Here is a 50,898-nt window from a genome sequence, read left to right as displayed (position 1 = left end):
GAAATGGCTTACGCCGTTTGTGCCTTATATCTCCGCCCTGAAGGACGGAGTTTTACGGCACGAGTCTGATAAAGCACATAAGGTTTATCTTTGCTAAACGCATCATCAGCACCATAAGCGGTAGAAAGAATATGCACATTACTACCAAAATAGGCATACCCCATTGCGCCTGGTGGAGTTTGTTGTCTGCCGCCCTCGGTTAAATCATCTAAATAAAAGATAATATCGGAGTTTGCATTGCTGGTCGCCGTGCCATTCATTAAGGTGAAATGAACATTGCTATATTTTCCGTAAACCTTTAATGCCTCGGTAATATCCGCCTGCTGCCGCGCACTGAACTGCTGGAAACCTGTTAGCGTAACTTCACCAGATGACTTCATCTCTTTTGCCACCGTCGCAAAGGAATAGGTGATATTCAGCGGCTGCCCCACACCTTTCCATTTTGCTGGATTGCTAAGATACCCCTCGCGATAATCATTTAACACACTAATAAAATAAGGCAACGGTTCCGTGCTATTCGCCGCACTCGCAATCGCCGTGGTGCTACCTGTATGCTGCGCAGGATCATCGGCTTGCTCGCTAACAATCGATTCTGGGTCAGCGGCTGGTGGCGTTTCCTCAGGCGTCGTCTCTGTGGTTGGCGCTTCACTTTCTGGTGTCTCACTCACCGGCTGTTCAGGCGATGTCGGCGTCTCTTCTACTGCCGGCGAGGTATTTTCTGTAGGCGTAGGATTAACTGGTGTATCCGTGCCAGTTGCTGGCGATGCAGGATCGGCTGGCGTTGTGCTATCAGTTTCCGCAGGTGTTGTCGTTGTTGGCTCGGTTACCGCAGGTTCTGTGGTTGGCTCGGTTGTCGCTGGATCAGTGCTTACCGCCGGCTCTGCTGGTGGCTCACTCGCAGCTGCCTGAGTGCTGTCCTTGCTCGATGATTTACCTGCGCTAACACCAATCGCAACTCCACCGCCCACTACCACCGCCGTCGATCCTAACACCACCGCACTATTCATTGTACCTGAGGCAACAGAAGCCACTTCAGTTTCAATCACATTTTGGTGCAACGCATCTTCAAATACAGGAATCTCAGGCGCATTCAGCGCTGAGTAAGTATTATTACTGGTAAGTTGTGGGACAGAATCAAACACCGATTGATACTCTTCAATCACGGCTTTCAGTTGATTATTTTGGTAAATCTGTAAATTCCCATCTTGCAAAGAAAACTGCAAATTTTCCCCAGAAATTTCAAACCCATTATTGCCTGCGACGGCTTTAAAATGTTGTAAGGTGGTTTGGGAATCAACCTTAATCACCTGAATTTTACGAAGTAAATTTACATTGGCTGGCATAATCTTCTCTTATCATAAAAATAATTGTGTTATATCAACAATTTAATACGCTTGTATCCAAAAAATTATCTGCTTAATCAGGAAAAAAGCTAATCTTTTCACGATTAAACACAAAATTGTTATATTGTCTTGCTGATAACTTATTGATGTCAATCTTTTTTCCGTGCTAAGCGCACTAAGCAACAATCTTTTCCTTTTTCTCTTCAATTACGCGCAAAATCATTGCGATAACGCGCATAAAAAACATACTATTGTAAATAAAAAATATTTTCTATTACATTTGTTGACAAAAGCCTAGGGGGGGGGAAAATAACTAATGGATTATAGTCGAAGTTTGACTATAGTTTGGTGTGGTATTGCAATAATGTTTTACATTTCAATGTGAGAATATAAAGATGAATAAAATACAAAAAATAATAACCCTACCAAAGTTGTTATTCGTGTGTTTTCTATTTGTGGGAAACCTTGCTTCACAACTCTTCTCGATAGCAACAGTAAGTACGGCACTGTTCCTTGCCTCTAGTCAAGTGTATGCACAAAATGTAGATGGGGATGATGAGGAAGACGATGATACTATAACTACAACTACAACTCCGGCTCCAGTTCCACCACCACCCGTAGTTGCCAATAATCCAAACAGTGTAATTGTCGGTAAAAATACGCAACCTCAATGGGCAACCGTATTCGCCACAGACCCAGACAACCCATCGACAACCAATGATACGCAACAATACGTGTACGATACGCCTGTAACGGCATATGTCTTAATGCCAAAAGTAGCTATGGAATTAGGCTTCAGTACCTTAGATACCTTACACGAAAGACGCGGTGAAAACCAAATCCTCTCATGGGAACGTTGCGATACTTGTCGCGATGAAGAACAAGTGGACGGACAAACATGGGTGAAAGCCTGGGGCAAAACACTTAGCTTAGATGGCAAAAAACGCCTCGACTTTGCTACCAAAATGTACGGCATCAAAGTCGGACACGACTTTAGTATCAAAAAAGATGACAAAGGTGGGCACTCATTAACTGGGTTATATTTAGCCTATGGCCGTGCAAACAGCAAATTCTACGACCAATACTACGCTGAACAAAATGGTGCGGGGCAATATATTTTGCAATCTAGCAAATATACAGGGAAAGGACGCTCAGAGTTATATGCGTTAGGGTTAACCCACACACGTTACCATGTGAATGGTGGTTACTTAGATTTAGTGGGACAACTCCACTGGTTACGTGGTTACTCTGTAGATAACCAAGGAGAAAAAACCAACAAACAACGCGGTAAAGGGTTTGCCCTTTCTGCGGAAGTGGGTAAACCGTTTGAGCTAAAAGAACTCAACGAAAGACAAAGTGCCTGGTTTATTGAGCCTCAAGCACAGTTAATCTATCAATATATAGATTTCGACCACTTTGCCGATGCAAACCGAATCATTGCGCCGGATTCAGTCTCTGCTGTTAGAGGACGTTTAGGGGTACGTTTAGCGCATAATCGTTTAACAAAAGATGATAAAACTCGTACCTTATATGCGATTGCCAATATTTGGCATAACTTTAACACAAATCACTCAGTAAGAATTGGCACTGAGAAATTAAGCGAGAAATACGCCAATACTTGGGGTGAGGTTGGTGTTGGCTTACAACGTGCATTAGGCAAACAAACCTACTTATATGGTGATGTGCGTTATGAGTTTAGCTTCAAAAACCATGCGTATGAAGCCTATCGTGGCACGATTGGGGTGAAATATACTTGGCAGTAATGTGGTAATCTAATGATGTAAGTAAAGGCGATGTGGGACATCGCCTTTTTTATTTTTGGTTTTGTTTAATTGGATATTTAGGTTTCGCCCTAAAGGGCGACTTCATTTTTTTACTCGTGTAAAAAAACGAAGCAAAAAAAACACGCCCTAGTGCCTTGCTATTTCCTCATTTCGTCAAGATTTTTCGAGCGGCAAAAAACTGATATTTTTCTGCGAAAAATTAGACGTTTTTTGCCTAAAAATCTTTCCTATATTCGGGCAAGGCACAAGGGGATCGTTAACATTTATTGAGATTTGAGTTTAAAAGTAAATTTATTAATAAGATTACTATAATTAATTTTTGCTTTATTTTTACTCAAATAGAGATTTAGGCAAGCCATTATTATATGATAGGAATTTTTACAAGAGGAGAGTTATTTTTATTTAGATTGATTACCTTGTTGAATGAAATTATCAATTCTCTTCCGAATATCTTTCATTCGTTGCTGGATAAATTTTTCTTCTTTTGTCCCAAATAAGGTATCGTGATTAATCATAAATCGAACAGATACGGTTGTTTGTTCTGGATTGTCTTCATAATCAAAAGTGAGTACAACAAGAGGATCATTTTCAGTGTAAGTTAATCTTGCATGATAGAGTCCAATATAATAAGGCGATGCGCCATAAGATAGGCTACTATCTTTTACTCGACCAAATAAACGATCTTTATTTTCAACATAAACTTCAACAAATTCTTGTTGTTGCCACAAAGTAATTAACTCAACTAAATTTGTTGAATGTAATTCAATATCTTGTTGAGTGAAACCTAAAGCAAGACTAATTTCAGTAAATAAGTGATGGATTTCTACAAATTTAATATGTTTGCGTTCTAACATTTTTTAATTGTTGCTTTAAAATAGACTGAACATTGGATTTGATTTCTTGCTTATTATTGCCTTTTACTCTAGTGCCTTTTATCGCTTGAGTGCGCTCAATAATTTCTCGTATAAAAATAGCATTTTTGTTCATGGCTATCTTCCTCTTGTGCTTTTGCGCTATCCTATCATTCTTTTTATTTTGCAACAATCAAAAAGAGTTTATGCCATTAATATCACTCCCCCCCCCTTGTGCCTTGCCCGAATGTAGGAAAGATTTTTAGGCAAAAAACCTTGACGGGGTGAGGAACTAGCTAGGCACTAGGGCGTAATTTTTTTGCCTACTTTTTTTGTACGAGCAATAACAAAAAGCATTGCTTTTTGAGCGCTGCTTGCAGCGACCCGTAGGGTGAGCAAGTGAGCTGAGCGAACTTGCGAATAATAGTAGGTCGCCCTTTAGGGCGAAACCTAAATTGTTATAAAACCTAAATACCAATTTAAACAAAAAAGAAACTCGCCTTTAAGCGAAACCTAATCAAACCTGAATTGAACCTAATACCCCTACCGCCTAATCGAACGCAAAAAAGCATTAGTACGAGGATTGGTACTTTTCTCAAATAGCTGCTCTGGTGTGCCTTGCTCAATAATCTGCCCATCACCCATTAAAATCACATGATCGGCAACTTCTCGTGCAAACTGAATTTCGTGGGTTACGATCACCATTGTCCAGCCCTCACTCGCCAATGATTTCATTAATGCTAACATTCCTTGCACTAATTCTGGATCTAGCGCGGAGGTTGGTTCATCAAACAACATCAATTCTGGCTCTATTGCTAATGCACGTGCAATCCCGATGCGTTGTTGTTGCCCACCTGAAAGTTGAAATGGGTAGAAATTGGCTTTATCCGCTAATTCCACGCGTGCTAATAGGTGATGTGCTTTCGCTTCTGCTTCCGCTTTTGGCATTTTTTGCACCACAATTAGCCCCTCAGTGATATTCTCTAATGCGGTTTTGTGGGGAAATAAATTATAGTTTTGGAACACCATACCGCTTTTTTTGCGCAGGGCTTGTACCTTCTCTTTACTTAATGGTTTGCTAAAATCAATCGCTAATGAGCCATCATCAAAGGTAATTTCCCCTGCATCGGACGTTTCTAGTAGATTTAAACAGCGTAATAATGTGGTTTTACCCGATCCTGATGCACCGAGTAGAACGATCACTTCGCCTTTGTTAATGCGTAAATCTATCCCTTTTAGCACTTGATGATCAGCAAATGCTTTATGTAAATTTTTAATTGATAACATACTTACCTCGCGACATACCGTTCAAAATGTTTTTCTAAGCGTTTTTGCACATAACTTAATATGGCACACACAACCCAATACATCAGGGCAGCTTCGCAATAAATAAGTAAAAATTCATAAGTACGAGAAGATATTACGTTAGCTTGACGCATCATTTCTGGCACTAATACCACACTCGCTAATGAGGTCTCTTTGACTAAACCAATAAAGCTATTGGAAAGCGGCGGTACGGCAACGCGTAACGCTTGTGGACCAATAATGCGGAAAAAGTTTTGCCAATAGCTCATACCAATGGTATAGCCTGCTTCCCATTGTCCTTTTGGCACCGAAAGAATCGCGGCACGCACGGTTTCTGAGGCATACGCCCCTGTATTCAAGGAAAAGGCAATAATTGCAGTTGGCAAGGGATCTAACGTAATACCAATATTTGGTAAGGCATAGAAAATAATAAACAGTTGAACTAATAGCGGGGTTCCGCGAATGGCTGAAATATAAAAATTTGCGATCCCATTGGCAATTTTGTGTAACAGATGTTTTTGTGGGGTAACACGAATTAAGGCGATCACTAATGCAATAAGCATTCCCACGATAAATGAAATAATAGTTAATGGGATTGTATAAATCATCATACCTTGCAACATCGGAAAAAAAGCATCAATCGCGATTGATGCTTTGTTCTCGTCCAACCAAGGAAGCGCACTCAATACTGAGTGGAAAAATGCGGTGATACTTTCCGCTAGATAACTACTCACTAATATCTACTCCGAAAAATTGTTTAGAAATGATGGCTAATTTACCTTCCTTTTTCAATTCTGTTAAGGCTTGATTTAATTTTTTTAACTTTTCTTCATCACCTTTACGGACAATAAATCCTGCACACACTTTACTCTCTTCAGGTAAATCAATCACTTGGATCTTATCATTGCTGTTTAATTTTTTCTGGTAATACAGCACGGCTAAGCGATCATTGAGGGTAAAATCGATACCTCCCTGCGCAACTAGCGCCATTTCTTGTCCTAATCCGCCCTCAACAGAAACCACTTCGCCTTGATTTTGGCGGACTAAGTCAGCAAAGTTGACTGGTAAAGGCTAATCCGCCTTTCAAGCCTTTGAGATCTTTTTCAGCTTGAATATTTTTCAACTCGCTGCGAATCGCTAAGGCAACCCCAGAATAGCTATAAGGTAATGAACTTTGATACTTTTTGCTGCGTTCTGGGTTCATAGATACTTGATTAACAACGGTATCAAAGCGTCCGTTATTTAATCCCGCTAACAATGCGTTCCATGCAGTTTCTTTAAACTCAATTTTTAAGCCTAATTTTTCTGACACCGCACGCGCTACTTCAACATCATAGCCAGTTAATTTGCCTGACTCATCATGATAAGTAAAAGGCGGATACATTCCCTCTGTGCCAACCGTTAAGGTATCTTTTGTTAGCCAATCTGCTTGTTCAGCTAACGAAATAGTTGCACTAAATGTCGTTAATAAGATCAATCCTTTAATTAGGTTACGAATAAACATATCCATACCCACCTTCACTTATCCATTTTATTGATTATTCAAGTACCGAAACATCTTCACCAAAGAATTGAATTGAGAGTTCTTTCAATTTTCCCTCTTTTTTCAATTTTTTGAGCGCTACATTAAATTTCTCAATTACTGCTTGGTTACCTTTGTTAAATACAAAACCTGATCCTACGGGTTGTGATTTATCTCGTAACACAATTTCTAAATTTGCATTTGGATGTTTATGTAAGAAATCTAATACTGCAAGACGATCATTTAAAGTAACGTCTGCACGCTTTTGTAACACTAATTGAATCGCTTGCGCTAATCCATCGATCCCAACAATTTCTGCTCCATTTTTTACTGCAAGTTCACCATAATTACTGGTGAATGATTGTGCTGATTTTAATCCTTTCAGGTCTGCCCAATCTTTCACACGTTGTTCCCCTTTGCGCGCAACAATCACTGCACCTGAGTAGCTATATTCAGCTGTTTTATCATATTTTGCTCGGCGCTCTGGGGTCGTTAAGCCAACTTGGTTAGCAACTAAATCGAAACGGTGGTTATTTAAACCTGATAACATGGCGTCCCATTGGGTTTCTTTAAATTCTACTTTTACACCTAATTCTTGTGCCACTAAACGCGTCAATTCAACATCATAGCCAGTTAATTTGCCTGACTCATCGTGGTATGTAAATGGTGGATAAGTTCCCTCTGTACCAACCACAATCGTTCCCTTTTCGTTCACACGTTTAGCCAGATCTGCCGCCGCTTCATCGTTGGTTAATGCGAAGGTAGATTGGGCAAAAATTAAGCCTAGAGATAAAAAGAAAGTTCCTTTGATATAGTGTTTAATTGCTGTTTTCATACTATTTTCCTTGTCTATTTAATTTATGATTAGCGCAGTCTAATAAGAGAAGATGATGAAAGAAAATAGCTATTTCATTCTATATATAACTAAAAGTTATATTGAGCGATTTAGGCTCTTATGATCACCAAGTGGTTTAATTTGCACGTATAATGAAAGCAAATTTTTATATTGTTTAAACTTTCAACGAATTAAGTTGAAAAAAAGTACATTTTTTCTGCGCTAAATCAAATTTAATGCTTCACTATTACTATAAAAGTGCGTATGATAAGCGACCGTTTCAGTCCCAAAGACTGGCGATTTTGTCATCATCAATAAACCCATAGAAGAATAAAAAACGATAGATAGCAATAGGTAATAAGTGTGCAGATTGGTCAATTTATTTTGAAAAATCCCGTGATCTTAGCACCTATGGCGGGGATTACTGATCTTCCTTTTCGGCGGATTTGTTCTCACTATGGTGCGGCATTAACATTTTCTGAAATGATGTCCACAAATCCTGATGTATGGCATACCGAAAAATCTAAATTACGTTTGGCTCATCACCCTCAAATTGGTATCAACGCAGTACAAATTGCTGGCAGTGATCCTGATGAGATGGCACAAGCAGCACAAATTAATGTCGGTTACGGTGCAGAAATTATTGATATTAATATGGGGTGTCCAGCCAAGAAAGTGAATAAAAAATTGGCAGGCTCTGCATTATTACAATATCCAGATCTGGTCGCTAAGATTTTAAAAGCCGTCGTCAATGCGGTTGATGTTCCCGTAACGTTAAAAATAAGAACTGGCTGGGATCAACAACATCGTAATTGCTGTTTAATTGCTAAAATTGCAGAAGATGCAGGTATTCAAGCGCTTACCATTCACGGGCGAACTCGTGCTTGTTTATTTAATGGCGAGGCAGAATATGAAAGTATTAAAGCAGTTAAACAAGCTGTATCAATTCCCATTATTGCCAATGGTGATATTGATTCAGCAAACAAAGCCAAAGAGGTCTTAGCTTACACTGGTGCTGATGCCGTAATGCTTGGACGTGGGGCATTAGGCAACCCATGGATTTTTCGAGAAATTACCGAATTATTAGAGAAGAATAAATCTGTATCTGACTTGCCATTTTCTGAAAAGAAAGCAGTTATTTTGCAACATATTGCTGATCTTCATCAGTTTTATGGGGTGGAAAAAGGCTATCGCATAGCTCGTAAACACGTTGCTTGGTATGTCGATCGATTCTGTTCAAGCTCTGATTTTAAACGTGCTTTTAATACATTAACTAATCCAGATGACCAGTTAAATGTATTAGAGGAATTTTTGTGTTCAATCCGACTTATGTCGTAATCATAATAAAGTAAATAAAGGGAAAAAATGTTCGAACAACGTAGCACTGCTGAAGCATTAACTGTATCAACGTTAAATGCACAAGCTCAAGTAACAAATAAACCATTACGTGATTCTGTAAAACAAGCATTAAAGAACTATTTAGCACAACTAAATGGACAAGATGTGAATGATCTTTATGAATTAGTCTTAGCAGAAGTTGAGCATCCAATGTTAGATATGGTTATGCAATATACTCGTGGTAATCAAACTCGTGCAGCAACAATGTTGGGCATTAACCGTGGTACGTTACGCAAAAAATTAAAAAAATACGGTATGGGCTGATTAAATCGTTATTTTAATTTATGATTATTGCTCCTAAGCTTTTCTACTTAGGAGCAATTTTTTATTCCAATATACTTTATTTTTATCTAGTTACTTTATCGCCATTCTCTCCTTATTTTTTTCCAAAATCGCAGTACCAATACCTTTTACTTCCATTAGTTGTTCTACTGATAAAAATGGACCATGTTGTTCACGGTATTCTACAATCGCTTGTGCCTTTTTCGTGCCAATACCGATTAATCCTTGTTGTAACTGCTCTACTGTTGCTGTATTAAGATTAATTTTATCACTTTGGACTACTGATACTTGAGGCTGGCTAACTTCAGTTTGCTTAGCAGCTTCTGTTGCTGCCGTTGACAGTGGACTAAATAAAATCGATAAACAACCTGTCAATAAAAGGAGAAAGGATTTCAATTTCATAATTTACCTCTTTTAATGAATAACCATAGAATTGTCATTGGGTAATGACATCATCATTGTTACAAATGAGGTAAGATTTATTACTTCTTGTCAGCAAATTTGCGAGAAGGATCGTAAAAATAAAATTTAAGATAAAGTAGAGTTATTCACCTAATAGAAAATATTAGGTGAATAAACAATTTATCGATTATTTTTTACACTGGTTTTTCAAGAATTGAACGGCAAGATCTGGGAAATCGGTGAATAATCCCGTTGCACCCGCTTTGTTATATAAAGCATCGTACATTTCATTGATGTCTTTCATATATTTAGGCAATGCATCTTTCCGTGCAGTATATGGGTGTAACTCCAAGTTTTGTGCAGCAATTTCTTTTACCATTGGTGTATATTGAATGTTGCCTACGGTTGAGTTCTTATCATCAACTAACATATACCAACCTGGTCCAATACCATCAGCATATTTGGCAATCTCAGCAATCGCTCCCGGTTTAAACATCCAATCATAATCATAGTTTACCCATTTACCTTGTGCATTTTTCTCTTCGGTTTCATGCCAGTCGGTGTAAGCAACCAGTTGCACCAATTTCAAGTCAACACCTAATTTAGGTTGCAACTCGGTTTTGATGCGTTTTAACTCGTTAAAATCAAAGGTTTGCAGATAAACTGGTGATTGCTTGTTGGTATAACCATATTTTTTCAATACTTTTAATGTCGCTAAAGCAATATCTTTGCCTTCTTGGTGATGTAACCAAGGTGCTTTAATTTCTGGATAGATACCAATTTTTTTGCCAGTGGATTTTTCTAAACCTTGAATAAACTCAATTTCTTCCTCAAAAGTATGAATTTTAAAATTAGATTTCCACATTGGGAAACGGTTTGGATAGACTTGGACTTGTTTACCATTTTCTACCTTAAAATTCTCCGTCATATTGAGCGTTCTAATTTCCGCTAAGGTGAAATCCATCACATAATATTTCCCATCTTTGCGATGACGATGAGGGAATTTTTTTGCCACATCAGTTAAGCCATCTAAGAAGTGATCGTGAATCACCACCAGATGATTATCTTTTGTCATCACTAAATCTTGTTCTAAATAGTCCGCTTGTTGTCCAAATGCCAACGCTTTAGATTCTAGGGTGTGTTCTGGGATATAACCGCTTGCACCTCGATGGGCAATAACTAACTTATCACTGCAAGATAAGGGTTGTGCGGATTGTGTGGCACATCCTGCTAATGCACCAACGCCCATTAATGTCGCAACCAAATGTTTCAATTTCATCATTATTCTCCTTATGGATATAAAAAAGGCGATAATCTTATTATCGCCTATTAAAAATTAGTTACCGTAACGATCTTCTCTTGCGATTTTCGCTTTGTGTTTGCCTTCTTCAACCATTGTAATAAGCATTAATACACAAGCTAACACCGCACCACCAATCATCACGTAGAAACCGCCGTCCCAGCCATAGGTATCCGCAGCCCAACCGATAACTGCACTGGCAGCCACGGTACCACCTAGGTAGCCGAATAAACCAGTGAAACCTGCTGATGTACCAGCTGCTTTTTTCGGTGCAAGCTCAAGAGCATGTAATCCGATGAGCATTACAGGACCGTAGATTAAGAAACCGATAGTGGTCATCATAATGAAGTCCATTAATTGGTATGGATTTTGATACCAAGGTAAGCTCGCATATTGCGCTAATTCTTCTTCTGGTGTCGCTGGGTTAAGCCATAACATTACAACCGCAATGGTTACTAACACCATGAAAACGAAGCCAGTTAAACCACGTTTACCTTTAAAGAGTTTATCTGATACCCAACCACATAATAATGTCCCTGGGATAGCCGCAAACTCATAAATCGCATAGGCAGATGCAGTTGCTTTAATGTTGAAGTGTTTCACTTCACCAAGATACACTGGCGACCATTTCAACACGCCATAACGGATTAAGTACACAAATACGTTTGCAATCGCAATATACCACAAGAGGCGGTTTTTCAAGACATAAGTTACAAAAATATCTTTGGTGCTAAGATTATGTTCATAGGTTTTTTCATCATAATCTTCTGGATAGTCATTTTTGTATTTTTCAATCGGCGGTAGACCGCAAGATTGTGGGGTATCTTTCATGACGAAGAAAATCACCACAGAGGCAATCATTGCCGCAATACCAGGATAGTAAAGTGCTTCTTGCCAAACGTGTCCAAAGGTAACTTTAGTTACTTCAGGGTGATTTGCCGCATAAACGGTACTCGCTAATCCAACTAATAACGCTGGCACCATACCCCCTAAATTATGTGCGGTGTTCCAAATTGATACGATTGTGCCACGTTCTTTTTTCGACCACCAATGCACCATAGTGCGCCCACACGGTGGCCACCCCATACCTTGGAACCAACCATTAAGGAACAACATCACAAACATAATTAAAATGCCTGAGGTTGCCCAAGGAACCAATCCCATTAAGGTCATACATAAACCTGATAATGCTAAACCGAATGGTAAAAACATTTTCGGATTAGAGCGGTCAGAAATTGCCGCCATAAAGAATTTTGATAAACCATACGCCAAACCTGGGGCAATACCGATAACCCCTAATTCTGTTTTGGTGTACATACCAGCTTCGATTAAGCCTTTTTGTGCTAAATCGAAATTACTGCGTACAAAATAGTAAGCTGCATAGCCAAAGAAAATTCCCATAAACACTTGCCAACGTAAACGACGATACGTTGGATCAATCTGTGCGTCTGGAAGCATTGGCTTCTCAGCCGCAGGTTTGAAAATACCAAACATGATTATCCTCCAATTTTTTTATAATAAGTACTCAAAAGAATCCATACATAAAATAACATAAAACCATAAAGTTGTTATCGGAATGATTTATTATTTGTGAGCGTTATCACAAAGAAATTTTCTTTTTGTTTATTTTTCACATAAAAAGCATAATAAACGCTCAATTTTTAGAGCAAAATAAGCGTTTTTAATAAAATTTTTAGCGAAATTAATTAATAGAACTATAAAAAAACAGGCTAACTTTTTGTCGTTAGCCTATATGGATCATTATTTTAATGTATTTGCGAGTTGTAAGAGGTATTGTTTGAATGCTTCACCTAATTTTGGGTGGTGTAAACTATATTCAACAAATGCCTGCATATAGCCAATTTTATCGCCACAATCGAATGTTGTTCCTTTCATCGTAAAGGCTTCGACCGTTTCTTGTTTAATTAAGAGATCAATCGCATCTGTTAATTGAATTTCATCACCCACACCAATAGGGGTTCTCGCTAATAAATCCCAAATTGCTGCCGAAAAAACATAACGTCCCACTACCGCATAATTTGACGGTGCAATTTCTACACTTGGTTTTTCTATAATATTATGGATTACGGCATTCTCATTTACACTTAAATCTACCTCTGCACAATCTACAATCCCATAACTAGAAACATCTTCTTTAGCAACAGGCGCTACCATAATTTGGCTTGCTTTTGTTTCATTAAAACGTTTGATCATCGCTGCCAAATTATCTTTTTTCTGATCAGCGCTAAATTCAGCTAAGATGACATCAGGTAATACGACTGCAAATGGCTCATTACCAACTAATGCTCGCCCACATAACACCGCATGCCCTAACCCTTTCGCATACCCTTGGCGTACGTGCATAATAGTTACATCTTTCGGGCAAATTGAACGCACTTCATCTAATAATTGGCGTTTTACCCGTTTTTCTAACATAGTTTCCAGTTCAAACGAAGTGTCAAAATGGTTTTCAATCGCATTTTTTGACGAGTGTGTAACTAAGATAATTTCTTTAATTCCCGCCGCCACGCATTCATTCACAATGTATTGAATCAACGGTTTATCTGCAATAGTTAACATCTCTTTAGGAATGGCTTTCGTTGCTGGTAACATTCTTGTACCTAAACCTGCAACAGGGATAATTGCTTTCATGCTTTTTCCTTTTCTCTTTCTAAAAATCAGATAGAAATAACCGCACAAATGTGCGGTTACCTACTTTTTCCCATTTAAGGAAAATAATTATTGACGTAATAAAGCTAAAACTTCAGCCGTTTTTTCTTCCATTAATGCTTTATCGCCTCGCGTTTCTAAATTTAAACGAACCACTGGCTCAGTATTTGATGAGCGTAAATTGAAACGCCAATTTGGATATTCAATACTAATACCATCTAGATCACTTACACTAACTGCATCTGGAGCATACGTATTTTTTACCCGTTCTATTGCAACTTTTGCATCAGCCAATTTACTATTTATTTCGCCTGGTGATGGGAACGTCTCCACACTATTACCAACTAATTCACCTAATGTTTTTCCTGTTGTACAAAGTAATTCTGTTACTAACAACCACGGAATCATACCGCTATCACAGTAGAAGAAATCGCGGAAATAATGATGTGCACTCATTTCACCGCCATAAACAGCATCTACACTACGCATTTTTTCTTTAATGAAAGAGTGTCCTGACTTTGACATGACTGCTTCCCCGCCATTCTCAGCGACAATTTTTTCAGTATTCCAAATTAAACGTGGATCATAAATGACTTTCGCACCAGGCATCTTTTGTAAGAAAGCTTGTGATAACAATCCTACAATATAATAGCCTTCAATAAATTCGCCTTTTTCATCAAATAAGAAACAACGGTCAAAATCGCCGTCAAAAGCGATGCCCATATCTGCTTTATGTTGCAATACGGCATCAATCGTATCTTGACGATTTTCATGTAGTAATGGGTTAGGAATACCATGTGGGAACGTGCCATCTGGTTCATTGTGTACTTTGATGAATTCAACTGGTACTTGTTTTTGCTTAAAGACAGCCTCTATTTTATCAATGATTGGACCTGCAGCACCATTCCCAGAATTAATCACTAATTTAAGTGGTTTTAACTTACTTAAATCAATATAAGAAAGTAAATGCGCAACATAGTCATCTACGACTGAAAGTTGCTTATATTCGCCTCGTTTAGTTACTTCAGGAAAATTGTTCTCTTCCGCTAAACGTTGAATATCTTTTAAACCAGTATCACCACTGATTGGGCGAGAACCCTCACGCACTAATTTCAAGCCATTATAGTCCATTGGGTTATGACTTGCGGTAACTTCAATACCACCATCGGTTTTTAAAAATGAGGTTGCAAAATAGACTTCTTCTGTTCCAGTTTGCCCAAGGTCAATAACATCTACTCCTGAGTCTAGTAAACCATTTGCGACGGCACTTTTTAACTCTTTACTTGTCAGGCGAACATCTCCCCCAACCACAATACTTTTTGGTTTTAAATATTGCCCAAAAGCACGCCCAATTCGATAAGCTATATCGACATTTAGTTCATCACCTAATCTTCCACGGATATCATAGGCTTTAAAGCAGGTTATTTTTTCCATGTTTTACCTCATTTTTTGTTGTCAAAATTATTCTTTGTCTTGCGTTTTTACTTTCGCTTCTTTTACCTTGTGGTAAATTTCTTCACGGTAAATTGCAATATCCTTTGGCGCATCTACGCCAATTTTGACTTGATTCCCTCGTACTTCTAACACACTGATTGTAATCTCATCACCGATTAATAATTTCTCATCTATTTTCCGAGTCAGAATTAACATAATTCACTCCTTATCCTGTATCTATACTATCGAAATTTATCAATCTCTACTTTCAGATAGGTTCCGTTATTAACGAGGAATTTCATCACCTGTAAATAGGTGATGAAGTTTTTTATAGCTTATCCGCTAACCAGCTTTGCGCAAAGACTAACGCTTCGTTTAATTTCTCTGGCTCATTACCACCAGCCATTGCCATATCTGGACGACCACCACCTTTACCCCCAACAAATTGTGCTAATAAATTGACTAATTCACCAGCTTTGACTTTATTAGTTACATTTTGGGTAACGCCAACGATAAGATTGACCTTGTCATTTTGTGTTGTTCCAAAAACAATCACGGCAGAACCAAGTTTATTTTTTAAATCATCAACCATTAAACGTAATGATTTTGGATCAACATCATTTACTGCTTCTACTACTACTTTAACACCATTTAACTCTTGAGCTTGTTGCGCTAGATCAGAAACTGCTTGAACAGCTGATTTTTCTTTCAACTGTTGTAGTTCTTTTTCTAATTTCTTCGCTCTATCTTGTAACTGTTGGATTTTTTCTACAACAGATAAAACATCTGACTTCAAGAGTTCAGCACTTTGTGTTAAGAGAGCTTGTTGTGCTAATACGACATTAAAAGCTGCTTCCCCTGTTACGGCTTCAATACGACGAGTTCCTGCTGCAATCGCACTTTCTGAAACAATCTTGAAGAAACCAATATCTCCCGTGCGTTTTACATGAATTCCACCGCAAAGCTCTATTGAGAAATCGCCCATTGTAATAACACGAACTTCATCACCATATTTCTCACCAAAAAGCGCCATTGCCCCTTTTGCTTTCGCTGATTCAATATCCATTACTGCAACAGTAACAGAGTGGTTTGCGCGAATTTGTTCATTGACGACACGCTCAATTTCAGCAATTTGTTCTTTCGTAATTGCTTCTGGTTGTGAAAAGTCAAAGCGTAATAATTTATCCGATACCAAAGAACCTTTTTGTGCTACGTGTGTACCCAATACTTGACGTAAAGCCGCATGCAATAAGTGAGTCGCAGAATGGTTCAATGATGTTGCTTGACGACGATTAGCGTCCACAGCTGCATTTAATGTTTGTCCAACTCGAATTTGTCCTTTGATTAACTCACCAATATGCCCAAATACTTGACCATATTTTTGTGTATCCTTAACTTGGAATAATACGCCTGCATACTCTAACACACCGCTATCCCCAATTTGCCCACCTGATTCCGCATAGAAAGGGGTATTTTCAAGGATAATTACAGCGCTTTGTCCTGCATTCACTTCATCAACTTGTTTACCATCGATAAAAATTGCCGCTACTTTTGCTAAGCTTTCAACTTCACTATATCCCTCAAAGGTGGTTACACCATCAACACGGATAAGATTGTTATAATCCACCCCAAATTGGCTTGCTGCTTGCGCGCGTTCACGTTGTGCGTCCATTTCACGATTAAAGCCCTCTTCATCAATCGTAATATTACGTTCACGACACACATCTGCGGTTAAATCAAGTGGAAAACCATAGGTATCATAAAGTTTAAATGCCACTTCACCAGAAAGCACATTCCCCTGTAAAGCAGCTAATTCTGAATCTAACAACGCTAAACCACGTTCTAAAGTTCTTGCAAATTGTTCTTCTTCTAAACGTAATAATTTTTCAATATGCGCTTGTTTCGCTTTGATAATTTCACCAGCCTGCGCCATTACTTCAATTAAGGTTGGCACTAACTTATAGAAGAATGTTTCTTTTGCCCCCAATAAATGCCCATGGCGTACTGCACGGCGAATAATACGGCGCAATACATAACCTCGCCCCTCGTTAGAAGGATAAACACCATCTGCAATTAAATAGGCACACGAACGAATATGGTCAGAAATCACACGTAATGATTTGTTGGTTATATCTTTTTCCCCAGTAATTTCTGCCGCTTTCGCAATTAATACTTTGAAAATATCAATGTCATAGTTTGAATTGACGTGTTGTAAAACTGCACTAATTCTTTCTAAGCCCATTCCTGTATCCACAGATGGTTTTGGTAATTTTTCCATTGTGCCATCTGCCAAGCGGTTATACTGCATAAAGACCACATTCCAGATCTCGATATAACGGTCGCCATCTTCTTCTGGCGAACCTGGAGGACCACCCCAAATATGATCACCATGATCATAGAAAATCTCAGTACATGGACCACACGGACCTGTATCCCCCATTTGCCAGAAATTATCTGAGGCATAAGGTGCGCCTTTATTATCCCCAATACGAATAATGCGCTCTGCTGGCACACCGACTTCTTTATGCCAAATGTCATATGCTTCATCATCTGTTTCATAGACCGTTACCCATAATTTTTCTTTTGGTAACCCTAACCATTGTGATGAAGTTAAAAACTCCCACGCATAATGAATCGCATCTTTCTTAAAGTAATCTCCAAAACTAAAATTTCCTAACATTTCAAAGAAAGTATGATGACGCGCGGTATAACCTACATTTTCAAGGTCATTATGTTTACCCCCAGCACGCACACAACGTTGTGCGGTTGTTGCACGATGATAAGCGCGTTTATCCACACCTAAGAAAACATCTTTAAATTGGTTCATTCCCGCATTGGTAAACAACAATGTTGGATCATTTTCTGGTACTAAGGAGCTACTTTCTACAATCTGATGTCCTTTACTATGAAAAAAGTCTAAATAAGCTTGTCTAATTTCTGCCGTTGTTTTCATAAAAATCCTATTAGTTTCAAATAGTTTTAAAATAAGAATTTTCTTTATATGTACTACAAAATTTCACAACTTCTTGAAGAGAAAGGAGAGGAAAAACTTGTATTCTACTGATAAAATAAATGTCGCTTATTTTTGCATACTTTTCTATTTTATTGAATGTAGAATAGGCATTTTCAGATAAAATTCTTACTTAACACTAAATAAAAGCAAAACCTCACCAATAATAATCTTGTGAAAAAACACTCCATACAGCTTATATTAGCGCAATCTATGCCTGAATTTAGTGCGTTATCTCTCAAAAATGAGATCTTTTTCGCAAAAGTTATCACTTCCTATTTTGCCTCTTTGTTGAAACGAGGCGAACCCTGCCAGCGCTCTGCTTCTGGATATACTATTCCTAAAGAATCTAATATTTTGGTTGTTTGCTGACGGATCAATTCTTCTATCGATTGTGGTGGGTGATAAAATGCAGGAATTGGTGGAATAATATGCCCCCCTAATTTAGCCAGTTTGGTTAAATTTTCTAAATGAATCACACTTAATGGTGTTTCCCTTGGCACAATAATTAATTTCCGTTGTTCTTTTAATGTTACATCTGCAGCTCGCCCGATTAAACTATCATGAAAACCACAGGCAATTCCTGCTACTGTTTTCATACTGGCTGGCACAATAACCATCGCATCAATCAAATAAGAACCCGACGCAATCTTGGCTGCCATATCATGGTTGTTGTAATGATAGTCCATCAAATCATATAGCTCAGATAACTTCATTGTTGTTTCAATACGCAAATTCTCTCTTGCCCATTGACTAACTACACCATGAATTTCAATATCACTATTTAGTTTGCGCAATGTCTTTAATAAATCAACTGCATATACCACACCAGACGCACCTGAAATACCAACAATAATGCGTTTTACCATCTTTTTTCTCCACGTGAACTTTCACATAAATTAAAAACCCTATCATAACAAATAAATCTAAAACTCACCGTTGTTATCGCAATTTCTGACGTCTTCGTTTCTTATTTCAACAAATTTTAGATTTTTTCATCTTTTTTTAGTATCAACTATTGATTTAATTTAGTTTATAGAGTAATTAATTAATCCTTATCCAATAAACACAGCATTTATTTTAAAATTAACTAATGAGGGTATAAAAATGAAAAAAGTCGGTTTTATCGGTTGGCGTGGTATGGTCGGTTCAGTCTTAATGGATCGTATGCAACAAGAACAAGATTTCGTTAATATCACACCAACATTCTTTACTACATCTCAAGCTGGGCAACCAGCACCAACATTTGCGGGCAAAGATGCTGGCGTTTTACTCAATGCTTATGATATTGATGCGTTAAAACAACAAGAAATTATCGTAACTTGCCAAGGTGGTGATTATACCAATGAAGTGTATCCAAAATTACGGGCTAGTGGTTGGGACGGTTACTGGGTTGATGCAGCGTCTGCACTTCGTATGGAAAAAGATGCGATTATTGTGCTTGATCCTGTAAACCAACACGTTATTGATAAAGGATTAAAAGAGGGCATCAAAACCTATGTTGGTGGTAACTGTACGGTAAGCTTAATGTTAATGGCATTAGGTGGTTTATTTGAACGTGATTTAGTTGAGTGGGTATCGGTTGCAACCTATCAAGCAGCGAGTGGTGCTGGTGCAAAAAATATGCGTGAACTTCTCGTACAAATGGGACAACTGCACGGTGTTGTTGAAGCAGAATTAAAAGACCCTGCCTCATCTATTTTAGATATTGAACGTGCCGTAACTGCAAAAATGCGCGCTGACGATTTCCCAACGGATAACTTTGGGGCTGCATTAGGCGGTAGCTTAATTCCTTGGATTGATAAACTCCTCGAAAGCGGTCAAACCAAAGAAGAGTGGAAAGGATATGCAGAAACTAACAAAATTCTTGGTTTATCCGATAATCCTGTGCCGATTGATGGTTTATGTGTACGCATTGGCGCATTACGCTGCCACAGCCAAGCTTTCACTATTAAAATGAAGAAAGACTTACCATTAGCGGAAATCGAACAAATTCTTGCTTCACATAACGAATGGGTGAAAGTGATTCCAAATGACAAAGAAACGACTTTACGCGAATTAACACCAGCGAAAGTAACAGGTACATTAAGTGTTCCAGTCGGTCGTTTACGTAAACTGAATATGGGACCTGAGTATTTAGCCGCATTCACTGTTGGCGACCAACTACTTTGGGGTGCAGCAGAACCAATCCGCCGTATCTTAAAACAATTAGCGGCATAATTATTTTAAACACTCTAGCTCGCTCTTTTGGGCGAGCTTTTTTATTTATTACTTATGACTGAAAATAATATTGAAACTCACCCACTACAACCATTTTTACCAACCAACGCAATATTGCTCATGTTAGGTAGCTTTCCACCACCGAGACATCGTTGGAAAATGGATTTTTATTATCCAAATTTTCAAAATGATATGTGGCGGATTTATGGTTTAGTCTTTTTTGACGATAAAGATTATTTTTTAAACGCTGATAAAACAGCATTTAATCAAGCAAAAATCGAGCAATTCCTGCAACAAAAAGGCATTGCTGTCTTTGATAGTGGCTATAAAATTTTCCGCCAACAAGGCAATGCGTCTGATAAATTCTTACAAATTATTGAACCTGTTGATATTGTGAGTTTGTTAGGCAAAATCCCACAATGCCATACCATTATGACAGCTGGTGAGAAAGCAACGGAAACCTTACTTTCATTATTACCTACGCCAATAAAAACGCCTGCCACAGGAGAACATTGTGAATTTGAGCTAAATGGTCAACCCTATCGTTTATATCGTCTCCCCTCGTCCTCTCGTGCTTATCCATTAGCACTGAGTAAAAAAGCTGAGATTTATCGGCAATTTTTTATACAAATAGGGTTACTTTGAAAAAAGAATAGCAATTTATTGGCAAAGCCATATTTATTAGTTTTTTAGTGTGTTTTTCGCTCAAATTCAAATTTAGGTTTTCACCCTAAAGGGCGACTTCATTTTTTTACTCGTGTAAAAAAACGAAGCAAAAAAAGCACGCCCTAGTACCTTGCTATTTCCTCATTTCGTCAAGATTTTTCGAGCGGCAAAAAACTGATATTTTTCTTCGCACAGCTCAGAAAAATTAGACGTTTTTTGCCTAAAAATCTTTCCTGCATTCGGGCAAGGCACAAGGGAACCCATTGAGTATTTTATAAAGATCTTACTTAATTCTAGATTTATCAATGATGTCCTTTGAAAAAAGACTTTTTACATTACCCTTTCCGCCAAGTAGTGCCATTTGCCCCATCTTCAATCACAACGCCCATCTCATTTAGCTTGTTGCGTGCAGCATCTGCAGTAGCCCAATCTTTATTTGCCCGTGCTTGATTACGTTGTTGAATTAACGCTTCAATAACTGCCGTTTCGTCATCATCTAAACCAGCTTGTAAGAAAGTTTCTGGATCTTGGTATAGTAAGCCTAATACACCAGCTAATTCACGCATTCTCGCAGCAAAGGCGTTAGTTTGCGGATCATTTTCCGCTTTTAATTTATTTAATTCACGTGCCATATCAAATAAAACGGACAATGCACCTGGAGTATTAAAATCATCGTCCATTGCAGTTTTAAAAGCATCAATAAACGCTTCTCCACCCGCAGCCGTAGCATGTTCATCTGTACCACGCAAGGCAGTATATAAACGCTCTAATGCCGAATGTGCTAATTTGAGGTTTTCTTCACTATAATTCAGTTGGCTACGATAATGTGCCGTTAATAGAAAATAACGCACACTCTCTGCATCATAGTGTTGCAACACATCACGAATGGTAAAGAAATTGCCTAACGATTTCGACATTTTCTCTTTATCAACCATAATCATTCCTGAGTGTAGCCAGTAATTGACGTATTCTCCACCATGCGCACAGCAAGATTGGGCGATTTCATTTTCGTGATGTGGGAACATTAAATCAGAGCCGCCACCGTGAATATCAAAATGCTCACCTAATTGCTTACAATTCATTGCCGAACATTCAATATGCCAACCTGGACGTCCTGCTCCCCATGGTGATTCCCAACTTGGTTCATTCACTTTCGACATTTTCCACAAGACAAAATCCATTGGGCTTTTCTTAATTTCATTAATCTCAACCCTTGCTCCCGCCTGTAACTGGCTCAGATCTTGACGAGATAATTTGCCATAATCCACAAACGAATTGACATCAAACATCACATCACCATTCTCAGCAATATAGGCATGCCCGTTATTAATCAGTTTTTGTACTAATGCAATGATTTCAGTAATATGATGTGTCGCACGTGGTTCAAAATCAGGGCGTAGAATATTCAACGCATCAAAATCTTGATACATCTCTTGCACCATACGATCAACTAATTGTTCGCAGGTTTCGTGATTTTCCAACGCACGTTTAATAATTTTATCATCAACATCGGTAATATTACGCACATAGGTTAATTGATAACCTAAATAACGCAGATAACGTGCAATCACATCAAAACTCACAAAGGTTCTACCATGACCGATATGGCAAAGATCATAAACCGTTACACCACAAACATACATTCCGACTTGGTTTGGGTGAATTGGGGTAAAAATTTCTTTCTCTCGTTTTAATGTATTGAAAACCTTTAACATATTACTGACCTTTTACAAATAATGAACGTTTGCCGTTCGGTTTCTCAAAAATAGACCACTTTTGCTTTTTGTGGAATAATAACGCCGTTTTTACAACGCTATTTAAGGAAAGCACTAATGATAATACTACACACTAATTTTGGCGATATTAAAATCGCATTAAATTTTGAAAAAGCGCCAATTACAGCAGAAAATTTCCTAAATTACTGCAAAGAGGGATTTTATAACAATACTATTTTCCATCGTGTTATTGACGGCTTTATGATCCAAGGTGGCGGTATGGAAGTTGGTATGAAAGAAAAAGCAACAAAAGCACCGATTCGTAATGAAGCCAACAATCGCTTAAGCAATAAACGCGGTACAATTTCTATGGCACGCACTTCTGATCCACATTCTGCTTCGGCACAATTTTTTATTAATGTCGCAGACAATACTTTTTTAGATTATCGTGCAAAAGAAATGTTTGGTCGTGAAGTCGTACAAGAGTGGGGCTATGCAGTATTTGGTGAAGTGGTTGAAGGTATGGACGTCGTGGATAAAATCCGTGGTGTAAAAACGACTCGTAAAGGGTATCACGATGATGTTCCTGTCGATGATGTGATTATCCAATCCGTTACCGTCGAAGCGTAAGCCATCACTAACGATAATAAAAAAGAAACCCACTTTTATCATTCAAATCAACAGGATAAAAGTGGGTTTTTCATCACCATACGGAAAATTAAACGTTCTCAATCTGTCCAATTAATGAACGTAAACGTTCTTGCCAACGTTGTTGCTCTTCTTTTAATTGCGCATTTTCTGCATTAAGTTGAGATTTTTCTGCTTGAAGAGCTTGGTTTGCTTGTTCTGCATTTGCTTTTTGCTCTTTTAACTCTTCAATTTCAAGTTGCAGAAGTTGGATAGTTTCTACCGCTTGTTTAATTTTTGCTTCAAGTTGATCTAAGATTTCTAAAGACATTGTTATTCTTCCTCATTAGTTGTCCAATACATCAGGATATCTCCATTCTATCCTAGATAAGATTCCATTTCATCTAAATTACAAAATTCTTTAAGAAATTAGTTAAGCAATCGATTGCCAAATGCTAGAATTAACTGATTTTAGTCATTCCATTGGGGGAAGAAAATATTATGAAACGAGCATTAGCAATAGAGTTTTCTCGGGTTACCGAAGCAGCCGCCTTGGCAGGATTTTCTTGGTTAGGTCGAGGTGATAAAAATGCGGCAGATGCTGCGGCAGTCAAGGCAATGCGTACTATGCTAAATCAAATTGAAATGAATGGAGAAATTGTCATTGGCGAAGGTGAAATTGATGAGGCTCCTATGCTATATATTGGGGAAAAATTAGGTAAAGGCACTACCGAAGAACCTATTGCGATTGCCGTCGATCCTATCGAAGGTACTCGTATGGTTGCAATGGGACAAGCTAATGCGATTGCTGTTCTTGCCGCTGGTGGACCAGATACTTTTTTACGCGCACCTGATATGTATATGGAAAAACTTGTGGTGGGTCCTGAAGTCAAAGGCATGGTTGATCTCAATTTACCTCTTGAACAAAATCTTCGTCGTGTTGCCTCAAAAATGGGAAAATTATTATCACAACTCACTGTAATAACTTTAGATAAACCACGCCATAAAAACGTTATCTATAAAATGCAACAACTAGGGGTAAAAGTATTAGCAATTCCAGATGGTGATGTTGCAGCCGCACTACTTTGTTGTTTACCTGATACTGGGGTTGATATGATGTATTGTATTGGTGGTGCCCCAGAAGGTGTTGTTGCCGCAGCGGGGATTCGTGCCTTAGGTGGAGAACTGCAAGCCCGTTTACTTACGAGAGAAGTGGTAAAAGGTGATAATGAAGAAAATCGCAAATTTGCTGAAAGCGAACGCCAACGCTGCCAAGAGATGGGGGTAGAAATCAATCAAGTGTTAACGCTCGATCAACTAGTACGCGATGATAATCTTGTGTTCTCGGCAACAGGTATTACACATGGAGATTTATTGAAAGGCGTTCATCGTAAAGGTGATATTGCGACCACTGAAACCTTATTAATCCGTGGACGTTCTCGCACCATTCGTCGCATTCAATCCTTCCATTATTTAGATCGTAAAGATCCTGAGATCTATCGTTTAATTAACCAATAAAATAAACAGATAAAAAAATACCGAATCATCTGACTCGGTATTTTTCTTTTCAGCAAGAATAAATTTTCATTACTCTGCATCACTCATATTTAACATTTCAGCTAAATTCGCTACAGCTTCTTCAGCGCTTACTACAGGCTCATCTACGGCAGCCGCATGATTCATCGCAGCATGACGTTTTTTCGCTCTGCTTTGGTGATAAGCAAAACCTGTACCCGCTGGGATCAAGCGACCAACAATGACGTTTTCTTTCAAGCCACGTAATTCATCGCGTTTTCCAGCTACAGCTGCTTCAGTAAGCACACGAGTCGTTTCTTGGAATGACGCTGCTGAAATAAATGACTCTGTCGCCAATGATGCTTTGGTAATACCAAGTAATTCACGTTCAAACTCAACTAATGGTTTACCTTCTGCGGCACGTTTGCGATTTACTACTTTCACACGCGCCACTTCCACTTGTTCACCCTCAAGGAACTCTGAATCGTATGCATGAGTAATAATACATTTACGCAACATCTGACGTACAATCACTTCAATATGTTTATCGTTGATTTTTACCCCTTGTAAGCGGTAAACATCTTGTACTTCATTTACGATATACTCTGTTACTGCACGCACACCACGTAAGCGAAGAATATCATGCGGTGATTCTGGACCGTCAGAAATAATATCGCCACGTTGTACCATTTCACCCTCAAATACGTTAAGTTGACGCCATTTCGGGATCATCTCTTCGTATGCTTCACCTTCGCTTGGCGTAATCACCAGACGACGTTTACCTTTCGTTTCTTTACCGAATGATACAATACCAGAAATTTCAGCAAGAATTGCTGGCTCTTTTGGTTTACGTGCTTCAAATAGGTCTGCAACGCGTGGAAGACCACCAGTAATATCTTTAGTCCCCGCTGATTCTTGAGGAATACGTGCTAATGAATCCCCGATATTTACTTCTGCGTTATCATCTAATGTTACAATCGCTTTACCTGGTAAGAAATATTGCGCTGGCACTTCTGTACCTGGAATTAAAATATCGTTACCTTTTGCATCAACAAGTTTTAATGCTGGACGCAGATCTTTACCAGCAATAGCACGTTCACCAACATCTTGCACTACGATAGATGAAAGCCCTGTTAGCTCATCGGTTTGGCGAGTAACTGTTAATCCATCGATAATATCAACAAATTTGATAAAACCTGATACTTCAGAAACAACTGGCATAGTATGCGGATCCCAGTTCGCTACAGTTTCACCCGCATTGACTTCGCTACCGTCCGCTTTATTTAAGATCGCACCATAAGGTAATTTATAATGCTCTTTGGTACGACTGAAGCTATCGATTACGGTTAATTCTGTATTACGAGAAGTAATAACTGGTTTACCCTCTTGGTTTGTTACAAATTTTGCATTTGTTAAACGAATAGTACCTGAATTCTTAACTTGTACACTTGATTCTTTTGCTGCTGCTGATGCTGCACCCCCGATGTGGAATGTACGCATGGTTAACTGTGTACCTGGCTCACCGATAGATTGTGCGGCAATAACCCCGATTGCTTCACCTTGGTTAATTAAATGTCCGCGTGCAAGATCGCGTCCATAACATTTCGCACACACGCCAAAGTCAGTATCACAAGTTACCACTGAACGTACTTTCACACTATCTACAGAATGGTTATCAATCACTTCACACCATTTTTCATCTAATAGTGTATTACGTGGAATTAAGACCTCTTCTGTGCCTGGTGCAAATACATCTTCTGCCGTTACACGCCCTAAAACCAACTCTCTCAAGCTAACTTTTTCATCACCACCTTCGATAAGTGGGGTCATCACAATACCTTCGTGAGTACCACAATCATCTTCTACAACGACTAAGTCTTGTGCGACATCAACTAAACGACGAGTTAAGTAACCTGAGTTTGCAGTTTTTAATGCTGTATCCGCCAAACCTTTACGCGCCCCATGGGTTGAAATAAAGTATTGTAAAACGTTCAATCCCTCACGGAAGTTAGCGGTAATTGGGGTTTCAATAATTGAGCCATCTGGACGCGCCATCAAACCACGCATACCAGCAAGCTGACGAATCTGCGCCGCCGAACCACGCGCGCCTGAATCCGCCATCATAAAGATACTGTTAAATGAGCTTTGTTTTTCTAACTCACCATCTCTATTCACAACTTCTTCGACAGAAAGATTTTCCATCATCGCTTTCGCAACACGCTCATTCGCAGCAGCCCAAATATCGATAACTTTGTTATAGCGCTCACCAGCTGTTACTAAACCTGAGTTAAATTGTTCTTGGATTTCTGCAACCTCTTCTTCCGCAGAAGCAATAATTTCATATTTCTTCTCTGGAATAACCATATCATCAATACCCACTGATGAACCAGAACGTGCTGCGTAAGCAAATCCAGTGTACATAATTTGGTCAGCGAAAATAACGCTGTCTTTCATGCCTAAACGACGATAACTTTCGTTAATCAGTTTAGAAATTGCTTTTTTGCCTAATGTTTGGTTAAACAAAGCAAATGGCATACCTTTCGGCGCAATCATCCATAAAATTGCACGACCGATAGTGGTATCGGTTAAGGTTGTTTTTGCTTCAAATTCACCATTAACATTTTTCTCATATTCAGTAATACGTACTTTCACACGAGAATGTAATTCTGCTTGCCCTGTACGATATGCTTTTTCCGCTTCTCGAGGGTCTTGTAATAACATTCCTTCGCCTTTACCGTTCACTTTTTCACGAGTCATATAGTAAAGACCTAACACCACGTCTTGTGATGGAACAATAATCGGATCACCGTTGGCTGGTGAGAGAATGTTATTGGTTGACATCATTAATGCACGCGCTTCTAGCTGTGCTTCTAATGTCAATGGTACGTGAACCGCCATTTGGTCCCCATCGAAGTCCGCGTTAAATGCCGCACACACGAGTGGGTGTAATTGAATTGCTTTACCTTCAATCAAAATCGGCTCAAATGCTTGGATCCCTAGACGGTGCAAGGTTGGTGCACGGTTAAGGAGAATTGGGTGTTCGCGAATAACTTCTGCCAAAATATCCCATACGATCGCATCTTCACGTTCAACCATTTTCTTCGCTGCTTTAATGGTTGAAGCTAAACCACGACTTTCTAATTTGGCATAAATAAATGGACGGAATAACTCCAATGCCATTTTCTTCGGTAAACCACATTGATGTAGACGTAAGTAAGGTCCTACGGTAATTACTGAACGACCAGAATAGTCAACACGTTTACCTAATAAGTTTTGACGGAAACGACCTTGTTTACCTTTGATCATATCCGCTAAGGATTTTAATGGGCGTTTATTTGAACCCGTAATTGCACGACCACGACGACCATTATCCAATAACGCATCTACCGATTCTTGTAACATACGTTTTTCATTACGTACGATAATATCTGGTGCGATTAAATCTAAAAGACGTTTTAAACGGTTGTTACGGTTAATCACACGGCGATAAAGATCGTTAAGATCTGAGGTCGCAAAACGACCACCATCAAGTGGTACTAATGGACGTAAATCTGGTGGTAAAACTGGTAATACAGTCAATACCATCCATTCTGGTTTGTTACCAGATTGAATAAATGCCTCGAGTAATTTTAAGCGTTTCGTGATTTTTTTACGTTTTGTTTCTGAGTTAGTTTCTTGTAATTCTTCACGTAAAGTTTCACATTGATGCTCAAGATCCATATCACGAAGTAAAGCTTGAATTGCTTCTGCCCCCATCTTCGCTTCGAACTCATCACCCCAACGCTCTTCTGCTTCTAAGAACTGTTCTTCCGTCAATAATTGACCTTTTTCTAAATCCGTCATACCTGCTTCAATCACAATGTATGATTCGAAATAAAGAACACGTTCAATATCACGCAATGGCATATCTAATAATAAACCAATACGAGATGGTAACGATTTTAAGAACCAAATATGCGCAACAGGAGAGGCTAATTCAATATGCCCCATACGTTCACGACGAACCTTAGCTTGAGTAACTTCAACACCGCATTTTTCACAAATAACACCACGATGTTTTAAACGTTTATATTTACCGCATAAACATTCGTAATCTTTTACTGGTCCAAAAATTCTTGCGCAGAATAGACCATCACGCTCGGGTTTGAATGTACGATAATTGATCGTTTCTGGTTTTTTCACTTCACCATAAGACCACGAACGAATCATGTCTGGCGAAGCTAGACCAATTTTAATCACATCAAAATCTTCTCTTGATTTAGATTGTGTTTTTAAAAACTTAACTAAGTCTTTCACAGATTTGCTCCCATCGGAGTTAAACTTAATACAAGTGTAGGCTAACCTACACTTGCGCTAATCTTATTGGCTGAATTATTCAGCTTCCTCATCACCCAAATCAATGCTAATACCCAAAGAACGAATCTCTTTAAGCAATACATTAAATGACTCAGGCATACTTGGATCCATCTCATGCGTACCATCAACGATGTTTTTATACATCTTCGTACGACCATTGACGTCATCTGATTTCACCGTCAACATCTCTTGTAAGGTGTATGCTGCACCGTATGCTTCCAATGCCCATACTTCCATCTCACCGAAACGTTGACCACCAAATTGAGCTTTACCACCCAGAGGTTGTTGTGTAACAAGACTATAAGAACCAGTTGAACGGGCGTGCATCTTGTCATCTACTAAGTGGTTAAGTTTCAACATGTACATATAACCAACGGTTACTGGACGCTCAAATTTTTCCCCAGTACGTCCATCATAAAGGGTAATTTGTCCTGATGTTGGCAAGCCTGCTAATTCAAGCAAACCTTTGATTTCTTTTTCTTCTGCACCATCAAATACTGGTGTAGCAAGTGGTAAACCTTTACGCAAGTTTTGCGCTAAACGCATTACTTCTTCATCAGTAAAAGTACTAAGATCAACTTTCTGACAAGCATCTCCTAAGTCATACGCTTTTTGGATATATTCACGTAACTTAGCAACTTCTTGTTTTTCTTTAATCATACGATTAATTTGATCACCAATACCTTTCGCTGCAAAGCCTAGGTGCGTTTCAAGGATCTGACCAATGTTCATACGTGATGGTACCCCTAGTGGGTTTAACACGATATCCACTGGTTGACCATTTTCGTCGTAAGGCATATCTTCTACTGGATTGATCTTTGAGATAACCCCTTTGTTACCATGGCGCCCCGCCATTTTATCTCCCGGTTGAATCTGACGTTTCACCGCAAGATAAACTTTCACCACTTTTAATACACCTGGTGCAAGGTCATCGCCTTGAATGATCTTGTTACGTTTGATTTCTAACTTACGATCAAACTCTTTACGCAATTCATCTAACTGCTCAGAAAGCTGCTCTAATTGAGCTTGTTTTTCTTCATCAGCAAGAGATTGCTCAAGCCATTTCATACGATCTAATTTCGCAAGTTTTTCCTCACTAAAGCCGTTTGCTAACAAGAGAGAACGAACTCGAGTAAATAAGCCTGCTTCCAGAATATCTAATTCCGCAGTTAAATCTTTTTTCGCTTGTTTTAACTGCATTTCTTCGATTTCTAAGGCACGTTTGTCTTTCTCAACACCATCACGGGTAAAGACTTGAACGTCAATAACTGTACCTGAAACACTGTTTGGCACACGCAATGAAGAATCTTTTACGTCAGAAGCTTTTTCACCAAAGATCGCACGCAATAATTTTTCTTCTGGGGTTAATTGTGTTTCACCTTTTGGTGTTACTTTACCTACAAGGATATCGCCACCCTTAACTTCTGCACCAATATAAACAATACCTGACTCATCAAGCTTGCTTAATGCTGCTTCACCCACGTTTGGAATATCGGCTGTAATTTCTTCTGAACCTAACTTAGTATCACGGGCAATACAAGATAACTCTTGAATATGAATCGTGGTGAAACGATCTTCTTGTACCACTCGCTCTGAAACTAACATTGAGTCTTCAAAGTTATATCCATTCCATGGCATAAATGCCACACGCATATTTTGCCCTAACGCTAACTCACCTAAATCAGTTGATGGACCATCTGCTAATACTTCACCACGACCGATTGGCTCTCCTAAAGAAACACAAGGTACTTGGTTAATACAAGTATTTTGGTTAGAACGGGTATATTTGGTTAAATTGTAAATATCAATACCAGCTTCACCTGGAATAGTTTCATCTTCATTAACTTTCACTACGATACGTGAAGCATCAATATATTGAACATAACCACCACGTTTCGCAACAACCGTTACCCCTGAGTCAACCGCTACGGCTTTCTCAATACCTGTTCCTACTAATGGTTTATCGGCACGCAAGGTTGGTACGGCTTGACGTTGCATGTTCGCCCCCATCAATGCACGGTTCGCATCATCGTGCTCTAAGAATGGAATTAATGCCGCCGCAACAGAAACCACTTGCTGAGTAGAAATATCCATATAGTGAATATCTTCTGGACGATATAAACCAGATTCACCATGTTCACCACGTGCGGTAACGAAAGTATCTGTGAAACGGAAATTCTCATCTAAGTTTGAGTTCGCCTGAGCGATAACATAGTTACCTTCTTCAATCGCTGATAAATATTCGATTTCTTCAGTAACTTGACCGTTTACCACTTTACGATATGGTGTTTCTAAGAAACCATAATCATTAGTACGCGCATAAACAGAAAGTGAGTTAATCAAACCGATATTTGGACCTTCAGGTGTTTCGATTGGACACACTCGACCATAGTGCGTTGCATGAACGTCTCGTACCTCAAACCCTGCACGCTCACGCGTTAATCCACCTGGACCTAAAGCAGAAATACGACGTTTATGTGTTACTTCTGATAATGGGTTATTTTGATCCATAAATTGTGATAATTGTGATGAACCAAAAAACTCTTTTACCGCTGCCGAAATTGGTTTCGCATTAATAAGATCTTGTGGCGTTACTGAGTCAAGATCACCTAACGATAAACGTTCTTTTACTGCTCTTTCTACACGCACTAAGCCAATACGGAATTGGTTTTCTGCCATTTCACCCACTGAACGAATACGACGGTTACCTAAATGGTCAATATCATCAACTTCACCACGACCATTACGGATATCAATCAATTTCTTCATGACTAAGATGATATCTTCTTTACTAAGGATACCGTTACCTTCGCCCTCAGGAATATCTAATGAACGATTGAATTTCATGCGTCCAACAGCAGAGAGATCATAGCGATCTGCTGAGAAGAATAAATTATCAAATAAACTTTCTGCGGCTTCTTTTGTTGGTGGCTCACCAGGACGCATCATGCGATAAATTTCAACTAATGCACTAAGACGATCATTAGATGGATCTACTCTTAATGTTTCTGAAATATATGGTCCATGATCAAGATCATTCGTGAATAATGTTTCAATCGTTGTATAACCTGCTTGGCTTAAGTTTGCTAACATTTCCAAACTTAATTCCGCATTTGCAGGACAAATCACTTCACCAGTTTCTAAGTTTACATAATCTTTTGCGACAACTTTTCCTACAATATATTCTGCAGGAACAACAACTTGTGAAATATTATCTTTTTCTAATTGACGAATATGGCGAGCTGTAATACGGCGTCCACGCTCAACATAAACTTTACCATTAGCCTCAATATCGAAAGTTGCTGTTTCACCACGCAATCTTTCAGGAACTAATGTCATTAATAACTGATTATCTTTAATTTCAAATATAACTTTGTTAAAGAAAATATTTAAGATTTCTTCTGTGGTATAACCCAAAGCACGTAAAATAATGGTTGCTGGTAATTTACGGCGACGGTCAATACGAGCAAAAAGATTATCTTTAGGATCAAATTCAAAATCTAACCAAGAGCCACGATAAGGAATAATACGTGCATTGTATAAAATTTTACCTGAAGAATGCGTTTTACCCTTATCACTATCAAAGAATACGCCTGGACTACGGTGTAATTGAGAAACGATAACTCGTTCAGTTCCATTGATAACGAAAGTACCATTATCTGTCATTAATGGGATCTCACCCATATATACATCTTGTTCTTTTATATCTTTAACTGTGCCTGGTGCAGCATCTTTATCATAGCTAACAAGACGGAGTTTAACACGTAATGGAGCTGCATAAGTGGTTCCTCTGATTTGACATTCTCTTACATCGAATACAGGCTCACCTAACTTATAATCCACATATTGCAACTCAGTATTACCATTATTGCTTACAATAGGAAATACTGAACGGAATGCAGCTTCTAAACCTTGCTGACCTTCAGGATCTTTCTGGATAAACTTCTCAAAAGAGTCTAATTGAATAGTTAATAAATAAGGAATATTTAAAACTTGCGGACGTTTGCCGAAGTCTTTACGAATACGTTTTTTTTCGGTATAGGAGTAAACCATAGGTTCCTCTGCTTGCTGTTCAGACCCACAATCCACACACTCTCGCTGTATTATACAAGGTGGCAGTGTAAAATTGATACCGTTAGAATTGTTTTATTAATTAAAACAATAATTTAAATTTAGTCATAAGCTGACTTCATTTGTAAAAAACTGTGAGTGTTAAACGGTAATTTCTCTCAGTTTCTGAAAGGCACAAAATGGCTGATGACAAAATCACCAGCCATTCTCGCTAAAAATTAAATAATATCAATTATTTAATTTCAACTTGCGCACCTGCTTCTTCTAACTCTTTCTTAAGTGCTTCAGCTTCTGCTTTAGCAACACCTTCTTTTAAGGTTGCAGGTGCTGACTCAACTAAGTCTTTAGCTTCTTTCAAGCCTAAACCAGTTGCACCACGAACTGCTTTGATTACTGCAACTTTATTTGCACCAGCTGCAGCTAAAACTACATCAAACTCAGTTTTTTCTTCAGCTGCTGCTGCATCACCACCAGCTGCTACCGCTACTGCAGCTGCTGCCGCAGAAACACCAAATTTTTCTTCCATTGCAGAAATAAGTTCTACAATTTCCATTACTGATTTTTCAGCAATTGCTTCAATGATTTGTTCGTTAGTTAATGACATAACAATCGTTTCCTAAAGTAAGTAAAATTTTTAAACCAATAAACTACTAATATTAAGCAGCTTCTTTTTGATCGCGAATCGCCGCAATAGTACGTACAAGTTTTCCAGCCGCAGCTTCTTTCATTGTACCCATTAAACGTGCAATTGCTTCTTCGTATGTTGGTAGAGTTGCTAAACGATCGATAGCTTTTGCTTCGATGAACTCACCTTCAAAGGCTGCGCCTTTAATTTCGAACTTATCGTTTGTTTTAGCAAATTCTTTGAACAAACGTGCTGCAGCACCTGGATGTTCGTTAGAGAATGCGATAAGTGTCGGACCTTTAAACGTATCTTTCATGCATTCAAATGCGGTACCTTCAACGGCACGACGTAATAAAGTATTACGTACAACACGCATATACACGCCAGCTTCACGAGCTGATTTACGTAATTCAGTCATTTTGTCCACTGTTACACCACGAGAATCCGCAGCAACAGCAGATAACGCACCCTTGGCAACTTCGCTTACTTCAGCAACAACTGCTTGTTTATCTTGAAGATTTAATGCCATTGGCTTTTAGCTCCTGAAATACATTTATCTAGTTTCCTAGACATAAAAAACCCAATCTGACATACAGACGGGGACGAATTTCGGTGCCAGAAGCAGAAATATTCTTATCTGTACACCATCTACGCAGGATAATTAAGAAATTTCTTTCCCCTGCGGTCTTGGATGAGGCTTGAATTAGGTCAAGCACCAACCAGAATTGTTGATTAAAAAATCAAGGTTGTAGATTATAGAGATAACCTACAACATTGTAAAGCGGATTATAAACTGCTTTGATCAACTTCAACGCCAGCGCCCATAGTAGTAGAGATGCTTACTTTCTTAATATAAACACCTTTCGCTGTAGTTGGTTTTGCTTTAGTTAATGCAGCTAATAACGCTTGTAAGTTTTCTTTGATTTGATCTGCTTCAAAGTTTACTTTACCGATAGTGGTATGGATAATACCATTTTTATCATTACGGTAACGAACCTGACCAGATTTTGCATTCTTCACTGCTTCCGCAACGTTTGGTGTTACCGTTCCCACTTTCGGGTTTGGCATTAAGCCACGTGGTCCAAGGATTTGACCTAATTGACCAACAACGCGCATTGCATCTGGAGATGCGATAACAACATCAAAGTTCATTTCACCTTTTTTCACTTGCTCTGCAAGATCTTCCATGCCCACTAAATCTGCACCAGCTTCTTTAGCCGCTTCAGCATTAGCTCCTTGAGTAAACACCGCAACACGTACGCTACGACCAGTACCGTGTGGTAATACAGTTGCACCACGAACGTTTTGGTCAGATTTACGTGCATCAATTCCTAAGTTTACTGCAACATCAACACTTTCAACGAATTTTGCAGTTGCTAACTCTTTTAATAAAGCAACAGCTTCATTGATTTCATATGCTTTAGTTGAATCTACTTTGGCTTTAATTGCTTTCATGCGTTTGGTTAGTTTTGCCATTGATTAGTCCTCCACTACCAAGCCCATTGAACGTGCAGTACCTTCAATAGATTTCATTTTTTCTTCAACTGTTGCACCAGTCATATCAGCCGCTTTAAGTTCTGCAATTTCGCGGACTTGTTGACGAGTTACTTTACCCACTTTGTCTTTGTTTGGTTTACCAGAACCAGACTTAATACCCGCAGCTTTTTTCAATAATACTGCTGCTGGTGGAGTTTTAGTAATGAACGTAAAAGAACGGTCTGCATATACAGTAATTACAACTGGAATTGGTAAACCTTTTTCTAAGCTCTCAGTACGAGCGTTAAATGCTTTACAGAATTCCATGATGTTAACACCTTGTTGACCCAATGCTGGACCAACTGGTGGACTTGGGTTTGCCATACCAGCTGCAACTTGCAACTTAACGTAGGCCTGAACTTTTTTTGCCATAGTTTATTTCCTCGTTTTGGGTAATAACGCCTTTCGGCTCCCCGTTGTTAACAACACTAATAGCATAGTGCATGACATAAAAATACGAGCAAGTAATTCTTGCTCGTATTTTCCATAATTATACAGTTCTACTATTTACTTTCAAGTATTTCATAATAATTTACTTTCTATTTCCACATTCGAATACTGCACCTAGAGCAGAATAATCTTTGATAGCCTCATACTCATTCATATGATGACAAGCTCCTGTAGGAGAAAAACAAGTTGCTTTTTCTTGCATAACCCTCAATACAACTCTTTTTCTTGTATTATCTGCAATTTCAGCAGCATTATTACGTAAATCATTAAGGGCACCTTCTCTTGCCTCAGATAAATTTGGCGCTCTCATTCTATGGTGTGAATCTCTATACCCATCTCTACCCTCAACTTCACCTAAAAATTGACAGCCAAAAGGAATAGATCTAACCGTCGCAATACCTTTTGCATTTTGATTTAATTGCTTTGGGGAAAAAGGTGCAAATCGAACACACCCTGTTAATATAAAAGATAATAGAATGGATAATATAATATATTTTTTCATCTAAACCTCACTTAAAAAATAAATATTTTATGATATAGTTTAGTTTCTAGTTATAACAAATCCACCAACTCTTAGTATTAAAATGTAAACTTCAGGTATATGTATGGAAGTGTATAAAACAATTAGAACAATGCGAGATATTAATCAACTTACTCAAGAAGATATGGCTGAAAAATTAGGAATTTCTGTTAATGCTTATTCAAAATTAGAGCGAGGTATTTCAAAAATTAGCTTAGAAAAGCTAGAACAAATAGCTCATATATTTAATATCAATATATCTGAATTATTTTCTGCAAAAGAAAAAGGCTTTTTTTGTCTTTTTAGCGAAAATAGTCAGAATAACTCAAATTATTATGCGAATAACGATGTAGTAGTAAGCGAAAACGAAAAACTCAAACTTATCATCGCTCATAAAGATGAACTACTGAAACAAAAAGAGAAAGAAATCCAGAAATTGGAAGAGATTGTTGCGTTATTAAAAGATAAATTAGCTCAATAAAAAAGTGGCTTTTGCCACTTTTTTATTGTTATCGACAATCATTAAATTGTTTTTTCAACTTGACTAAAATCTAACTCAACTGGCGTTGCACGCCCAAAGATAGATACCGATACTTTTAAGCGGCTCTTTTCATAATCCACTTCTTCCACAGTACCATTGAAGTCTGCAAATGGACCTTCTTTAACTCGCACTTCTTCACCCGGTTGAAACACTGTTTTCGGTCTTGGCTTATCACTATTTTGTTCTAAGCGATTTAAGATCATTTCCGCTTCGCGATTAGAAATTGGTGCTGGATTATCTGGTGTTCCACCAATAAACCCCATTACACGTGGTACGCTACGCACTAAATGCCATGTATCATCATTCATTGCCATTTGTACTAATACGTAACCTGGGAAAAATTTTCTTTCACTTTTTCTGCGTTTTCCACCAACGTTTTCTACCACTTCTTCAGTTGGGACTAGCACTTCACCAAATTGATCTTCCATATTGTGCAGTTTGATGTATTCACGCAATACTGTGGCAACACGTGATTCAAAGCCTGAAAAAGCTTGTAATACATACCAACGTTTTTGCATTGTATTCTCACTCATAATTAGAACCTCAAGTTGGTAATAAAGTTAATTAACGATACGATTAAAGAATCTAGCCCCCATAAAATTAATGAAACCACCACAGTTACCCCCATAACAACTAAGGTTGTTTGCGTGGATTCTTGACGAGTAGGCCAAATAATTTTTCTTAATTCAATACGAGATTCTTTAAAAAATGTTCTTGCCGATGTTCCTTGATTAGTCATTGCTGCGATTAATAGGGCAACTAATAATAAAACTACCATCGCTGGAATACGAACAAACGATGCGAATTGATCACGAAAATAAATATTACCTACCGCCGCAACTAATACTAACACTATAGCAATAACCCATAATGTGCTATTAAGACCTTTTGCTTTAAGTCCCTCTTCTGGCGATGTTTTCTTTTTCTCAATTTCTAAACTCATTATGAACCTACATAAACCTAATAAATAAACCTATAGGGAGATTTTTAAGCTCGCAATTCTAGCACTATATCACTCGATTTCATACAAAAATTATTTGAATATACAAATTTTGCGCAAAAGCGCAGTCATAATATGATGTTACTGCTTAAATTACTGGTTTTCTACGATAAAAAAACAATCCTGGTGAAGCTAATCCAAAAACAATTGCGGCTAAAATAAATCCTGTTTTAATAAAAAACTCTAATGCTTGAGCCAGTAACGCTTCACTGTATCCATAATGAGCAATTTGCACAATCGCAATCATCGCTTTATACGCATAAACACCAGGAATCATTGGAATAATCGCTGCAACAGTAAACACTTTTGGGTGTGCTAAAAATCGTTGTGCTAAATATACGCCAATAAATCCAATTAAAACGGCAGAAAAAAATGTCGAGAAAACTAATGACACATGACAATAACTTACTAAAATAGTACGAAAACAATGACCTAATGCACCTAATGAAGCACAATATTTCAACGCTTTTGGCGGCACATTAAAAATTAAGGCAAATCCCACGGCAGGAATCGCTGCAAAAAAGAGGTCATTTAATAACGTTAATACAACATTCATTCTTTAACTCCAAGCATTAATATGTAATATAGTTAACGCAAACACGATACCAATGCACGCTCCAAATGTTAAAACGGTTGCGATTGCCCAACGTCCTAGCCCCATATTGACATAGCCTTTCAACATATCTGATAGCGAGTTTATTAAAGGAAAGCCAGGTACAAGCAGTAATACACTTGATGCTAACGCAATTTCTGGTTCATTTCCCCAACTGTGTAATAATGCTTGCCCTGATATACAAGACGCAATAAAGGCTGTAATGGCAAAATTAATCATAGGGTTATAATGTCGCTTAGCTAACTCCTGTCGAACAAACATTCCTATCCCAGATGCTAGGAAGGTGATTAATGATATTACAACATCGCCACCCGCTAACCTCGCAAAGCTCGCGCAGGATAAGCCAACCATCAATACAACAAACCAACGGTTATACTTAACTGTTTTTATATTATTAAGTTTTTTCTTAACTTGATGAATTCCATAGATTTTATGCTCTGTCGCAATAACAATTCTCTGTACTTGAGTAATCACAGCCATATTAATACCACTATCATAATTACGGCGTGTCGTCGTAATACAATGATCATTATGGCGTGTCGTTATCACAATCGCATTTGGTGTAAATGCTGCCTCAACACTTTCCACACCTAATGCTATACCTAATCGACAAGCCACTTGATCAACTAGTGTACTTTCTGCGCCATGTTGTAACATCAATAACGCTGCTGTAGCGCATAAACGGGTTATCTCTTGCTGATTTTCATGTGATAATTCAGGCATAGTTTTATCCTATAAATATGAAGCAATTATTATAGAAGAAAGTGCTATTCCTCATTCAGAACATAGATCAAATATTCTCCACAAAAAGCCCTCAGATAACGATTAAACTTAATCCAATATGTTAGCTTCGTTGATCATTACGTTACCCTTTAGAACGATACGAATAGACTATGATTTTTCAATGTTTAGTGTTACCTTAAACGCTTTCAATTTCATCATAAAAATTACTATGAAAACTATTGTTTTAAAATTTGGCACAAGCGTCTTGACGCAAGGATCATCAAAGCTGAATCGCCCACATATGTTGGAAATTGTGCGCCAATGTGCCGCACTGCATCAACAAGGCTATCGAATTATTATTGTTACTTCTGGTGCGGTTGCTGCTGGTCGTCATTATTTAAATTATCCTCAACTCCCCGCAACCATTGCGTCTAAGCAGTTACTGGCTGCAGTTGGGCAAAGCCAATTAATTCAAACATGGGAACAACTTTTTCAAATTTATGATATTAAAATTGGGCAAATTTTATTAACCCGTGCTGACTTTGAAGATCGTGAACGTTTCTTAAATGCACGTGATACCTTGATGGCATTACTTGATAATCAAATTATTCCTGTCATTAATGAAAATGATGCGGTCGCTACTGCAGAAATTAAGGTTGGCGATAACGATAATTTATCCGCTCTGACGGCTATTTTAGCTCATGCTGATCAACTCTATTTGCTTACAGATCAACAAGGTTTATATGATTGCGATCCAAGAAATAATCCTGATGCAAAACTGATTTCTGTAGTCGATAAAATTACTGATCACACGCGTGCGATTGCAGGTGGAAGTATTTCTGGATTAGGTACTGGTGGAATGTCCACCAAAATTACCGCTGCCGATATTGCCACTCGCTCTGGAATTGAAACGATTATCGCGGCTGGGGGGAGAAAAAATGTGATTGCCGATCTCGCCAATGGCGCCATGATTGGTACAAAATTTACTGTCCCTACTCATGCGATTGACAGTCGAAAACAATGGTTATTTGCCGCCCCTATTGCAGGCAAAATTACGGTTGATTCAGGTGCAGAAAATGCGTTAATCGTACAACATAAATCATTACTACCAGCAGGAATGAAAGAAATTGAGGGTACATTCTCTCGTGGCGAAGTCGTATTATTACAAAATATGAGTGGTAAAGCCCTCGCTCGTGGTATGGTACGGTATAACAGCGATGCCTTACAACGCATTCAAGGACAACAGTCCCAAAAAATTAACGATATCCTCGGATATGAATATGGTTCTGTTGCGATTCATTGTGATGATCTCGTTTTATTATAGGAACACGTTATGACAGATTTACAACAATTAGGACTGCAAGCTAAGCAAGCTTCATTTCGTCTTGCCGAACTCTCTCATCAACAAAAAAATGCCGTATTATTACGTATTGCCGAGCAATTAAAACATCATCAAGCAGAAATCTTGGCGGCTAATGCGCTCGACATTCAACAAGCAGAACAACAAGGATTAAGTCCTGCACTTATTGACCGATTATTACTTACTGAACAACGGCTTGATAGTATTATTCATGAAGTCAAACATATTGTTTCCTTAGCTGATCCTGTTGGTAATCTGATTGATGGTACTGAGTTAGATAGTGGAATCAAAATTGAACGAAAACGTGTGCCACTTGGCGTCATTGGTGTGATTTATGAAGCGCGCCCTAATGTTACCGTCGATGTCGCATGTTTGTGTTTAAAAACAGGAAATGCGGCTATTTTGCGCGGAGGAAAAGAAACACAACACACCAACCAAATCCTCGTTAAAATTATTCAACAAGCGTTAATTGCTGAGCAATTACCTGCTTCGGCTATTCAAGCCATTACCAATCCAGATCGTCAACTCATTACCCAATTACTTAAACTCGATCAGTATGTTGATATGATTATTCCTCGTGGTGGGGCAGCATTACATCAACTTTGCAAAGAACAATCGACCATTCCTGTGATTGTCGGTGGGATTGGGGTATGTCATCTGTTTGTTGAAGCATCTGCTGATATAACCAAATCATTGCGAGTCATTCATAATGCCAAAACCCAACGTCCAAGCACCTGCAATACATTGGAAACACTACTTGTACAAGAAAGCATTGCAGAAAAATTCTTAGCGGAGCTTGCCCAATATAACCAACAACCCGCTATTACTTTCCATGCGGATCCGCAAGCGTTTTCAATTCTCAATCAATATACTGATCGCGTAAAACCATTAATGGACGAAACCCTCAGTCAAGAGTGGCTCTCTCTGGATCTTAATGTCGTTATTGTGAAAGATATTAATCAGGCTATTGCACATATCCGCCATTATGGCAGCCAGCATTCAGATGGCATTTTGAGTCAAAATCCACAATTATTAATGCAATTTGCCCAACAAGTCGATTCTGCCGCAGTTTATCTCAATGCAAGTACACGATTTACTGACGGTGGCGAATTTGGTTTAGGTGCTGAAGTTGCAGTAAGCACACAAAAACTGCACGCTCGTGGTCCAATGGGATTAGAAGCACTTACTACTTATAAGTGGATCTGCTCTGGTGATTATGCGGTGAGGAAATAGCTGGCGCTGTTGATATTTGATAGTTGTAACTGGAGAGACGAGTTATAGCTAATCTCAGACGGCTAATAAAGTCATATTCATTAATTTTTGGTTTATTTTTTCACTCACATTGAGATTTAGGTTTTGCCCTAAAGGGCGACCCACTTTTTTTTGCGCGTGTAAAGAAAAGTGGGCAAAAACAAAAAGCATTGCTTTTTGAGCGCAGCTTGCAGCGACCCGAAGGGTGAACAAGTGAGCTGAGCGAACTTGTGAATAATACACGCCCTAGTGCCTTGCTATTTCCTCATTTCGTCAAGATTGTTCAGGCGGCAAAAAACTGATATTTTTCTTCGCACAACTCAGAAAAATTAGACGTTTTTTGCCTAAAAATCTTTTCTGCTTTCAGGCAAGGCACAAGGGAACCCATTGAATATTTCTTAAATCTAGAGCTGTCAACAACCTAAGACAGCTATAAACTAGTATCGACTAACTAACATCTCTAGAAAAATAAAACCATTCTGCTTTAACAAACAGAATGATTTTAATATCACACAATATTCACCTCTTCCTTATAGAATGGTTGAATAATCAGATGATTCTGCGTTGGATATTTAAACTCTTTTAACGTTAATGCTTGATCAATAATACTTTGCTCCCGAACATCAGACCAAGTAATCTGATCATCACTGTCAATCTCAGCTACTTTTAACGTTTGGTTATTCCACCCATATAACTTGTCTTGAGCTTTATCAAAATCTAACAGGGTACTACGCATCGCAGCTAAATTTGTAAATCCTGTTGGATCAGTATCAATAATAAAACTATCAGAACCCGTACCACCAGTAACTTGATCACCTACGTTAAACATTAACCAGTCATCACCATCACCACCCTCTAAGCGACTTCCCTCTTTCAAACTGATAATCTTATCATTGCCTGCATTCCCCACTAAGAAACTGGTATATTGACTATTTCCCACTAACGTGTCATTACCCAATCCAGCAAACACATTTTCAATTTGTGTTTCATCGCTAATCGTTACTGTCTTACCTAAAATATTCATATAGGCAGAAGTATTGGCATTATTAAGATTTACCACCACATCTGTTCGCATCGCTGAGGCAAGAATACTATCATTTCCGCCATTCGTATCATTCAGCGTTAACATTTTTGCCTGCGTTGCTTCATCGGCTAAATTATCAAATGTTTTGACAAATTCATCGGTGTAAACATAGCGATCATCAACAACATCTCCCGTTCCAAAGAAGCTTAATTGAACATTTTTAATCGTTGTATCAACACTCACATCTACCTTATGCTCAAATGAGATCGTCCAAGTCCCTTTCGCATTTTCGCCCCAGAAACGCTTGGTCATCATACTTAAATCACCATTAATTGCGCTATCTTTTGTTCCGTTAGCAATAATACTTTCCGTACCTTCAGGAGAAACCATCACAATCTTTAAATTACGAAATGCCTGATCTTTAATATTTATTCTTGCTTGTACGGCTTCTAACGTAACATCATCTGTCATCTCAAACGTGAATGAAGTTTTGGTATTTGCAGAACGACTCAATGTTTTGACTGTTTTATCAACTTCTGAAGTACGTTTCCACCAACTCGCTGGCTGATTTGGTGCATTTTTCACATCTTTAAAAACGCTTGCCTCGTATCCGCCTCTTAACCAGTCTCGTCCCAACAATACTGAGCCATAAACATCAATAATACCAAAGCCAACATCACTAGAGAAATGCATTCCCGCACCATTTAAACTTTTCCCTTTATTTAGGCTAAACAATTTAAATGGATTATTTTTGGGGTGGTAAGTTGCAGTATGCGCAATAATCTGTTGCACATCTCGGAAACCTAATTGCTCATTTGCTTGCAACATTAATCCTATCGCTCCCGCTACAGCTGGAGCCGAAAAACTTGTTCCATCATTCCCCGGAGAAGCAATATGTATAGCTTCTCCAGGACTAGAAAAGTATCTTATTTCTCCACTACTACGATCTATTGATGCCACAGCAATCATCGTTGGTGATTTAGTTGATTCAGTAATTGCCGTATTCGTTCCATCTCGTCGTTTATTACTCGCACTAACGGTCCAAATAGTCCCTAAACCATTTCGTCCTGTTTCCACACTATTTTTATACCACTCTGTACCATCAATATAATTGGAAACCACACTCATATTGATAATGTCGGCTTGATCGCTGGTAGGACTTTGCCAACTGAGTCGAGAATCATAAGCAACACCAGTAAATTCCCCATTCATAATACCGCCAATATATTGCATGACCTCTCGACTATGATCGGTCGGTAAAGAGGTTCCCTCCGCAACATTAGCTTTATCAAAACGATCCCCTAGTGGAAGATTACCTGTACTCTCATGAGTACTAATTCGAATCCCTTTCCCACTAAGACCTGCAATACCATCGTTCCAAGCATCTAAATAGTGAGTAAAATTATTTATATCTTCTACTCTACCTAATGTTGTGATCCAAGGAGCTATATAAGTATCGATTGAGGCTTTACTAATATCTTGCCAATTCCCCTCTTGCTGTTGTTGATAAGTTGCCGTTAAAAGATAACTGCCTTTATCCTGTTTAGTCGAAATCAGTTTTAATACGGCTAAATCTGTGCCATTAACCAGCCAACTCCCATCACTTTGTTTCACTCCAACAGAAAGCGATACGGAATCAGGCATACCGCTAATCTTTACCCGCCATGTATTTGACGTTAACACAAAAGTCGGATCTCTTAAATCAAGATTTACTGTGCTACCCGCTCTAAACTCAAGATGCGAAGTAATTGGTTCTGGTACTGTGTTATTACCAATATTTAACGCTAATGTCGATTGATTTTTGTTTGCGTTACCAACCTTGTCAGTAAAACTCTCTCTCGCAACAAAGATTAAGGCTTTTTCTGGTACAGCACTCTGATCCGCCGTAAATGTTGCGGTACGGGTACTTCCTTCACCTGCTAGGTTAGAGAGTGTTCCACCGCGTACTTGTACATTTTCTAGGGAAAAACGATCACCTAGATCTTCACTAAATGTAAACGTAACAGTAGTAGTTGATCCCGCTGAGTTTTCTCCAGATAATTCTGTCTGATCTGCCGTAATAGAAATAATTTCAGGGTGAATGGTATCTAGCAACACAGGGATTTGCCCTAACACTTGATCGCCTGACTTTAATACTGCTTGCGTAATACCTTGCTGTTCAATCGGCCCTTGCTTACCAAAAAAGGAGTCTAGATCATAAAAAGAAACAGACCAACGTCCTTGTCCATCTGCTTGAATGGCTTTGCTCGCTTTATTTCCCCATTGCAGAATTAACGATTGATTAGGTGCCACTCTACCAGAGAAAAGTACGCCATTATGCAATTCAGCTGCATTAACTTCTCTTTGCGTTGTTAGTGATTCGTCAGTTAAGGAAATTTTTGTTTCTCTAAATGCTGTTTCCGCAACCCAATTTTCACCTTGTTGGGTTTCTAAACGCCATTTAACGGCGTGTGTGCCACTACTGATAGTATTTAACGTAGCTTGCCAACTGACTTGATCACCAGCGAGTTGTGCTACTGCATAAAAATCATTACCGACATAAACAGCGATACGTTGATTTTCTCCCAACGGCGTACTCAATCGCCCTTTCGCAATAATGCTACTCGCAGAAGATAACTTAACATTATCAAATACACTTGCAGGATCGCCCTCAATCCATAATGAGCTATTATCTATGTCAAGGTAACGGTAACTTCCCTCGGCTTTGTCTAAAATCTGCGCAGTATATCGGTTATAGATTTCCGCTTTAAAGCGATGAATACCCGCATTCAAATTAGCCACTTGATACTGCCAGATCGCATCGCCACCACCACTATATGAAACCGTCGCATACCCCATAAATTGATCACCTTGGTAGACTTTAATTTCTTCTCCCGGTGCTAAGGCTTTTGTCAATTTCCCAGTTAAAATCGGTGTCGCATCATCACGTAGCTGCCCTTCGATACTAATATCTTGCTTCACACCAAAATCATCTTGCACATCTAAAGTTATTTCCGCATTAGAAGGTATTGCAATCTCAATTTGAGTTGTACTTAATGGCTGAATTTCACCATTAGCTTTTATCACTTTTAAATAAAGATTTTGCATTCCTAGCGGTAGTGCTTGTGTAAGTGTCGAAGTCCAGTTAGTGCCATCTACACTTACTTCGTCTAATGATTCACCATTACTATTCGTTAGGATTAAACGTTCTCCCGTAGCTAATGGTCGGCTAATCGTACCTTTTACTGTCGGTGTTGTATCATCGGTGTACCACATAGGTTCAGCAGCATACATATTGAAATATTTTGTATTTCCTCTAAAGGTCTGCCCTGAAATTTGCCCTATTTCAGTAACATTTGGCATCTGTCGCAATACATTGACATCTATCGTACCGCCAATAGCCTCTTTACTCAAAAAAATAGTACTACCATTCAAACGCCCATCATATCTATCACGCGCGACAATCTCGACTCGGGTTACTGGCATCATTTCCCCAAGATCAATTTGTACCCATGGATTTTGTGAGTAATTTTTTTCTTTAAAGGTGCCATTATTATTATCATGGAAAACAGCTAATTCAGCTTGCGAAAAATTCCCTTGCCACTGTCCATTTGGCGAGACCAATTTACATTTGACCAAACACGGATTTCAGCCAAACTAAACACCGATGTATTTGCTAAGCTCGGATCAATACGTAAAGTAACATAACGTCCAACGTTATCCCCCTCAACGAGATGGCTATCTGAATTCACATTCTGAATATATCCTTGAATATCCTCATTGAGTGAGGTTACTGTCATATTATTTGGTTTTAAACCAATTCCGATATTCACTTGATGTTGATTCGCCGAAAGGAGAATTTTTGCCGTATTCCCATTGTGCGTATCCACTATATCCGAGTCTTTACTTTCATCGCCGCCAACGTTAGAGGCAGTAAAATTAAGTCCATTACGTCCACCAGAACGGATAATATAGTAACCAAAATCTTTGGTTTCAAAACGATAATTACCCTCTGCGTCCGTTACAGTTTCCATAACCTTACGTTTATTAGAATCCAACAACTCAACGCTAATACCCTCGATACCGCTTTCATTTGCATCTTGAATACCATTCGCATTGGCATCTAACCACACTTTACCGACTAAGCTTGCCGTTGGTCTCTCGGTAATTGCCATGGCATTGATCTGATCTTTTACTTGCCCTGAATAGAGGGAAAAAGCTTCGGTTTCCCCTGCTGTAATCGCAAGATGACTCTCACTACGCTCTTGATCGACAAAATGTTGCCCCGTTTCTAATCCTTTTCTAGCAAAAGCAACTTTATATTCTCCCGGTCTTACACTGAAAGAATATTGCCCACGCTCATCTGTTGTCGTTGTGGCAACAACTTCTCCCTGCGTATTGAGTAACTGAACTGTTAAATCTGTAAGCAGATTATCCTCACTGGTTAATTGCTGATCACGGTTTTCATCATACCAAGCCGTTCCTGAAACGGTTGCCAGTTGATAAGTTGCTACATTTACTCGGCTAGTTTGCTGTACATTTACTTGTACAGGATAAGTATTGCTATCACTATAATGAGCGCCATTCGCTAATTCACCAAAGACAACTTTATATTGCCCTTGATCGATGTCCGCAAAACGATAATTACCACTTTTATCCGTTTGTGTCGTGGCGACTATGCTGTTATCCGCTTTTAATAGACGAACCGTAACATTCTCTATCCCTTTTTCTGAGCCATCTGGCTGCCCACTGAAGTTATAATCATCAAATAATTTCCCTTCCACTGCACCAGGAACAAATTTCACACCTGCATTAATCGTAAATCTCGCACGGGCGCTATTGTTAATCGTAATACTTTGTCCAGATACATTCGCTAACTGAGAGTCTCCACCAACAAAAAATGTCATATTTGCTGGCAAACTTGTCCGATCAAACTGCAAATAGTAATCACCTACCGCAACATTTTTCACTTGAAAGGTATAACGCCCCTGATTATTGGTAAAAACTTCATCTATTGTTTCATGTCTATGGTTTTTTAATACAACTTTAGCTCGTTGGAAAACACCTTCATTTCTGGCTCTTTTCATATCATTATTTTGATCAAACCATAACGTGCCACTTATAAAGAATGTTTCCACAATATTCACATTGATATCTTCAGTGGTACCATCTACTGTTTTAATCGTAATAATATCTTGTAATGATTGATTTACGCCCAGTGCCTTAACTGAGGGATTATTGCTATCTAGGCGATAAACCCAGCGCCCATTATCTTCTAGCGTTAAGGTTCCATAACGCCCAGTATAATCACCTGCTGAAAAGGCATTTTGCCCATGATCTGGATCGAGAATAGTTAGTTGCCCTGACTGGCTGCCGCTGTTGTCATTTTGCTTATACACTAAACCATCAGTCTGTCCAGCAATTTTAGCCACATCATTTTTACCAGCTACGGTGATCGTAATCTCTTGCGTTGCTTTACCATTGGCTGACTGCACCGTAAATTTTTCTACCGCACTTTCACTATCGATTAATGCTTGTACATTTGCATTACTATCATCACGTTGATATGTCCAACTGCCATCAGGTTGAATAGTTAATTGACCACCTAGATCACCTGACACTTTTTCCACTTGCGGAGAAAATGGTACAGGACTTTCCAATTTCCCTGTAATCGTTGTCGTCGCTTCATCTTCTGTTGTGGTACCTGCTAGCTCACCAGAAATCTCAATAATTTCCTCGTCTTCTACTTCATTTATCTCATCAGACTTATCTACAATCTGATTAGATTTACTTACTACTTCATCGTTATCTTGCTTAGATTTACTTGTTTTACTAAATAACCACGTGAGCGCACCGATCGATGTTGCAATGCCACCTGCTAGGTAAGAAAAGGGTTTAGAAATAAGACCTGCATAATGAGATGGGGCAATAGTTTCTATTTGCTGTGAAACAATTAATTCCGTTGAGCCTAATGCTTCTGAAGTATTTGGTGCAACAGTATAGTTATAAAAAACGCCCTTTTCGCTGATTGAAACAAAGGTAATTTCTTCATTTTGATAAGGTGTTAAGATCAATCTCGTGTCTAAATTAACGAGATCATCATGAATTAATATTTCAAGATTTTCATTATTTAATGAAAAGTTAACCTTAGAAGAGATATCGCCAGTTACTCCCTCCACCTCAATTTTCGTACCTTTATTCGGATCCAGTAACTGTACTTTTCCTTGTTCAACAGTATATTTAACTTTATGTTGTGGATTAGATGAAAAATATTGGCTAATCAGCATGATAAAAACCTTTTTTTATTTTAATACGCATAGAAATATTATTTTTATACGTTAAAGCAAAAATAAATAATCTTTAAAGATAAGATAATATTTATAGAATATTTTAAATAAAAAATAGCTGCTAATAATTAAACAATAATTGTTAGCAACCATTTTTCTAAGATATTTTTTCAATAAACTATTGAATGAATTATGAACGTTTCATCGCTTCAAAAAACTCTTCATTTGTTTTTGTCATGGATAATTTATCAATTAAAAACTCCATTGCTTCAATTTCCCCCATTGGGTGGACAATTTTCCGCAAAATCCACATTTTTTGTAGCTCATCTGGCGTAGTTAACAAATCTTCTTTACGTGTACCAGAACTATTGAAATCAATCGCTGGGAACACACGTTTTTCTGCAATTTTACGTGAAAGATGAAGTTCCATATTTCCCGTTCCTTTGAACTCTTCATAAATGACTTCGTCCATCTTAGAACCCGTATCCACCAATGCCGTAGCAATAATGGTTAAACTTCCTCCTTCCTCAACATTACGTGCAGCCCCAAAGAAACGTTTTGGACGATGTAATGCATTGGCATCTACCCCACCAGAAAGTACCTTACCTGACGCAGGAGTAACAGTATTGTAAGCGCGAGCTAAACGTGTAATGGAATCTAATAAAATGACCACATCTTTTTTATGCTCGACCAAACGTTTTGCTTTTTCAATTACCATTTCAGCTACCTGTACATGACGTGCCGCAGGTTCATCAAAGGTAGAAGCGACCACTTCACCTTTAACCAAACGTTGCATCTCTGTAACCTCTTCAGGACGCTCGTCAATTAATAACACCATCAAAATACATTCTGGGTAATTATAAGTAATACTCTGGGCAATATTTTGCAGGAACATTGTTTTACCTGCTTTTGGCGGAGCCACAATCAACGCACGCTGCCCTTTGCCGATTGGTGCAGCTAAATCTAAAATACGCGCAGTTAAATCTTCTGTTGAACCGTTACCGCGTTCCATACGTAAACGGTAATTAGCGTGTAATGGCGTTAAATTTTCAAAGAGGATTTTATTGCGGGAGATTTCAGGGCGGTCATCATTGACTTGATTAACTTTGAGTAGAGCAAAATAACGTTCCCCTTCTTTCGGCGGTCGAATTTTACCCTCAATCATATCACCCGTACGCAGATTAAAGCGGCGAATTTGGCTTGGCGAAACGTAAATATCATCTGGTCCAGCTAAATAAGAACTATCTGCAGAACGCAAAAAACCAAAACCATCAGGTAAAATTTCTAATACGCCATCACCAAAAATGTCTTCCCCACTTTTAGCTTGCTGTTTAAGAATAGCGAAAATAATATCTTGTTTTCTCAGACGAGCTAAATTTTCTAGCCCCATTTGTTCTTCGCCCAATTTCACAAGCTCAGAAACAGGTGTATTTTTTAATTCTGTTAAATTCATAATAACTGAAATGCTGTTGTAGATTAGATTAAAATGGATTGTAAATTGGATATGAGATAAAAATTGCTCGTAAAATTACCATTAAAAAAGACTATTGTCTAGTTTTAGAGTAGAATTTGCCATGAATTAAACGAAATTTAACAAATTGAACCTATGGAACATCAATATCTTACATCAACAACATTTAGCAGTTTTGCATTACACCCCTCAATTCAATCCGCTTTGCGCGA

43 protein-coding genes (1 of these 43 cut by a window edge) are annotated in these 50,898 nt (G+C 38.5%); 11 read left to right on the top strand and 32 right to left on the bottom strand.

Annotated elements, in window-relative coordinates:
- Positions 1–8: 8 nt before the first annotated feature.
- Complete coding sequence (locus ACFFHK_RS09570) at positions 9–1,343, bottom strand: hypothetical protein (RefSeq protein ID WP_382371864.1); 1,335 nt, start codon at positions 1,341–1,343, stop codon at positions 9–11.
- 395 nt (positions 1,344–1,738) lie between these two features.
- Between ACFFHK_RS09570 and ACFFHK_RS09565 the strand changes: the two genes are divergently transcribed.
- On the top strand, positions 1,739–3,106 hold the full coding sequence (locus ACFFHK_RS09565; RefSeq protein ID WP_382371862.1) for an autotransporter family protein: 1,368 nt from the start codon (positions 1,739–1,741) through the stop codon (positions 3,104–3,106).
- Positions 3,107–3,525: 419 nt separating this feature from the next.
- Here ACFFHK_RS09565 and ACFFHK_RS09560 read toward each other — a convergent pair whose 3' ends face one another.
- The 7 genes from ACFFHK_RS09560 to ACFFHK_RS09530 form a co-directional block, all read right to left on the bottom strand.
- Positions 3,526–3,981, bottom strand: coding sequence for a hypothetical protein (locus ACFFHK_RS09560; RefSeq protein ID WP_382371861.1), 456 nt, complete (start codon positions 3,979–3,981; stop codon positions 3,526–3,528).
- Complete coding sequence (locus ACFFHK_RS09555; protein ID WP_382371859.1) at positions 3,959–4,114, bottom strand: hypothetical protein; 156 nt, start codon at positions 4,112–4,114, stop codon at positions 3,959–3,961. Before ACFFHK_RS09555 ends, ACFFHK_RS09560 begins: the two co-directional genes overlap by 23 nt.
- A 407-nt stretch (positions 4,115–4,521) precedes the next feature.
- Positions 4,522–5,265, bottom strand: coding sequence for an amino acid ABC transporter ATP-binding protein (locus ACFFHK_RS09550; protein ID WP_382371857.1), 744 nt, complete (start codon positions 5,263–5,265; stop codon positions 4,522–4,524).
- Positions 5,266–5,267: 2 nt separating this feature from the next.
- Positions 5,268–6,017 carry an amino acid ABC transporter permease gene (locus tag ACFFHK_RS09545; protein WP_382371855.1) on the bottom strand — a complete coding sequence of 250 codons (750 nt, stop codon included), beginning with the start codon at positions 6,015–6,017 and terminating at the stop codon, positions 5,268–5,270.
- The gene (locus tag ACFFHK_RS09540; RefSeq protein WP_382371853.1) at positions 6,010–6,306 is read right to left on the bottom strand and encodes a transporter substrate-binding domain-containing protein; all 297 of its coding nucleotides are present in this window, start codon (positions 6,304–6,306) and stop codon (positions 6,010–6,012) included. Before ACFFHK_RS09540 ends, ACFFHK_RS09545 begins: the two co-directional genes overlap by 8 nt.
- A 25-nt stretch (positions 6,307–6,331) precedes the next feature.
- Entirely contained in the window at positions 6,332–6,793 is a 462-nt protein-coding gene (locus tag ACFFHK_RS09535) for a transporter substrate-binding domain-containing protein (protein ID WP_382371851.1), read from the bottom strand.
- 28 nt (positions 6,794–6,821) lie between these two features.
- A complete protein-coding gene (locus ACFFHK_RS09530; protein WP_382371849.1) occupies positions 6,822–7,640 on the bottom strand; it encodes a transporter substrate-binding domain-containing protein in 819 nt (272 codons plus the stop codon).
- Between the two features lie 363 nt (positions 7,641–8,003).
- On the opposite strand from ACFFHK_RS09530, the gene dusB reads away from it, so the two are divergent.
- Complete coding sequence (gene dusB / locus ACFFHK_RS09525) at positions 8,004–8,978, top strand: tRNA dihydrouridine synthase DusB (protein WP_382371847.1); 975 nt, start codon at positions 8,004–8,006, stop codon at positions 8,976–8,978.
- 27 nt (positions 8,979–9,005) lie between these two features.
- Entirely contained in the window at positions 9,006–9,302 is a 297-nt protein-coding gene (gene fis, locus ACFFHK_RS09520; RefSeq protein WP_065234168.1) for a DNA-binding transcriptional regulator Fis, read from the top strand.
- Positions 9,303–9,392: 90 nt separating this feature from the next.
- Here fis and ACFFHK_RS09515 read toward each other — a convergent pair whose 3' ends face one another.
- From ACFFHK_RS09515 to ACFFHK_RS09480, 8 genes are all read right to left on the bottom strand, one after another.
- Positions 9,393–9,722, bottom strand: coding sequence for a ComEA family DNA-binding protein (locus tag ACFFHK_RS09515; protein WP_382371845.1), 330 nt, complete (start codon positions 9,720–9,722; stop codon positions 9,393–9,395).
- A gap of 187 nt (positions 9,723–9,909) precedes the next feature.
- Positions 9,910–11,001 (bottom strand): glycerophosphodiester phosphodiesterase, encoded by a 1,092-nt coding sequence (glpQ, locus tag ACFFHK_RS09510; protein WP_382371868.1) that lies wholly within the window; start codon positions 10,999–11,001, stop codon positions 9,910–9,912.
- Positions 11,002–11,058: 57 nt separating this feature from the next.
- A complete protein-coding gene (gene glpT / locus ACFFHK_RS09505) occupies positions 11,059–12,516 on the bottom strand; it encodes a glycerol-3-phosphate transporter (protein ID WP_382371843.1) in 1,458 nt (485 codons plus the stop codon).
- Between the two features lie 267 nt (positions 12,517–12,783).
- A complete protein-coding gene (galU, locus tag ACFFHK_RS09500; protein ID WP_382371841.1) occupies positions 12,784–13,674 on the bottom strand; it encodes a UTP--glucose-1-phosphate uridylyltransferase GalU in 891 nt (296 codons plus the stop codon).
- A gap of 87 nt (positions 13,675–13,761) precedes the next feature.
- Positions 13,762–15,126 carry a phosphohexomutase domain-containing protein gene (locus ACFFHK_RS09495; RefSeq protein ID WP_382371839.1) on the bottom strand — a complete coding sequence of 455 codons (1,365 nt, stop codon included), beginning with the start codon at positions 15,124–15,126 and terminating at the stop codon, positions 13,762–13,764.
- A 27-nt stretch (positions 15,127–15,153) separates the two neighbouring features.
- Positions 15,154–15,342 carry a carbon storage regulator CsrA gene (gene csrA, locus ACFFHK_RS09490; RefSeq protein WP_382371837.1) on the bottom strand — a complete coding sequence of 63 codons (189 nt, stop codon included), beginning with the start codon at positions 15,340–15,342 and terminating at the stop codon, positions 15,154–15,156.
- 112 nt (positions 15,343–15,454) lie between these two features.
- Positions 15,455–18,079 carry an alanine--tRNA ligase gene (alaS, locus tag ACFFHK_RS09485; protein ID WP_382371835.1) on the bottom strand — a complete coding sequence of 875 codons (2,625 nt, stop codon included), beginning with the start codon at positions 18,077–18,079 and terminating at the stop codon, positions 15,455–15,457.
- Between the two features lie 332 nt (positions 18,080–18,411).
- Entirely contained in the window at positions 18,412–19,005 is a 594-nt protein-coding gene (locus ACFFHK_RS09480) for a UbiX family flavin prenyltransferase (protein ID WP_382371833.1), read from the bottom strand.
- Between the two features lie 238 nt (positions 19,006–19,243).
- Between ACFFHK_RS09480 and asd the strand changes: the two genes are divergently transcribed.
- Together asd and ACFFHK_RS09470 are read left to right on the top strand one after the other, a co-directional pair.
- Entirely contained in the window at positions 19,244–20,356 is a 1,113-nt protein-coding gene (gene asd / locus ACFFHK_RS09475) for an aspartate-semialdehyde dehydrogenase (RefSeq protein ID WP_382371831.1), read from the top strand.
- Positions 20,357–20,410: 54 nt separating this feature from the next.
- Positions 20,411–21,001, top strand: a complete 591-nt coding sequence (locus ACFFHK_RS09470; RefSeq protein WP_382371829.1) for a uracil-DNA glycosylase family protein — start codon at positions 20,411–20,413, stop codon at positions 20,999–21,001.
- Between the two features lie 356 nt (positions 21,002–21,357).
- On the opposite strand, the gene cysS is transcribed toward ACFFHK_RS09470, so the two are convergent.
- Positions 21,358–22,737 carry a cysteine--tRNA ligase gene (gene cysS / locus ACFFHK_RS09465; protein ID WP_382371827.1) on the bottom strand — a complete coding sequence of 460 codons (1,380 nt, stop codon included), beginning with the start codon at positions 22,735–22,737 and terminating at the stop codon, positions 21,358–21,360.
- A 117-nt stretch (positions 22,738–22,854) separates the two neighbouring features.
- On the opposite strand from cysS, the gene ACFFHK_RS09460 reads away from it, so the two are divergent.
- Positions 22,855–23,367, top strand: a complete 513-nt coding sequence (locus ACFFHK_RS09460; protein ID WP_382371825.1) for a peptidylprolyl isomerase — start codon at positions 22,855–22,857, stop codon at positions 23,365–23,367.
- A gap of 88 nt (positions 23,368–23,455) precedes the next feature.
- Here ACFFHK_RS09460 and zapB read toward each other — a convergent pair whose 3' ends face one another.
- Entirely contained in the window at positions 23,456–23,695 is a 240-nt protein-coding gene (gene zapB / locus ACFFHK_RS09455; RefSeq protein ID WP_065235139.1) for a cell division protein ZapB, read from the bottom strand.
- A gap of 170 nt (positions 23,696–23,865) precedes the next feature.
- Between zapB and glpX the strand changes: the two genes are divergently transcribed.
- On the top strand, positions 23,866–24,882 hold the full coding sequence (gene glpX / locus ACFFHK_RS09450) for a class II fructose-bisphosphatase (RefSeq protein WP_382371823.1): 1,017 nt from the start codon (positions 23,866–23,868) through the stop codon (positions 24,880–24,882).
- Positions 24,883–24,951: 69 nt separating this feature from the next.
- Here the strand turns inward: glpX and rpoC are convergent, their stop codons facing one another.
- The 7 genes from rpoC to ACFFHK_RS09415 form a co-directional block, all read right to left on the bottom strand.
- Positions 24,952–29,175, bottom strand: coding sequence for a DNA-directed RNA polymerase subunit beta' (gene rpoC / locus ACFFHK_RS09445; protein ID WP_382371821.1), 4,224 nt, complete (start codon positions 29,173–29,175; stop codon positions 24,952–24,954).
- Between the two features lie 75 nt (positions 29,176–29,250).
- On the bottom strand, positions 29,251–33,288 hold the full coding sequence (gene rpoB, locus ACFFHK_RS09440; RefSeq protein WP_382371866.1) for a DNA-directed RNA polymerase subunit beta: 4,038 nt from the start codon (positions 33,286–33,288) through the stop codon (positions 29,251–29,253).
- A 250-nt stretch (positions 33,289–33,538) separates the two neighbouring features.
- Positions 33,539–33,910 (bottom strand): 50S ribosomal protein L7/L12, encoded by a 372-nt coding sequence (gene rplL, locus ACFFHK_RS09435; RefSeq protein ID WP_382371819.1) that lies wholly within the window; start codon positions 33,908–33,910, stop codon positions 33,539–33,541.
- 52 nt (positions 33,911–33,962) lie between these two features.
- Positions 33,963–34,460: a 50S ribosomal protein L10 gene (rplJ, locus tag ACFFHK_RS09430; RefSeq protein ID WP_382371817.1), complete on the bottom strand. Its 498-nt coding sequence runs from the start codon at positions 34,458–34,460 to the stop codon at positions 33,963–33,965.
- 257 nt (positions 34,461–34,717) lie between these two features.
- On the bottom strand, positions 34,718–35,407 hold the full coding sequence (gene rplA / locus ACFFHK_RS09425) for a 50S ribosomal protein L1 (protein WP_382371815.1): 690 nt from the start codon (positions 35,405–35,407) through the stop codon (positions 34,718–34,720).
- Positions 35,408–35,410: 3 nt separating this feature from the next.
- Positions 35,411–35,839 (bottom strand): 50S ribosomal protein L11, encoded by a 429-nt coding sequence (rplK, locus tag ACFFHK_RS09420; RefSeq protein WP_382371813.1) that lies wholly within the window; start codon positions 35,837–35,839, stop codon positions 35,411–35,413.
- Between the two features lie 160 nt (positions 35,840–35,999).
- Positions 36,000–36,419, bottom strand: a complete 420-nt coding sequence (locus ACFFHK_RS09415) for a DUF4156 domain-containing protein (protein WP_382371811.1) — start codon at positions 36,417–36,419, stop codon at positions 36,000–36,002.
- Positions 36,420–36,522: 103 nt separating this feature from the next.
- On the opposite strand from ACFFHK_RS09415, the gene ACFFHK_RS09410 reads away from it, so the two are divergent.
- Positions 36,523–36,918 (top strand): helix-turn-helix domain-containing protein, encoded by a 396-nt coding sequence (locus tag ACFFHK_RS09410; protein WP_382371809.1) that lies wholly within the window; start codon positions 36,523–36,525, stop codon positions 36,916–36,918.
- A gap of 41 nt (positions 36,919–36,959) precedes the next feature.
- Here the strand turns inward: ACFFHK_RS09410 and nusG are convergent, their stop codons facing one another.
- The 4 genes from nusG to ACFFHK_RS09390 all read right to left on the bottom strand — a co-directional run bounded on the left by nusG (position 36,960) and on the right by ACFFHK_RS09390 (position 39,314).
- On the bottom strand, positions 36,960–37,511 hold the full coding sequence (gene nusG, locus ACFFHK_RS09405; RefSeq protein WP_382371807.1) for a transcription termination/antitermination protein NusG: 552 nt from the start codon (positions 37,509–37,511) through the stop codon (positions 36,960–36,962).
- A gap of 2 nt (positions 37,512–37,513) precedes the next feature.
- Entirely contained in the window at positions 37,514–37,921 is a 408-nt protein-coding gene (gene secE / locus ACFFHK_RS09400) for a preprotein translocase subunit SecE (RefSeq protein ID WP_382371805.1), read from the bottom strand.
- A gap of 145 nt (positions 37,922–38,066) precedes the next feature.
- Entirely contained in the window at positions 38,067–38,534 is a 468-nt protein-coding gene (locus ACFFHK_RS09395; protein WP_382371803.1) for a threonine/serine exporter family protein, read from the bottom strand.
- A 3-nt stretch (positions 38,535–38,537) separates the two neighbouring features.
- Positions 38,538–39,314, bottom strand: a complete 777-nt coding sequence (locus tag ACFFHK_RS09390; RefSeq protein ID WP_382371801.1) for a threonine/serine exporter family protein — start codon at positions 39,312–39,314, stop codon at positions 38,538–38,540.
- 229 nt (positions 39,315–39,543) lie between these two features.
- Between ACFFHK_RS09390 and proB the strand changes: the two genes are divergently transcribed.
- Both proB and proA read left to right on the top strand, forming a co-directional pair.
- Positions 39,544–40,638, top strand: a complete 1,095-nt coding sequence (gene proB, locus ACFFHK_RS09385) for a glutamate 5-kinase (protein WP_382371799.1) — start codon at positions 39,544–39,546, stop codon at positions 40,636–40,638.
- 9 nt (positions 40,639–40,647) lie between these two features.
- Complete coding sequence (gene proA / locus ACFFHK_RS09380) at positions 40,648–41,907, top strand: glutamate-5-semialdehyde dehydrogenase (protein ID WP_382371797.1); 1,260 nt, start codon at positions 40,648–40,650, stop codon at positions 41,905–41,907.
- Positions 41,908–42,433: 526 nt separating this feature from the next.
- Here the strand turns inward: proA and ACFFHK_RS09375 are convergent.
- The 3 genes from ACFFHK_RS09375 to rho all read right to left on the bottom strand — a co-directional run bounded on the left by ACFFHK_RS09375 (position 42,434) and on the right by rho (position 50,668).
- A complete protein-coding gene (locus ACFFHK_RS09375; protein ID WP_382371796.1) occupies positions 42,434–46,567 on the bottom strand; it encodes a S8 family serine peptidase in 4,134 nt (1,377 codons plus the stop codon).
- Entirely contained in the window at positions 46,501–49,215 is a 2,715-nt protein-coding gene (locus ACFFHK_RS09370; protein WP_382371794.1) for an SdrD B-like domain-containing protein, read from the bottom strand. Before ACFFHK_RS09370 ends, ACFFHK_RS09375 begins: the two co-directional genes overlap by 67 nt.
- A gap of 190 nt (positions 49,216–49,405) precedes the next feature.
- Entirely contained in the window at positions 49,406–50,668 is a 1,263-nt protein-coding gene (rho, locus tag ACFFHK_RS09365) for a transcription termination factor Rho (RefSeq protein WP_382371792.1), read from the bottom strand.
- Between the two features lie 153 nt (positions 50,669–50,821).
- Here rho and rhlB point away from each other — a divergent pair, with 153 nt between their 5' ends.
- Positions 50,822–50,898: the beginning of an ATP-dependent RNA helicase RhlB gene (gene rhlB / locus ACFFHK_RS09360; protein WP_382371790.1), read on the top strand. 1,144 nt of this gene lie beyond the right edge of the window; the window shows 77 of its 1,221 coding nt (coding positions 1–77); it begins with the start codon at positions 50,822–50,824; its stop codon lies off the right edge, out of view.

Origin of the sequence: Gallibacterium trehalosifermentans (genome assembly GCF_042433055.1) — a bacterium.
Lineage (GTDB): Bacteria > Pseudomonadota > Gammaproteobacteria > Enterobacterales > Pasteurellaceae > Gallibacterium > Gallibacterium trehalosifermentans.
This window is presented reverse-complemented; position numbering and strand designations above follow the sequence as displayed.

What these genes read in the sequence shown, in the direction of transcription:
- ACFFHK_RS09570 (WP_382371864.1), bottom strand. Translation starts at nt 1,343, where the DNA reads ATGCCAGCCAATGTAAATTTACTTCGTAAAATTCAGGTGATTAAGGTT.
- ACFFHK_RS09565 (WP_382371862.1), top strand. Translation starts at nt 1,739, where the DNA reads ATGAATAAAATACAAAAAATAATAACCCTACCAAAGTTGTTATTCGTG.
- ACFFHK_RS09560 (WP_382371861.1), bottom strand. Translation starts at nt 3,981, where the DNA reads ATGTTAGAACGCAAACATATTAAATTTGTAGAAATCCATCACTTATTT.
- ACFFHK_RS09555 (WP_382371859.1), bottom strand. Translation starts at nt 4,114, where the DNA reads ATGAACAAAAATGCTATTTTTATACGAGAAATTATTGAGCGCACTCAA.
- ACFFHK_RS09550 (WP_382371857.1), bottom strand. Translation starts at nt 5,265, where the DNA reads ATGTTATCAATTAAAAATTTACATAAAGCATTTGCTGATCATCAAGTG.
- ACFFHK_RS09535 (WP_382371851.1), bottom strand. Translation starts at nt 6,793, where the DNA reads ATGGATATGTTTATTCGTAACCTAATTAAAGGATTGATCTTATTAACG.
- ACFFHK_RS09530 (WP_382371849.1), bottom strand. Translation starts at nt 7,640, where the DNA reads ATGAAAACAGCAATTAAACACTATATCAAAGGAACTTTCTTTTTATCT.
- fis (WP_065234168.1), top strand. Translation starts at nt 9,006, where the DNA reads ATGTTCGAACAACGTAGCACTGCTGAAGCATTAACTGTATCAACGTTA.
- ACFFHK_RS09515 (WP_382371845.1), bottom strand. Translation starts at nt 9,722, where the DNA reads ATGAAATTGAAATCCTTTCTCCTTTTATTGACAGGTTGTTTATCGATT.
- glpQ (WP_382371868.1), bottom strand. Translation starts at nt 11,001, where the DNA reads ATGAAATTGAAACATTTGGTTGCGACATTAATGGGCGTTGGTGCATTA.
- glpT (WP_382371843.1), bottom strand. Translation starts at nt 12,516, where the DNA reads ATGTTTGGTATTTTCAAACCTGCGGCTGAGAAGCCAATGCTTCCAGAC.
- galU (WP_382371841.1), bottom strand. Translation starts at nt 13,674, where the DNA reads ATGAAAGCAATTATCCCTGTTGCAGGTTTAGGTACAAGAATGTTACCA.
- ACFFHK_RS09495 (WP_382371839.1), bottom strand. Translation starts at nt 15,126, where the DNA reads ATGGAAAAAATAACCTGCTTTAAAGCCTATGATATCCGTGGAAGATTA.
- csrA (WP_382371837.1), bottom strand. Translation starts at nt 15,342, where the DNA reads ATGTTAATTCTGACTCGGAAAATAGATGAGAAATTATTAATCGGTGAT.
- alaS (WP_382371835.1), bottom strand. Translation starts at nt 18,079, where the DNA reads ATGAAAACAACGGCAGAAATTAGACAAGCTTATTTAGACTTTTTTCAT.
- ACFFHK_RS09480 (WP_382371833.1), bottom strand. Translation starts at nt 19,005, where the DNA reads ATGGTAAAACGCATTATTGTTGGTATTTCAGGTGCGTCTGGTGTGGTA.
- asd (WP_382371831.1), top strand. Translation starts at nt 19,244, where the DNA reads ATGAAAAAAGTCGGTTTTATCGGTTGGCGTGGTATGGTCGGTTCAGTC.
- ACFFHK_RS09470 (WP_382371829.1), top strand. Translation starts at nt 20,411, where the DNA reads ATGACTGAAAATAATATTGAAACTCACCCACTACAACCATTTTTACCA.
- cysS (WP_382371827.1), bottom strand. Translation starts at nt 22,737, where the DNA reads ATGTTAAAGGTTTTCAATACATTAAAACGAGAGAAAGAAATTTTTACC.
- ACFFHK_RS09460 (WP_382371825.1), top strand. Translation starts at nt 22,855, where the DNA reads ATGATAATACTACACACTAATTTTGGCGATATTAAAATCGCATTAAAT.
- zapB (WP_065235139.1), bottom strand. Translation starts at nt 23,695, where the DNA reads ATGTCTTTAGAAATCTTAGATCAACTTGAAGCAAAAATTAAACAAGCG.
- glpX (WP_382371823.1), top strand. Translation starts at nt 23,866, where the DNA reads ATGAAACGAGCATTAGCAATAGAGTTTTCTCGGGTTACCGAAGCAGCC.
- rpoB (WP_382371866.1), bottom strand. Translation starts at nt 33,288, where the DNA reads ATGGTTTACTCCTATACCGAAAAAAAACGTATTCGTAAAGACTTCGGC.
- rplL (WP_382371819.1), bottom strand. Translation starts at nt 33,910, where the DNA reads ATGTCATTAACTAACGAACAAATCATTGAAGCAATTGCTGAAAAATCA.
- rplJ (WP_382371817.1), bottom strand. Translation starts at nt 34,460, where the DNA reads ATGGCATTAAATCTTCAAGATAAACAAGCAGTTGTTGCTGAAGTAAGC.
- rplA (WP_382371815.1), bottom strand. Translation starts at nt 35,407, where the DNA reads ATGGCAAAACTAACCAAACGCATGAAAGCAATTAAAGCCAAAGTAGAT.
- rplK (WP_382371813.1), bottom strand. Translation starts at nt 35,839, where the DNA reads ATGGCAAAAAAAGTTCAGGCCTACGTTAAGTTGCAAGTTGCAGCTGGT.
- ACFFHK_RS09415 (WP_382371811.1), bottom strand. Translation starts at nt 36,419, where the DNA reads ATGAAAAAATATATTATATTATCCATTCTATTATCTTTTATATTAACA.
- ACFFHK_RS09410 (WP_382371809.1), top strand. Translation starts at nt 36,523, where the DNA reads ATGGAAGTGTATAAAACAATTAGAACAATGCGAGATATTAATCAACTT.
- nusG (WP_382371807.1), bottom strand. Translation starts at nt 37,511, where the DNA reads ATGAGTGAGAATACAATGCAAAAACGTTGGTATGTATTACAAGCTTTT.
- secE (WP_382371805.1), bottom strand. Translation starts at nt 37,921, where the DNA reads ATGAGTTTAGAAATTGAGAAAAAGAAAACATCGCCAGAAGAGGGACTT.
- ACFFHK_RS09395 (WP_382371803.1), bottom strand. Translation starts at nt 38,534, where the DNA reads ATGAATGTTGTATTAACGTTATTAAATGACCTCTTTTTTGCAGCGATT.
- ACFFHK_RS09390 (WP_382371801.1), bottom strand. Translation starts at nt 39,314, where the DNA reads ATGCCTGAATTATCACATGAAAATCAGCAAGAGATAACCCGTTTATGC.
- proB (WP_382371799.1), top strand. Translation starts at nt 39,544, where the DNA reads ATGAAAACTATTGTTTTAAAATTTGGCACAAGCGTCTTGACGCAAGGA.
- proA (WP_382371797.1), top strand. Translation starts at nt 40,648, where the DNA reads ATGACAGATTTACAACAATTAGGACTGCAAGCTAAGCAAGCTTCATTT.
- ACFFHK_RS09370 (WP_382371794.1), bottom strand. Translation starts at nt 49,215, where the DNA reads ATGCTGATTAGCCAATATTTTTCATCTAATCCACAACATAAAGTTAAA.
- rho (WP_382371792.1), bottom strand. Translation starts at nt 50,668, where the DNA reads ATGAATTTAACAGAATTAAAAAATACACCTGTTTCTGAGCTTGTGAAA.